Below are 55,767 nucleotides of genomic sequence, written 5' to 3' on the forward strand. Positions count from 1 at the left end.
GTCCCGGCAAATCCACCACCTCCTCAGCCAGTATCTGACGCAGATGGCGGTGGGTCAGTTCGACATCGGCAAGGCCGCGGCCTTCTCCATCGTCTACTTCCTGATCGTGCTGCTGTTCAGCTTCATCTTCTACACCATCAATCACCCGCACCGGCGAGGGAGAGAAGAAATGAGCAAGGCTGCGGTTCTCGCCCCCGGTTCGCTGTCGGCTCCGGCCAACATCCGCCGATCCTCGGCACGGGTGTCGAACAGGACGATCGTTCTGGTCTGCTACATCGTCTTCCTCATGCTGCCCATCTACTGGATGGTCAACATGTCCTTCAAGACGAACGAGGAGATCCTGTCGGGCCTGACGCTGTACCCCGCACAACCCAACGCTGCGCAATTACGCCGTCATCTTCACCGATCCCAGCTGGTACAGCGGCTACATCAACTCGATCTACTATGTGACGCTGAACACCATCATCTCGCTGACGGTGGCGCTGCCGGCGGCTTATGCCTTCTCGCGCTACCGCTTCATCGGCGACAAGCCACGTCTTCTTCTGGCTGCTGACCAACAAGATGGCGCCGCCGGCCGTGTTCCTGCTGCCCTTCTTCCAGCTGTACCAGACGGTCGGGCTGTTCGACACGCACATCGCGGTGGCGCTGGCCCACTGCCTGTTCAACGTGCCGCTGGCGGTCTGGATCCTGGAGGGCTTCATGTCCGGCGTGCCGCGCGAGATCGACGAGATGGCCTACATCGACGGCTACAGCTTCCCGCGCTTCTTCGGCACGGTGTTCCTGCCGATGATCCGGGCCGGCGTCGGCGTCACCGCCTTCTTCTGCTTCATGTTCAGCTGGGTGGAGCTTCTGCTGGCGCCGGACGCTGACCTCGGTCGACGCCAAGCCGATCGCCGCCACCATGACCCGCACCGTCAGCGCGTCGGGCATGGACTGGGGCCCTGCTGGCCGCGGCCGGGGTGCTGACCATCCCTGCCGGGCGCGCTCGTGATCTGGTTCGTCCGCAACTACATCGCCAAGGGCTTCGCCCTCGGCCGCGTCTGACGGAGTCCGCGTCATGGACATGGAATGGATGGCGTGGACCACGCCGACCGCGATCTTCTTCGTCTGCATCGCCCTGATGCTGGCCGGCATGACGGTGTGGGAGGTGATGTCGCCGACGGTGGAGGCCAAGGGCTTCCTGCCGATGCGCACCACCCGCGGCGACCGGCTGTTCATCGGCCTGCTCAGCAGCGCCTTCATCCATCTGGGCTGGCTCGCCGCGACCGACGTGTCGCTGTGGGGCGCCTTCGCCGTCTCGCTCGCGTGGATCGCCGTCGTGATCCGCTTCGGCCTGAGGGGACAGGGTTTTCAAGGGATCCGCCGTCCCTGCCGAGGCCGGGGCGCGAGGGTAAGAGCAAAACGAAACGTCAACCCGACATCAAGTCGATCAAGTGGGAGGAACCATGCTTCAGCACCAGACTCTGCGGCGCCGTCTGACCGGCGCGGTGATGGCCGGCGGCATCGGCGTTCTGCTGGCGATGGGGTCGGCGGCGCCGTCCGCCGCCATGACGCCGGAACAGGAAACCGTCGCCAAGCGCATCATCGAGGAACTCCAGCCTCCACGCTGTCCAAGGACGAGCAGATGAAGGAGCTGGAATGGTTCGTGAAGGCGGCCGAGCCCTTCAAGGGCATGGAGATCAACGTCGTCTCCGAAACCATCACCACGCACGAATATGAATCGAAGACGCTGGCCCGCCTGTTCAGCGAGCTGACCGGCATCCGGCTGAAGCACGACCTGATCCAGGAAGGCGACGTCATCGAGAAGCTGCAGACGCAGATGCAGTCGGGACGCAACGTCTACGACGCCTACGTCAACGACAGCGACCTGATCGGCACCCATGTGCGCTACGGCCAGGCGGTCGCCCTGTCCGACTTCATGGCCGGCGAGGGCAAGGACGTCACCCTCCCGACGCTGGACCTCAAGGACTTCATCGGCACCAGCTTCACCACCGGCCCGGACGGCAAGCTCTACCAGCTGCCCGACCAGCAGTTCGCCAACCTCTACTGGTTCCGCGCCGACTGGTTCGCCCGCCCCGACCTGAAGGAGAAGTTCAAGGCCAAGTACGGCTACGAGCTGGGCGTCCCGCTGGACTGGTCGGCCTATGAGGACATCGCCGAGTTCTTCACCAACGACGTGAAGGAAATCGACGGCACCCGCGTCTACGGCCACATGGATTACGGCAAGAAGGACCCGTCTCTCGGCTGGCGCTTCACCGACGCGTGGCTGTCGATGGCCGGCGCCGGCGACAAGGGCCTGCCGAACGGCAAGCCGGTGGACGAGTGGGGCCTCCGCGTCGAGGGCTGCCGCCCGGCCGGCGCTTCGGTCAAGCGGGGCGGCGATACCAACGGTCCGGCCTCGGTCTACGCCCTGACCAAGTACATCGACTGGCTGAAGAAGTACGCGCCGCCGGAAGCGTCGGGCATGACCTTCTCCGAATCCGGCCCGGTGCCGGCCCAGGGCAACGTCGCGCAGCAGATCTTCTGGTACACCGCCTTCACCGCCGACATGACCAAGCCGGGCCTGCCGGTGGTCAATGCCGACGGCACGCCGAAGTGGCGCATGGCCCCCTCGCCGCACGGCCCGTACTGGGAAGAGGGCATGAAGCTGGGCTACCAGGACGTCGGCTCCTGGACGCTGCTGAAGTCCACCCCGCTGGAACGCCGCAAGGCCGCCTGGCTCTACGCCCAGTTCACCGTGTCGAAGACTGCGTCGCTGAAGAAGACGCTGGTCGGTCTGACCCCGATCCGCGAAAGCGACATCAAGTCGGAACCGATGACCGCCGCCGCCGCCGAAGCTGGGCGGTCCTGGTCCGAGTTCTACCGCAGCCCGGCCCGCGTTTTCGTGGTCGCCGACCGGCACCAACGTGCCGGACTATCCGAAGCTGGCCCCGCTGTGGTGGCAGAACATCGCCGAGGCGGTCACCGGTGAGCGTACCCCGCAGCAGGCGATGGACAATCTCGCGACCCAGATGGAGCAGGTGCTGGCCCGCATGGAGCGCGCCAAGATCGGCGGCGAGTGCGCCCCGCAGCTGAACAAGGAAGAGGACGCCAAGGTCTGGTTCGACAAGCCGGGCGCTCCGAAAGGCCAAGCTGGACAACGAGAAGCCCAAGGGCGAGACCATCGCCTACGACGACCTGCTGAAGGCCTGGAAGGAAGGCCGCGCCCGCTAACGGCGGCTGCGGCGACGGGTTCTCCCCTCCGGCATTCGTCCTGGTTGAGCCGGAGGTGACCCTGGGGCGGTGGCATTCCTTCGAAAGGCTGTCGCCGCCGCCTTTCTTATCAAGCACAAGAATTCCCGAGGGACACGCACCATGAGCAAGGCCGGCCATATCCTCGCCATCGACCAGGGCACCACCTCGTCGCGGGCGATCCTGTTCGACGGCCGGGGGACTCCGCTGGCCGAGGCGCGGCGCGAGTTTCCCCAACACTATCCGGCGACGGATGGGTGGAGCATGATCCGGCCGACATCCTGCGCGATGTCCGCGCCGTGGCGCGCGGAGCGGTGGAGAAGGCCGGGGTCGATGTCGCCAGCATCGCCGCCATCGGCATCACCAACCAGCGTGAGACCGCCGTGGTGTGGGACCCGGCGCCACCGGCGAGCCGATCCACCGCGCCATCGTCTGGCAGGATCGCCGCACCCGCGTCGCTCTGCCACGATCTGGTGGCCGCCGGCCATGCCGAGCTGGTGCGCTCCAAGACAGGGCTGCTGATCGACGCCTATTTCTCCGCCACCAAGATCGCCTGGATTCTCGACCATGTGCCGGGCGCCCGTGCGCGGGCCGAGCGTGGCGAGCTGTGCTTCGGCACCATCGACAGTTTCCTGATCTACCACCTGACCCGGCCGCCGCGTGCATGCGACCGACGCGACCAAACGCCTCGCGCACCATGCTGTTCGACATCCATGCCCAGGATTGGGACGACGAGCTGCTGGCGTTGTTCCGCGTGCCGCGTGCCATGCTGCCGCGGGTGCTCGACAGCTCCGACGATTTCGGCGAGACCGACCCGGAGCTGCTCGGCCGGCCGATCCCGATCGCCGGCGTGGCGGGCGACCAGCAGGCGGCGGCCTTCGGGCAGGCCTGCCTGACGCCCGGCATGGCGAAATCGGACCTACGGCACCGGGCTGCTTCGCGCTGATCAACACCGGCGGGACGCCGGTGGTGTCGAAGAACCGGCTGCTGACCACCGTCGCCTATCGGCTGAACGGCAAGACCGCTTATGCGCAGGAAGGCTCGATCTTCGTGGCGGGCGCGGCGATCAAGTGGCTGCGCGACGGCATCGGCATCATCACCCATGCCAGCCAGACCGACGACATGGCGACCCGCGTGCCCGACAGCCACGGTGTCTATTTCGTCCCCCGCCTTCGTCGGCTTGGGTGCCCCGCATTGGGATTCGGATGCCCGCGCCGCGATCTTCGGCATGACGCTGGACGTCGGTCCGGCCCACATCGCCCGCGCGGCGCTGGAGGCGGTCGCCTACCAGACCCGCGACCTGATGGAGGCGATGGCCGGCGACTGGGGCGGCACCATCAACCGCGCTCCGCGTCGACGGAGGCATGGCCGCCAACGACTGGCTCTGCAGTTCCTGGCCGATCTGCTGGAACATGCCGGTCGAACGCCCGAAGGTGATCGAGACCACGGCGCTGGGCGCCGCCTGCCTTGCGGCCTTGCGGGCGGGCGTGTTCGACGGGCTGGACTCGGTCTCCGACGCCTGGGGCAGCGAGCGGCGTTTCGATCCGCGCATGGAACAGGGCAAGGCGCGACCGCCTCTATGGCGGCTGGCGCGATGCCGTGGCGCGGGTGCGGTCGGATCGCTGAGGACGCACGGAACAGACGCACACTCCTCCCTCGGGTGCGTCCCCCCGCCGGCAGGTGGGGCACTGGGCCGGGCGGTTCGTGCCGTCCGGCCCGTTTTCTTTCCGGCTCACACCCCTTCGGGGTCGGTCAGCATGTGGCGAATCTCGCTCTTCAGCAGCTTGCCGGTGGCGGTGTGGGGCAGGCTGTCGACGAAGCGGACGTCGTCGGGGATGCACCACTTGGCAACTTTGCCCTCGAAGACCGCCAGCAGTTCCTCGCGGGTGACGGTCGAGTCCGGTTTGCGCACCACCACCAGGACCGGGCGCTCGCCCCACTTCTCGTCGGCGACGGCGACTGCTGCGGCTTCCTGAACGCCGGCATGGCCGACGGCGATGTTCTCCAGGTCGATGGAGCTGATCCACTCGCCGCCCGACTTGATGACGTCCCTTGGTGCGGTCGACGATCTGGACATAGCCATCGGCGTCCATCGTCACCACGTCGCCGGTCTCGAACCAGCCCGGGACCATCTGGTGCGCCGGGCTTTCGGTCACGCCGAAATAGCCGGAGCAGACGGTGAGCCGCGCACCAGCAGCCGGCCGAAGCTGGTCCCGTCGCGGGCCACGTCGTTGCCGGAGCCGTCGACGACGCGGAACTGCACGCCGCAGATCGGCCCGCCCCTGCTTGGAGGCCAGCGCCAGCGCATCGTCGGCGCTCAGCCCCGAATGCTTGCCCTTGGGCATGTTGGCGAGGCCGAGCGGGCTGGTCTCCGTCATGCCCCAGGCATGCAGAACCTCCACCCCCATCTCGCGGAAGCGCTGGATCATCAACCGCGGGCAGGCGGAGCCGCCGATGGCGATGCGGCGCATGGTCGTCAATTTTTTCTTGTTGGCGTCCAGCCAGTTCAGCAGGGCCAGCCAGACCGTCGCACGCCGGCGGTGTTGGTGACCTTCCTCGCTCTCGAACAGCTCGTACAGGCTGGCGCCGTCCAGCTTGCCGCCGGGGAACACCAGCTTGGCGCCGACCATCGGCGCGGCATAGGGAACGCCCCAGGCGTTGACGTGGAACATCGGCACCACCGGCAGGACCACGGTCCGAAGCCGACAGGCCGAACACGTCCGGCATGCAGGCGGCCATCGCGTGCAGGTAGGAGGAGCGGTGGCTGTACAGCACGCCCCTTCGGGTTGCCGGTGTGCCGGAGGTGTAGCACATGCCGCAGGCGGTATTCTCGTCCAGCTCCGGCCAGTCGAAGCTGCCGGGCTGGTCGGCCAGCAGATCCTCGTAGCACAGCAGGTTGGGCAGGCTGGAGGTCGGCATGTTGGCCCGGTCGGTCATCACGACGATGCCCTTCAGCCCGGCCAGGTCATGGGCGATGCCCTCCAGCAGCGGCACGAAGGTCAGGTCGGTGAACAGCAGCCGGTCTTCGGCATGGTTGACGATGTAGGCGAATCTGTTCCGGGAACAGGCGCGGGTTGATGGTGTGGCAGACCATGCCCGAGCCGCCGATGCCGTAATAGCATTCCAGATGACGGAAGCCGTTCCAGGCCAGCGTGCCGATGCGGTCACCCGGCTTCATCCCCAGCGCCGCCAGCGCGTTCGCCAGCTTCTGCGCGCGGACCCAGGCGTCGGCATAGGTGTAGCGGTGGATCGGCCCCTCGGTCGTGCGCGACACGATCTCGGTGTCGGCGTGGTAGAGTGCCGCATGACGCAGGATCGACGTCACCAGCAGCGGCTCGTTCATCATCATTCCACGCAGCATCGTTTCACTCCCGGTTCGTTTCTCTTCTGTGTGGGCATATTCTGCATCGGGTCGTCGTCAGGCATGCAGGTGGCGAGCCGCCGCTCGGCGTCGGCCCTCCATCGCCTTCAGCTCGACCATCACCTCGGCGATTTCCGACTGCATCCGTTCAAGCTCGGCCAGCCGGGCGCGGATCTTCCGCAACCCGTCGCGATACTGCCCGGCACTGGGCCGGCCCGAGCGGTAATGGGCGAGATAGTCGGCGATCTGCTCCAGCGAGAATCCCACCCGCCGGAACTTCTGGATCAGGATCAGCCGCGCGCGGTCGCGATAGGTGAAGACACGGCGTCCCCCCGCCCGCTGCGGCGTCAGCAACCCTTTTCTCGTAAAAGCGCAACGCCTGCGGCGTGAGATCGAACTCCGCCGCCAGTTCCGTCACGCCGTAAACCCGATCCCGTTCGGACATGGACAATCCCCTGCGCCAGCGGATTTCGCCATGGGCGCAGGGGGAAGTCAACGTCAATAAGCTAAAGCGGACTTTAGACGGGAGAGATCCTCACCCGGCACGGACCTGGGTCAGGAAGCGGTTCACCTCATGGCTCAGCGTGTCGGTATGACTGGACAGCTGGCGGACGGAGGTCAGGACCTCGTAGGCGACCTTGCCGCTCCGGCTGGCGGCCTGGTTGACGCCGCCGATGCTGTCGGACACGCTCTGCGTGCCCTGGGCGGCCTGCTGGATGTTGCGGCTGATCTCGCGGGTCGCGGCCCCCTGTTCTCGACGGCCGACGCGATGGAGGTGGCGACCTCGTTGATGTGGCCGATGACGCGGACCACCTCCTGCAACTCTCCCACCGCCTCGCCGGTCATCGATTGAATCTCGGCGACCTGGACTGCGATGTCGTCGGTCGCCTTCGCCGTCTGGTTGGCGAGCGCCTTCACCTCGCTGGCGACCACGGCGAAGCCCTTGCCGGCCTCCCCGGCACGCGCGCCTCGATGGTGGCGTTGAGCGCCAGCAGGTTGGTCTGGCTGGCGATGGAGTTGATCAGTTCCACCACTGCGCCGATTCGTTGCACCGCCTGGGCCAGCCCGTCGACCTTGCCGTTGGCGCGCTCCGCGATGCCGACCGCCTCGCGGGCGATTCCCGAGGATTGGCCGACCTGCCGGCTGATCTCGCCGATCGAACTGGTCAGTTCCTCCGTCGCGGCGGCGACGGTCTGGACATTGGCGGAGGTCTGTTCCGTCGTCACGGCGACGTCGCTGGCCAGCCGGCCGGTCTGATCCGCCGCCTGGGTCACTGCGCTGGCGCGGCTTTCCATCCCCGCGGCCTGCTCGACCACCGCATGGATGACGCCGCCCACCGCCTGCTCGAAGCGGTCGGCCAGTTCGGCGACGGTGCGCTGCTTGTCAGCCTCGGCGCGGCGGGCCTGCTCGGCCTGTTCGGATTCGAGCCGCTGCTTGGCCAGCGCGTTCTCCTTGAACACCTGCGTGGCGCGGCTCATGTCGCCAAGCTCGTCGCCGCGGCTGGTTTCGGGGAAGGCGACGGTCAGGTCGCCATCGGCCATGGCATGCATGCGGTCGGCCAGCGAGCGATGGTGGTGCTGATGTTGTGCCCGACCAGCGCCAGCAGCACGATGGCCGGCAGGGCGAGGCCTGCGATGACGCCGAGCAGGGTCCAGAGCTGCGACAGGAAGGCGGTCCACAGATCGTCGATGAAGACGCCGGTGCCGATGAAGATCCGCCAGGGCTCGAACCCCTTCACATAGGCCAGCTTCACCGCCGTCTCGGTGCCGCCGACCGTGCGCGGCCAATCATAGGCGTAGGTCCCTTCGCCCCTGGTCTTGACGATGCCGATCAGCGCCGGGATGACCGGCACGCCCCGCCGCGTCCTTGATCCCCGACACGTCCTTGCCCATCAACGCCTTGTTGACATGGGCGAATCCGACATTGTCGTAGGTGTGCGCGAACAGATACTCCTCCCCGCTGTAGCGGATGGCGAGGAAGGCATCCTTGAAGCGGGCCTGCGCCTCGTCGCGGGACAGGCGTCCGGCCACGACGTCGCTTTCGAAGCGGGCCGCCATGCTGTGTCCCGCCTCGACCATGAAGCGCAGGGCATCCACGCGGTCCTGATACATGCGGTTATAGCTGAGATAAAGTCCGGCGCCCGCGATCGCCATGCAGGCGAGGCTGGCAGTTGCCACCAGCATCAGCAGCTTCGCGCGGATGGAGAGAGAAGAATTGGTCATTGACCACCACCTTTCGGCGTATCGCAGTCGCTTTGTCGTGCAGGGTGTCGTTCGGCAAATTGTTGCCTGAATATTGAACGGAATTCTTACCGACGGACCGCGCTACGGTGTCGCATGGGGATGTGGCACGGAGCAGCATCGACTTTTGGGTATTTGAGCCGATTTGCAGAGATGCCTTGCTCGTGCTTGCACTGGTTTTCGCTTCCGCTCGCCGCCGGCGCCAGTCTCTTGCGGTCCACCACATGGAGCGCCGCCGAACCGGCCGCCGCCCGGTGGTAAGCGGCCCAACAAGCCGGTGCCGCGACGAGAAACGCCAACCTGCGGCGCCGCAGCGGACGGGTGGAGACGATGGCGGCCATCCTCCGTCTATCGGACCGCGGAGGCGATGCCATCCAGCGCCATTTCCCGTCCGGAAGGAACACCGGGAGCAGGAAAATTGTCTTCGAGCAATCGGTCGATTTTCCTTGAATGAACGATCAAACAAAAACGGCAAAGGCAATCGACCAAATGGATAGGCCAAATGAACGGTCTGTCGGATTGCGACATCGGAAGCCTTTTGTTGTTTGCGTCACTTTCATGAAGCCCCAAACATGGCTATGGTGCGCCCCTGCCGGCTTGGGCATGACCTTTGAACAATACCCGGCATCGGGATCGAGAGAGGGGAAACAGGATCATGGACGCCGACTCCATTCGCGCCGCCTACCGCCGCTACGCGGGCTTCTACGACAAGGTGTTCGGGGTGCTTCTGGCGTCCGGCCGGCATGCGGCGGTGGAGTGGCTGAACCGGCGCGGGAACCTGCGGATCCTGGAAGTCGGCGTCGGCACCGGCCTGTCGCTTTCCGACTACCGCAAGGACAACCGCGTCGTCGGCATCGACCTGTCCACCGACATGCTGAAGGTCGCGCAGGAGCGGGTGGAGCGCGAGAAGCTCGACAATGTCGAAGGGCTGCTGGAGATGGATGCCGGCAAGCTGGCCTTCGCCGACGGCAGCTTCGACGTGGTGGTCGCCATGTATGTCATGACCGTCGTCCCCGACCCCCAGGGCACGATGGCGGAGTTGGAGCGCGTCTGCAAACCGGGCGGCGACATCGTGATCGTCAACCACTTCGCCGCTCCCCGTCCGGGCGTCCGCCGCGCGGTGGAGGGCTGGCTGTCGCCGCTGTCGAAGAAGCTGGGCTGGCGGCCCGACTTCACCCTGGACGCGATGATGACCGGATCGCGGCTGGCCGTGGAAAGCATCCGCACCCTGCCGCCCTTCGGACTGTTCAGCCTGCTGCATTGCCGGCGGGGGTAGAGGGCGTCGCCGGAAGTGGTGGTGGCCGTGGCGGTCCAACCTGCGTGACCGCCCCCGTCGCCTGCTGTTAGTCTCGCCGTGACCAAACAGGCGATCAGGGGAGCGGGGCCATGGCCGAACAGGGCGGAGATCTGGCGGGAAAGCGGATTCTGGTGCCGGAAAGCCGGGATCTCGACCTGTTCGCCGGCATGATGGAACAGCATGGGGCCGAGACCATCCGCTGCCCGATGGTCAAGATCCTGGATCTCGACGACCCGGCGCCGGCCAGGGAATGGCTGGACCGGTTGCTGACCGAAGGATTCGACGACATCGTGCTGCTGACCGGCGAAGGGCTGCGGCGGCTGATGACGGTCGCCCGCGCCATGGACCGCGAGGCCGACGTGGTCGCCGCCATCGGCCGCGCGCGCGTCTTCGTCCGCGGGCCGAAACCGGTCAAGGCGCTGCGGGAGATCGGCTGCAGCCCGTTCAAATCCGCCCCCGCTCCGACCACGGACGGTGTCATCGCCATGCTGTCGGAGGAGGAGTTGGACGGTCACAGCGTCGGCATCCAGCTCTACCCCGACAACCCGAACGCCCCCCCTGCTGGAAGCGGTGCGCGCGCGCGGCGGCACGCCGGTGGCGGTCACGCCCTACCGCTATGCCAATGATTCAGAGACCGGAGCGGTGCAGACCGCCATCCGCGACATGGCGGCCGGGCGGATCGACTTTGTGGCCTTCACCGCGTCGCCCCAGGTGCGGCGCCTGCACGAGGTGGCGGAGGCCTGCGGCCTTGCCGACGACTTCCGCCAGGGCTTCGCCAGGACCCGGATCGCCGCGGTCGGCCCGGTGGTGGCCGAGGCGGTGGAGGCGGCGGGCGGAACCGTCGCGGTGTCCCCGGAATCGACCTTCCACATGAAGCCGCTGGTCAATGCCATCCGCCGTCTGCTGACGGACGGGGCGGGGGCGAGATAGGTCCGACGGGAGGGGGATAGGGCTGGGGCAGAGGGCGGGATGGCGGCAGGACAGCGACCTTTCGCCCCACCCTCCCTTTGCGCAGCCTTGTTGATAACAATTCTCACTCTCGCTTAACCTTTGACGCGCAGTGTTGGCGCCGGCCGCCGGGAAACTTCCTGTGGCCGGCCGTTGCCAGGAGCGTCGTCATGTCCTTCACCATCCTTCCCCTGTCTCGCCGCGCGCTCGCGCTGGTGCTTCTGTCGGCCGGAATCGCCGGGGGCGGGTCCGCGCTCGCGACGGATCTGTCGACGAAGGAAAAGCTGGGGGAGGCGCTGTTTTCCGACCACAATTTGTCGGCCAACCGCACCCAGGCCTGCGCCGACTGCCACAATCCCGATTTCGGTTTCGCCGATCCGCGCACCGGCGGCGCAGGCGGGGCGGCATCGGTCGGCGACAACGGCAAGTCGGTGGGCGATCGCAATGCGCCCACGGCGAGCTATGCGGCCTTCACGCCGGCCTTTCACGTCACAGCGGACGGAAAGGCGATCGGCGGACAGTTCTGGGACGGCCGCGCCGCGACCTTGAAGGATCAGGCCGGCGGTCCGCCGCTGAACCCGGCCGAGATGGGGCTGACGTCCAAGGAGCAGGCGCGCGAAAGGCTGGCCGAGAATCCCGATTACGCCCGCGCCTTCGTGGCGCTCTATGGTGCCGGCGTGCTCGACGATGCGGAGCGCGCCTATGATGCGATGAGCGACAGCCTCGCCGCCTTCGAGAAGACCGACCGCTTCGCGCCTTTCGATTCGAAATACGACCGCCATCTGCGCGGCGAATACAAGATGACGGCTGAAGAGGATTTGGGCATGACCCTGTTCTTCTCCACCCAGTTCACCAACTGCAACCAGTGCCACAAGCTGAAGCCGATGCCGGCCGCGGCCGGGGAGATGTTCACCAACTACGAACACCACAACATCGGCGTGCCGGCGAACCCGGCCCTGCGCGAAGCGTCTGGCAAGCCGGCGACCTTCGCCGACCGCGGCCTGCGCGACAACCCCGCAGCGGCCAAACCTGCTTTCGAGGGGAAATTCAAGACGCCGAGCCTGCGCAACGTGGCCGTGACCGGGCCCTACATGCACAACGGCGTCTTCAAGGATCTGGAGACGGTGGTCCGCTTCTACGACCACTACAACAACCGCACGGAAAAGGCGGCGATCAATCCGGAGACCGGCAAGCCCTGGGGGCCGCCCGAAGTGGCGGCGAACCTGTCGAAAAAGGAGCTGGAATCGGCTCCGGCGCTGGAAACCCGCCGCGTCAAGGCGCTGGTCGCCTTCATGAAGACGCTGACCGACGCGCGGTACGAGCATCTGCTGAAGTGAGGTCGGGCCTGCCTCAGCCGCCGATGTCGATCCGGTAAAGCTCCAGATCCAGCAGTTCCATCGTCATCCGGGGGCGGCCGGCCGTCTTGCGGGCGCTCAGCTTGCGGGCCAGTGGCCGGCTGAGCCAGGCTGCGCGGGCGCGGTCGATCAAGGCGGTGCAGCGATGGGACAGTCTGGCGTTCATGGCTGGTCAGCTTTCTCGCACGGGATGTCGGGATCGGCGGTTCGATGGGGTAGCGGCAGGCTCCTGTGAGCGGTTGCAGTAAGAATGTCGCGGCACTGTGACAGTTTCTATCGCCCGAAGGTTTAGTCCATAGGCCGTAGGGCAGGGTTTTCGCCTGTTTTGCCCCCATCTTCGACCAAAGGAGGAGGGGTAGAGAAGGAGGGGGTCACACCACCACGCCGACCAGCCGCCGCAGCGCGTCGCGCGATTCGCCGTCCAGAACCGGCAGCCCGCCGCGGGCATCCAGCATGTAGGCGCCGGGATCGGACAGCGTGCGCATGGCGAAACCGACCACGGCCGGCGGTTCGGTGCCGAGCGGCTGCGACTCGTAGACGGGGGTGAAGCTGCAGCCGGCGAGCAGCGCGCGAATCATCAGCGCCTCGTCGGAGGATGCGCCGGCTGCCGGGGTGTTGATGCCGAACAGCAGCCGTTCCGCCTCCGCCTCGGTCACCAGCCCGCGTTCCAGAAGGATGTCCACCATGGCGGAACTGGTCATCACCGGCGCGGCACGTCCCTTCCAGCAGAAGCGGCCGTCGTCCCAGCCGACGTCGAGGCTGCGGAAGATCATGTGAGGTTCGCCGCCGCCCGGCGCGCCGGCGACGATGTAATTGACGCGCAGAAGGCCGTTCCAGGCACCCGCCGGGGCGACGATGCTGGACACGCCGCACCGCGTTAGGCGCAGGTAGGTGTCGTTGATGCCCGACGGTTCGAAATCGAAAAGCATGGCCTGTTCACCTCGCTGCCGGCAGGCGGGCCCGGTATCCCGATTGCCCAGCCTTCGTTCGCTGAGTCAGGTGAGTGGCGGTCCGGCTCGCGCAAACTGTCCATGCGGGTGCACTCCCTTTGCGCAGAAATGCGAAAGGCGGTAGGCCGATCCGCCGGCCACCGCCTTTCGACTTCGCGCCAAGGGAGAGTTGCTGTGACGGACTACTGGTTGGCCGGCCCCATGAACACGCTGTCGCGGCTGTTCTTTTCAGCGGTCACGGTGTCGGACAGTTGGAAGGTCAGCGGCAGCGAGGTGGCAGTGACTTCCCCGCGGGGGGCCGTCACATAGACGCGGTAGGTGGCGACGCTGTCCGGCTCTGCCGAGATGGTGGCGGTATGTGCGGCGGTCTCCGGTTCCGCTTCGCCGATCACCTTGATGTCGGCAGCGGACAGGCCGACGACGCTGAGGGTGTAGGACCGGTTCTGGCGGGTCTTGTTGGCGACCTTGAAGGTGTAGGCATTGCGGATCGAGCCGTCCGACAGCGTCACGAACAGGGGCGCGCGGTCGCGCAGGACGGTGATGTTCAGGCTGGGGCGCAGCGCGAAGCTCCAGGCCATGGCGCCGCCGATGACCAGCATCAGCAGGGCGTAGACGATCACGCGTGGACGGATCAGGCGCCACTGATAGGTCTTGCCGGACGCACGGGTGTCCTGGGCCGCCAGCGAATCGAAGGCGATCAGGCGGGTGGGCAGGCCCTGCTGGATCATGATGGTGTCGCAGGCGTCGACGCACAGGCCGCAGTTGATGCAGTCGGCCTGTTCGCCGGTGCGCACGTCGATCCCCATCGGGCAGACCTGGACGCACTGGCCGCAGTCGATGCAGTCGCCGAAGCCCTGGGCGCGCCGCTCGTCCCAGCTCTGCGATTTGCGCTTGGGACCACGATTGTCGCCGCGGTCGGCCTGATAGGTGACGACCAGCGAATGTTCGTCCAGCATCGCGGTCTGGATGCGCGGCCACGGGCACATGTACATGCACATCTGCTCGCGGGTCCAGCCGGCCATGATGTAGGTCATGCCGACGAAGATGGCGAAGAAGGACGTCGCCTCGTAGCTGGCCTGGAAGGTCGCCAAGTCGTGCAGCAGGGCCGGGGCGTCGGTGAAGTAGGCGAGGAAGCCGAAACCGGTGATCAGGCTGAGCGTCATCCAGCCGGCATGCTTGCCCGCCTTGCGCAGGAACTTGCGCATGGTCCAGGGCTGCTTTTCCATGCGGATGCGTTCCGCCCGGTCGCCTTCGAAGACACGCTCGATCCAGACGAACAGATCGGTCCACACCGTATGCGGACAGGCGAAGCCGCACCAGACGCGCCCGGCCAGCGCCGTCGCCAGGAACAGGCCCAGCGCCGCCACGATCAGGATGCCGGTGAGGTAGTAGATCTCCTGCGGCCAGATCTCGATCCAGAACAGGAAGAAGCGCGGCGTCGTCAGATCGAACAGGACCGCCTGGGCCGGGGCTTCGGGTCCGCGTTCCCAGCGGATCCAGGGCGCGATGAAGAACAGCACCAGAAGAACGGAGAAGGTCACCGTTTTCAGGCGGCGATAAAGCCCCTTGACCGATTTGGGGTGAATCGTCTTATGGCTTTCGTACAGCGGAACCTTGGCTGGTTGGGCTGATCCCTGCTGAACGATGCTTCCGTCTGGCATGTCGATGCGCCTGATTTCCGATTCCACGTTGGCGCGGAGCATAGTCGACCACCAGTGCGGCGCGTTTGACCTCTGTCAAACTGCACCGATATTTTGAAAAGCCCCTGTTTTCCTGAGGCCTTCCGCCGGTTCGAAGGATCCGCGGTCCGGGTTCCGTTAATACTGTGCAGCCACCGTCGCCGACAAGCCCATTATTGCGTCTAACATGGGCGCATGACATACAATACTGATACTATACTATATTAAAAAGCGATTATCAGTGCCACGTACCGTCCGAGCTTGCCGATCGTGACCAGCAGCAGGAACAGGCGCAGGTCGACGCGCAGGATGCCGGCAACCAGGGTCAGCGGATCGCCGATGAAGGGAACCCAGGCCAGCAGAAGCGACCAGACGCCGAAGCGCTGGTACCATCCGGTGGCCCGTTCCACCAGACGGCGCGACACCGGGAACCAGCGGCGGTCCTGGAAGTGCATCAGATAACGGCCGAGAGCCCAGTTGACCGTCGATCCCGCCACGTTCCCGGTGGTCGCCACCAGAATCAGGAGTCCGTCGTGGTAGTTGCCCGAGGAATGCAACCCGGCCAGCAGAAGCTCCGACTGGGCGGGAAAAATCGTCGCGGCTGCCAGCGCCACAAGGAACAGGCTGCCATAGGCCGCGACGTCCGACATCGTGCAAATCCTTTCCCGGCCAACGGTTTGCCTGTTACGCTTCGCTGTCTGGCGCAGGATTAGGCGTCGGGCGGACGTAAAATCAAGGGGTTCACCGGCGGCGTCCGGCGGGTACGGCTGCGTGATGGCCCTTGCCCGGCAACCGTCAAGAGACAAGAATGAGGCTGCGATCCGCACCGCGTGTCCGGCCGGCGGCTTTTTGCTCGCCGGCTATCGCGAAGGTCATCGCATGCAGGCCGAATTGGCGGTGGGAGAAGGCACGCGCATGGGGGAAACCGGGTTCGCCCGCTTCGACGCCGACGAACGTCTGGTCTGGACCAATGCCGCCTTCGCGGCCCGGTTCGCCGTGCCTCCCGCCGGAACGCCCGATGAGCCGTTCCATGCGACGCTCGACGTGCTTCTCGCCGGTCTTCTCGGGCTGTCCGGGATCGACGACCTGCGCCGCGGCCATGCCGTGACGCGGGCGTTCCCCGACGGCGCCACGATCACTCTGGCGCTTGGTGCGGGCGAGCCGGGGGAAAGCCTGCTGACGGCCGTCGAGACTGCCGGCCGGGCGGAATTCCCGTCGGAGCGGGAACCCTGGGCGAAGACGAGCCTCGTCCTCGACTGTCTCAGCCAGGGCGTGATGGCCTTCGACCACGACCTGCGGCTGGTCGCGTGGAACCGGCGCGTGCTGGAGCTGCTTTTCATCGACCCGGATTTCCCGCGCTATGCCCAGCCCTACGAGACCGTGGTGCGCCACATCGCGGAGCAGGGCGGCTATGGCCGCGGCGACGTGGACGATCTGGTGGCGCAGCGGCTGGACTACATCCGCAACGCGTCCTGGCCCTTCTACAACGAGCGGGTGCGGCCCGACGGCGTGGTCATCGAAACGGTGACCCTGCCGCTGCCGGACGGCGGCTTCGTCACCACCTACACCGACATCACCCAGCGCAAGCAGGCCGAACGGGAACTGGCCGCCAGCCGCGAACTGTTCGAACTGGCGATCCGCGCGGCGCGGGAGGGCATCTCGCAATGGGACCTGCGCACGGGCGAGGTGTGGTTCTCCCCGCAATGGTGGGGCCTGCTGGGCTATGCCGAGACCGAGATGGAGAACAGCCGCCGCCGCTGGGAAGAGCTGATCCACGCCGACGACCGCGCCGCCGCGCTGGAGATGGTGGCGGAACTGGCGTCCGGCCGGCGGTCCGAAAGCCGGTTGCTGCAGCGGTTCCGCCACCGGTTGGGCGCGACGGTCTTCCTGGAGACCCGCGCATTGGCCGTGGCGGGCGGCGACGGCCGGACTTTCCGCATCGTCGGCTCCCACACCGACGTGACCGAGAGCGTGCGCGCGGCGGAAGCCGTCCGCGCCGCCAAGGAGGAGGCCGAGCGCGCCCTCCAGGATTTGAAGGAGGCGCAGGTCCAGCTGATCCAGGCGGAGAAGATGGCCGCGCTCGGCTCCCTCGTGGCCGGCGTGACGCACGAGATCAACACGCCGGTCGGCATCGCCCTGACCGGCGCCTCGCTGCTGGCGGAAAAGACGCGGAGCCTGCGCCGCCTGTTCGAAGCCGGCTCGCTGCGGCGCGGCGACTTCGCCGAATTCATCGACATCGCGGATGAAGCGACGCAGCTGATGCTGCTGAATGTCGAGCGCGCCACCCGCCTGATCCAGAGCTTCAAACAGATCGCCGTCGATCAGGCCAGCGAGGAACGCCGCGTTTTCGAACTGAACCACTATATTCACGAGGTCCTGCGCAGCCTGGGAATGCGCATCCGCCGCAGCGGGCATGCCGTCGCCGTCCATTGCCCGGAAGACCTGATGCTGGACAGCTATCCCGGCGTCATCAGCCAGATCCTGACCAACTTCGTCATCAACTCCATCCTGCACGGCTACGATCCGGGCGTGCGCGGTCGGCTGACCGTGACGGTCACGCTGTCGGACGGGGAGGTGGAACTGGTCTATGCCGACGACGGCCGTGGCATCCCGGCAGACCTGCACGGCCGGGTCTTCGAGCCTTTCTTCACCACCAGCCGCGACCGCGGCGGCAGCGGGCTGGGGCTGAACATCGTCTACACGCTGGTCACGCGCAGCCTGCGCGGGCGGTTGCGGCTGGACAGCGCACCGGGGGCCGGAACGGCCTTCACCCTGCGTTTCCCGCGCGTCACGCCGGCAGACCCTCTGCCGCTGTAGCGGCGCGCGTCAGGTTTTTCAAAGTTCGGGAGCTGAAAAGCCGGGACTTGATCGCGGCACCGCCATGACGTGGTCGTCTGCTGCGGGCGGTCTGCTGCGGCGCACGCCATGGTGCGATGGTGGAAGGGGCTGGATTCGAACCAGCGTACGCGTACGCGGGCAGATTTACAGTCTGCTGCCTTTAACCACTCGGCCACCCTTCCATCGGGGCGCAGAGGATTAGCCTTTCGATCGGGGGGGCGTCAAGCCCCTTTTCGCGGATTTTTGCTCCAACAAAAAACCTCCGCCCCGAGGACGGGACGGAGGCTTTTTAAACGCGGCTTTCAAAGAGGGCTTGGCGACCCGCTTTTCAAAATCCGGTCAGTTCGGTCGACGCGACGCCCGGTGGGCGGGGATCGGAATCGGGCGAATTGCCTGTTCCTCGCGCCGGCTGGCCGACATGTCGATTTCCACGCGGGCCAGGGCCTTGCGCAGTTCGTGCACGCTGTCGGACAGCGACTGGATCGTCGCTTCGCTCGGCTGCTGGCGCCAGCCGCGGTAGGCGGAGATGCATGCCTTTGCCGTGTCGCGCAGGCGGCCTTCGACCGCATCCACCGGCGGGGTCGGCTGTCCTGCCGTCCGCGGAGCATCCGCCGTCGCCGGGGCTGCCGTGACCGGAGCCGCCGGGGCCGGTGCGGGCTCCTGACGGTTCAGGCGCAGCGTTTCCGTTGGAGCCGGAGCCGGAGCGGCAGTCGCCGCCGGGGCCGAAGCCGGGGAAGCGGCAGGCGTTTCGACCGGGGGCTGATCGGCCGCCGGTTCCGTCCGCGGTGCACGGGTCAGCGTGCCGCGGACCGTGCGGCCGGCGCGGCGCGGCTCTGCGGGAGCTTCGGCTTCCGCGGGAGCGGCGGGAGCGGGTTCGGCGGCAGGGGAAGCCGGAGCCGCGGTCACCGGTGCGGACGTCTCCTCGGCCGGTGCCGCCGGTACGGAAGACTGGCCGTCATCCGCCTGGACATCACCCTGGTCGTCATCACCGTGGGCGGCGTCGCCCTGGCCGCTTGCGGCCTCCGCCTTCTTGATGATGTAGGAGATGGCGCTGGGCGTGCATTCGAATTCGCGCGCGATGGCCGAAAGCGTTGCACCGCTGCGGTAGCGTTCAAGAATTTGGGGCCACGCCGACTGCGGAATGCGCCCACGCTTCTTGGGAGACTCCGGTTCGCTCCCGGTTTCTGCGTTCATTATATCGCTCGGTTGCCAAAGTGAATTTTCAGTCATTCGTCAGCATGTCCACCCGAACCGCACGCTTCCGACGCGGGACCACGCGGGCGCGTGCGTCGGCAGCATCGTGGCTTCACGCTGGCGGGCGATGTTTTCGGTATGGATGAATATCGGAAACTCTTCTCAAAAATGCCAGCATAACTTTGCAAGGAATCGTGATTTTGTGTCCGGTGTCACAACGGGGCACGACGATTGGTGGACGGCGGAGCTTTTAAAATCCGTTGACGGATGAAAAGCGCGTACCGGAAACCGCCGGTGGTGGCGTCTTTTGAAAAGTGCGATGGACCCCGGACGGGGGGTGGCGTGTTTTGACTTCAGGAATTTCCCTGAACGGGACGTTCCGACCGTCACCGGGACTTGTCGGCTCGGCGGGCGGTGGCCGTTGGCTCCAACTGTTTTGCCCCACCGATTTTGCGGAGACCGTTCATGCCGCATGCGTCCCTTCCGCGCTCGCCCCACACCTCCCGCCACCTTCCGGCTGTGGCGCTGTGCGCGCTGCTGGCCGGTGCCGTCCTGTCGCCGGCGCTTCCCGCGGGTCCCGCCGCCGCGCAGGAGGCGCCCGCCGCAAACACGGTCAATGCTGCACCCAACGCCAGCCGGACCTACGCGCCGCCATCCTTCCGCGACCTCGCCCGGACGCAGGTCGACACCGTGGTCAACATTTCCAGCACCCAGGCGCCGCAGGCGTCCGGCGGCGGCCGACTGCCTGAGGGGATGGACGTGCCTCCCGGCTCGCCGCTGGAGGAGTTCTTCCGCGAGTTCCGCAACCGCCAGCGCGGCGGCCAGCCCAACGGCACGCCCGAAAGCGGACCCAACGGTGGGCCTGGGGGTGGGCCTGGGGGTGGGCCGGGCGGCTTGCCCAGCATGGCGCTCGGTTCCGGCTTCATCATCGATCCTTCCGGCCTGATCGTCACCAACAGCCATGTCGTCGCCGATGCGGCGGAGATTTCCGTCACCCTGCATGACGGCACCCGGCTGCCCGCCAAGCTGGTGGGGTCCGATGCGCCGACCGATCTGGCGCTCTTGAAGGTCGAAAGCGACAAGCCGCTGGCCGCCGCCCATTGGGGCGACAGCGAGACGGTGGAGGTCGGCGACTGGGTGGTCGCCATCGGCAACCCGTTCGGGCTCGGCGGGTCTGTGACCGCGGGCATCCTGTCGGCCCGCGCCCGCGATATCCAGCAGGGCCCCTACGACGAGTATCTGCAGACCGACGCCGCCATCAACCGCGGCAATTCCGGCGGCCCGCTCTATGATGCCGGCGGCGCGGTGATCGGCATCAACACCGCCATCTATTCGCCCACCGGCGGATCGGTGGGTATCGGCTTCGCCATCCCGTCCTCACTGGCCAAGCCGATCATCGATCAGCTGAAGGACGGCGGCAAGGTGCGGCGCGGCTGGCTGGGCGTCCAGGTCCAGCGGGTGACGCCGGACATCGCCGAAAGCCTGGGCATGGACGGCACCGGCGGCGCGCTGGTCACCAGCGTTTCGCCCGACAGCCCGGCCGCCACCGCCGGCCTGCGTCAGGGTGACGTCATCACCGCCTTCGACGGCAAGCCGTTGGAGCAGATGCGCGAACTGCCGCGCCTCGTCGCCTCGACCGAGATCGGCCGCGACGTGCCGTTGAGCGTGCTGCGCGGCGGCAAGCAGGAATCGGTGCAGGTGACGCTCGGCGAACTGCGCAACGAGCCGCAGCAGCTGGCGATGTCCGGGTCGAGCGGCGCCCCCCGCTCCGCCCAGCCGGAGGAGAGCAAATCGGCGCTCGGCCTCAAGCTCGCCCCGCTGACACCCGGCCTGCGCGAGACCTTCTCCATCGGCGAGGACGTCGCCGGAGTGGTGGTGACGGAGGTGGAGGGCGACAGCGTCGCCTCGCAACGCGGGCTCGACCTTGGCGACGTCATCGTCGAAGCCGGGCAGGAGCCGGTGTCGACCCCCGCCGACCTGGAAAGCCGCATCGCCAAGGCCAAGGAACAGGGACGCAAAACCTTGCTGATGCTGGTCAGCCGCGGCGGCGACCTGCGCTATGTCCCGCTTCCGCTGGACGGCAACAAGGGGTAATCCGGACCAAATCCCGGCTGATAGGACCGGTGCGGGGATCTGCCCCGCTCCGGTCTCATCCTTTTCCGCTACCGTTCGCCGCGCCGCGAGAGTAATTTGCGGCCCGTTTGGCGAATGGGATGGCAAACCGTGAGCATTTATCCGGAGAGCGGCCAGCCGGTGCGGCTGTCGGTCGTTGTCCCCGTCTTCAACGAGGCCGACAACGTGCTGCCGCTGCTCGAAGAGATCGAGCGGGCGCTGGCGCCGGTCGGTGGCTTCGAGATCATCTTCGTCGACGACCAGTCCGACGACGACACCCAGGTGCGGCTTGCCCCGGCGGTCGAGGCCGGCCGGCTGCGGGTGCTGCGCCATGTCCGCCGCTCCGGTCAGAGCGCCGCGGTGCGCAGCGGCGTCAAGGCAGCGCGCGGGGAGTTCGTCGTCACCCTCGACGGCGACGGGCAGAACGACCCGGCCGACATACCGGCGCTCTTCGCCCTGGTGTCGACGGGGGATGCCGGCGCCCCGGTGCTGGTCGGCGGCCTGCGCAAGAAACGGCAGGACACCCTGTCGAAGCGCTGGGCCTCCAAGATCGCCAACGCCGTCCGCCAGTCCTTCCTGCAGGACGGCTGCACCGACAGCGGCTGCGGGCTGAAGCTGTTCCGCCGCGACGCCTTCCTCGACCTCCCCTTCTTCGGGGCGATGCACCGGTTCCTGCCGGCCTTGTTCCGCGCCCACGGCCATCCGGTGGCTTATGTGCCGGTGAACCATCGCCCGCGCGAGCGCGGCGTGTCAAAATACAACAACTGGCGGCGCGGGCTGATCGGCGTGGTCGATCTGCTGGGCGTCTATTGGCTGAAGCGGCGGACGAAGCTGTCGCCCGTGTCCGAACGCCTCTGACCGACCTTCGCTTGCGACCACAAGACCCTTTCGGGACGGGATTTCTACGATGCTAGAGCGCGCCGCGGCCTGGTTCCACGAACAGAGCACGACCGACCTGATCTGGGTCGGCATCGGCTTCTTCGCCCAGCTGATGTTCACCATGCGCTTCATCGTGCAGTGGATCGCCAGCGAAAAGGCGCGGCGCAGCGTGGTGCCGGAACTATTCTGGTATTTCTCGCTGGGCGGCGGCGTGATGCTGTTCGCCTATGCCTTCTACCGCTTCGACCCGGTCTTCATGCTGGGGCAGGGAATGGGTCTGGTGATCTACGCCCGCAACGTCTACTTCGTCTGGACCCACAAGAAGTCGCTGGCCTCCGGCGATGCGGTGCCGAGCAAATCGTGACCGCATCCACCCTGCCGCGCGCCGCCCTGCCGATCTGGGCCTATGCGCTGCTGGCGCTGATCGCCGCCGCGCTGTTCCTGCCGGGCTTCACCGTGCTGCCGCCCTTCGACCGGGACGAGGCGCGCTTTGCCCAAGCCTCCTCCCAGATGCTGGACAGCGGCAATTTCGTCGACATCCGCTTCCAGGATGAGACGCGCTACAAGAAGCCGGTCGGCATCTATTGGCTGCAGACCGCCGCGACCACGGTAGCCGAAGCGGTGCGCGGCGTTCCCGTGGGCAGCGAAAAGCTGATCTGGACCTACCGCATCCCGTCCTTCCTGGGCGCAATTCTGGCGGTGCTCGTCAGCGCCTGGACGGCGGCGCGGCTGTTCGGCGGTCCGGCCGGCTTCATCGCCGGGCTGATGATGGCCTCCTGCGTCGTTCTGGGGGTCGAGGCGCGGATGGCCAAGACCGACGCCGTGCTGCTGGCCACCGTGGTGATCGGGCAGGCGGTGTTGGCGCATCTATACCTCAACCGCCGCGATCCGGCGCCTGCCGGACGGTCCGCCTGGACCGCGCCGCTGGTATTCTGGATCGCCGCCGGCATCGGCGTGCTGGTCAAGGGGCCGATGGTCCTGCTGGTGTCCGGCAGCACGGCGCTGGTTCTGGCCCTGTGGGACCGCGAGGCCGGCTGGCTGAAGCGGCTGAAGCCGCTGGCGGGGCTCGCATCGTCGTCGCCATCGCCGCCCCCTGGCTGATCGCCATCGCCATCAAGAGCAAGGGCGCCTTCTTCGCCGAATCCGTCGGCCACGACATGTTGGGCAAGGTGTCCGGCGGGCAGGAGGGCAAGGGCCTGCCGCCGGGCTATTATCTCGGCACCTTCTGGGTCACCTTCGCTCCCTGGTCGCTGTTGGCCCTGCTGGCGGTTCCCTGGACCTGGGCGCGCCGCCGGCTGGACACCGTGCGATTCTGCATCGCCTGGATCGTCCCGAGCTGGCTGGTGTTCGAGGCGGTGCCGACCAAGCTGCTGCATTACACGCTGCCGGTCTTCCCGGCGATCGCCGCCCTGGCCGCGGCGGCCCTGCTCGACAATTTCGACCGCAGCCGCGAACGGCCGCGCCGCTGGCTGACGGTCGCCGCCGTGGCGCTCGGCGTCATCGGCTTCGGCGCCCTGACCCTGGCGGTCGCGGTGATCCCCTGGCTGGTCGGCCAGCGAATCGATCCGATCGCGGTGTCGCTGGTGCCGGCGGTGGGCGGTCTATTCGCCCTTGCCCTGCATCTGCTGCTTCGGGGTGAACGGCGGATCGGCCTCGCGGCCGGCGTGGGTGCCGCAGCCCTGCTTTATGTTGGGACCTACGCCGCGGTGCTGCCGAGCATCGATGGCGTCTGGGTCAGCCGGCAGGCCGCCCGTGTGGTGGCGCAGGTCCGGCCCTGCGCCGACAGTGCCGTCGCATCAGCCGGCTATTCGGAGCCGAGCCTCGTCTTCCTGCTGGGCACGCCGACCAAGCTGGTCCATGGCGCCGGTGCGGCGACGCATCTGCTGTCGGACCGCGCCTGCGGTCTGGCCCTGGTGGAGGACCGGGAGGCAGCCGCCTTCCTCGACAGCCTGGGCACGGCAACGCCGCTGCCGCTGGCGGAACTGGCCGGATTCAACTACAACACGGGCAAGCGCCTGCACCTCACGCTCTATCGCCTGCCTGCGTCATAAGGGCAGGGGTGTTCCCCGGTTGGGGATCGGGCTGCCGGGATGGGTAACGCGCCTCCGCATTGGACGGCGTGGGCGCTTTCCGCTCGACTGCACCTTCGGATCCGTTTTTTTCCGGATGAAAGGTGCCTGTTCGATGACCCGCGTTGCCTCCGCTGCCACAGCTGCCGTCAGGACCGCTGCCGTCGCTGCCGTGTCCCTCCTGGGGATGGCGACGCTGTCGCTGCCGGCCAATGCCCAGAAGCAGGACTATGCGCCCTGGGTGTACGACCAGATGGTGCCGACCGGCCCATTCATGCGCAACATGGATCAGGCCCAGCCGCTCCCCGGCCCGGCGCCGTCGCATTGGGGCGCCACCAAGGCGGGCGAGCACCGCGCCGGCATGACGCGCTACGGCACCGACGTGAAGCGGACGAACCGCCACTATTCCAACACCCATTCGCTGACGCCGCCGCCGGTCGATCCTGCCGCCGCCCGCCGGGTGATGGCGCCGCCGCGCAGCGCCGACGCCCCGCCGACGCCGCGGACGGCCCAGCCTCAGTAACCCGCGTCGGGGCATCTCGCCCGGCCGCCACAGCCAGGCCGCGCCGCGCACGCCACTGGAATCTCCATGGCGGGCGCGGCGCACCGGCGTGTCCAGCCGGTCGGAAAAGGCCCAGGGCTCCATCGCCGCCGGCAGCCGGTCATACAGCAGGTCGGCGTTCGACAGGCCGCCGCCCAGCACGATCACGTCCGGGTCCAGCAGGTTGGCGACCGCGGCCAGCCCGCGGGCCAGCCGCCCGACCAGCCGGTCCGCCGTCGCGGCGCATCCGGGGTCGATGTCGGCGCGTGAAAGAATCGTTGCGGCATCCAACGCCTCGCCGGTCGCCGCCAGATGATCGGCCGCCACCGCCGGCCCGGAAACGAAGGTCTCCAGGCAGCCGTGCTTGCCGCAGTAGCAGGCCGGGCCCGGCCGTTCCGCGTCCATCGGCCAGGGCAGCGGATTGTGCCCCCACTCGCCGGCGATGGCGTTGCGCCCGCCGAGCGGCCGGCCATGCACGACGATGCCGGCGCCGCAGCCGGTGCGAGGATCGCCGCGAACACAACGCCGCAGCCGGCACCGGCGCCGTCGGTCGCCTCCGACACCGCAAGACAGTTGGCGTCGTTCTCGATCCGCACCGGCCGGCCGAGCGCCTGGACGAGGTCGCGGGTGAAGTCCTTCCCGATCAGCCATGTGGAGTTGGCGTTCTTCACCACACCCGTGGCAGGGGAAATGGCGCCCGGAATGCCCAGCCCGACGGTCGCCTTGCCATTGTCGGGGAGCCCTCCCTCCAGCCTTCCGACCAGATCGCGGATCGTCGCGACCGTCGCGTCGTAATCGCCCTTCGGCGTTGGAACCCTGTGGCGGGCCAACTGGTTTCCCTGGCGGTCGAGCAGGATGCCCTCCGTCTTCGTGCCGCCCAGATCGATGCCGATGCGGTGCCCGCTCGTGAAACCTGATCCGGTGGCTGCCATGTTGTGTGACCTGTCTGACCGTGGTGGGAAGCCCATCCATAGCGGCGCCGCGACCGCGGCGTCCAGCGATGGCGACTGCCCAAAAGCAGATGTGTCGAAGGCACAGGTCGCGGTCGCGACTCGCCGTGTCGACTCCGCCGCGGTCGTGGGACAAAACGCAAGCGGCCGGCAAATACCATTGACCGGCCCCGGTGTTCGGGTAGAAGGTCGCCGACTGTCGGGCGGTCGCCTATCCCGCCCCAACCCGTCCTACCGTACCGCGCCACCGGAGCCCCTGATGAGTCGCCAGCGCGCTGCCCTTCGCCTCTCCCTGAAAGCCCTGACCGGCGCCGCCGTCCTCGGCGCGCTGCTCGTCCTGCCTGCCGCGCCCGCCAGCGCTGCCGCCGCCAAGGAGGCTGCGAAGCCGCCGGTGAAGACGGCCGCCGCCAAGGCGCGCCCGACCAAGGCCAGCACCCCGGCCGCACCCGCCTGCTACAACCGGGCCGAACATGCGGCCGAGCAGATGATGCGCCTGCACACCGAAATGATGGTGGTCGGGCTGACCTGCCGCACCGTGGTGCCGGACAAGAAGCCGTTCGACCTCTACCAGGACTTCTCGATCAAGAACCGCGCGCTGCTGTCCAATTCCGAAGCGTCGCTGATCAGTTACTACAAGCGTGCCGGCAGCGGCGGCAACGCCACCCGCCAGTTCGACATGTTCCGCACGGAGCTGGCGAACGAGATCAGCCGCCGTGCCTCCACCATCGGCATCGCGCAATATTGCGCCAACTTCGTCGACCGGTCGGTGGCCGCCAAGGAACTGACCCCGGACGACCTGCGCACCCTGACCGCGGACGAGAAGAACGCCGGCCTGATGCATCTGGCCAGCCGTCCGCTCTGCGACGTGAAGGTGGTCAGCGGCCCGGACCCCGTCTTCGCCGTCGCCCAGGCCACGCCGGCTCCGGCCGCGCCGAAGGCGGCCGCCGCCAAGGCGAAGGCCCCGGCCAAGGCCGCCGCTCCGGCCAAGCCGAAGCAGAAGGTCGCCGCCGTTCCGGCCAAGCAGTCCGTCGCCGTCCGCTGACGCTGCAACGTCCGGTTTCCGGACGCACATTGTCAACGCCCCGCACGGCATCCGCCGGCGGGGCGTTTTGCGTTTTCCACTCCTCCTGATCGAAGCCCGTCGCGGTCGACGCATGCGAACAGCACAAATCTGTCTTGCAAAAATCCGTCAGGCTGGTACTACCGAAAAGGTCAGGGGGAGCGCTCGCCGAACGGCCCGTCCGCGTCGGAACCGCATCCTCCGAACAGGAAAAATCATGGTCCGTCAGACCGATAGACGGAACTCCGGATGATACGGCATTCCGTTTGGTGAATGGACGGGCTGCACCAGACAGGGGGCTGCTGTTGCGTGACCGGTGTGCCGAGTGTGCCCGTGCCGCCGCACCCTGCCTTTGCGCCGTGCTGAAGGTGGGGTGAGGACATGGACTATTTTCTCCAGCAATTGATCAACGGCTTGTCGCTTGGGGCGATTTACGGCCTGATCGCGATCGGCTACACGATGGTGTACGGCATCATCGGGATGATCAACTTCGCCCATGGCGAGATTTACATGATCGGGTCCTTCGTGGCGCTGATCACCTTCCTGGCCATCGGCGCGCTCGGCATCACCTGGGTGCCTTTGGCCCTGCTGGTCATGCTGCTCGCCTCCATGCTGTTCACCAGCGTCTATGGCTGGACGGTCGAGCGCATCGCCTACCGGCCGCTGCGCTCCTCGCCGCGGCTGGCGCCGCTGATCTCCGCCATCGGCATGTCGATCTTCCTGCAGAACTACATCCAGCTCCTCCAGGGCGCCCGCTCCAAGCCGCTGCAGCCCATCCTGCCCGGCAGCCTCACCCTGATGGACGGCGCCGTCTCGGTCAGCTATGTGCGGCTGGCCACCATCGTCATCACGCTGGTCCTGATGGTCGGCTTCACCATGCTGATCAACCGCACCTCGCTCGGCCGTGCCCAGCGGGCCTGCGAGCAGGACAAGAAGATGGCCGGGCTGCTCGGCGTCAATGTCGACCGCGTCATCTCGCTGACCTTCGTCATGGGCGCCGCGCTCGCCGCCGTCGCCGGCATGATGGTGCTGCTGATCTATGGCGTCATCGACTTCTACATCGGCTTCCTGGCGGGCGTGAAAAGCTTCACCGCCGCCGTGCTCGGCGGGGTCGGCTCGCTGCCCGGCGCGATGCTCGGCGGCGTGGTCATCGGCCTGATCGAGGCCTTCTGGTCCGGCTATGTCGGCTCCGAATGGAAGGACGTCGCAACCTTCTCCATCCTCGTCCTCGTCCTGATCTTCCGGCCCACCGGCCTGCTCGGCCGGCCCGAGATCGAGAAGGTGTAAGCGCCATGACCATGCACTCCAACACCGTCTCGTCCGCCGCGGGCGGCGCTGCCCGCGGCGTCGACTGGGCCGCCACCGTCAAGGACGCCGGCCTCGCCGCCTTCGTGGCATTGCTGCTGACCGTGCCGCTGGTGGGCCTGCGCACGGTCGACCGCCCCACCGGGCTCGGCATCGAAGCCCGGCCGGAGGAGGTCGTCGCCTCGCTGCTGCTGGTCTTCCTCGGCCGGCTCGGGCTCGGGCTGATCCGCCAGGGCATGGCGCTGCCGGTGCTGATCCTGGCGCTGGTCTGCGCCGGCGTCGGGCTGCTGCTGCCGATGCCGACCCAGGTGCTGCGCCTGGTGCTGGTGCTGGGCGGCGGCGTCATCGCCATCCGCGCCGCCATGACGGTCGCCACCGGCCGCTCCAAGCTGTCCCAGGCCGACCGCGACAAGCGCATGGACCGCGTCGCGGCCAAGGTGCAGCATGCCAGCCGCTACATCGGCCCGGTCGCCGTCGCCTTCGCCGTCGTGCTGCCCTTCACCCCGCTGGCCGACCGCATGATCCTGGACATCGGCATCCTGCTGTTGACCTACATCATGCTGGGCTGGGGCTTGAACATCGTCGTCGGTTTGGCCGGCCTGCTCGACCTCGGCTATGTCGCCTTCTATGCGGTGGGCGCCTATTCCTACGCCCTGCTGGCCCATTACTTCGGGCTCAGCTTCTGGGTCTGCCTGCCGCTGGCGGGCGTGCTGGCCGCCATCTCCGGCGTGCTGCTGGGCTTCCCGGTGCTGCGGCTGCGCGGCGACTATTTCGCCATCGTGACCTTGGGCTTCGGCGAGATCATCCGCATCATCCTGGTCAACTGGTACCAGTTCACCGGCGGCCCCAACGGCATCTCCGGCATTCCGCGGCCGAGCTTCTTCGGCATCGCCGACTTCTCCCGCAGCCCGGCCGAGGGCATGGCCGCCTTCCACGAGATGTTCGGGCTGGAATTCTCGCCGCTGCACCGCATCATCTTCCTCTACTACCTCATCCTGGCGCTCGCCCTGGTGGTGAACCTGTTCACGCTGCGGGTCCGCAAGCTGCCGCTGGGCCGGGCGTGGGAGGCCCTGCGCGAGGACGACATCGCCTGCGCGTCCTTGGGCATCAACCGCACCAACATGAAGCTGGCGGCCTTTGCGATCGCGGCGATGTTCGGCGGCTTCGCCGGCTCCTTCTTCGCGACGCGCCAGGGCTTCATCAGCCCGGAGAGCTTCACCTTCATCGAGTCGGCGATCATCCTGGCCATCGTGGTGTTGGGCGGCATGGGCAGCCAGATCGGCGTGGTGGTCGCCACCCTGCTGGTGATCGGCCTGCCCGAAGCGTTCCGCGAGCTGGCCGACTACCGCATGCTGGCCTTCGGCGCCGGCATGGTGGTGATCATGCTGTGGCGTCCGCGCGGCCTGCTGGCCCACCGCGACCCGACCATCCTCCTGCATGGCGGCAAGAAGCCGATCCCGGCGGGAGCCGCGAAATGAGCGCCGTGATGACTGACAAGCCGCTTCTGACGGTCGAACACCTGACCATGCGCTTCGGCGGGCTGGTGGCGAACAACGACGTGTCGTTCGAGGCGCGGGCGGGCGAGATCACCGCGCTGATCGGCCCGAACGGCGCCGGCAAGACGACGCTGTTCAACTGCGTCACCGGCTTCTACACCCCCACGGTGGGGCGGCTGACGCTGCGCCACCCCGCCGGCAAGGAGTTCCTGCTGGAGCGGATGCCGGGCTACCGCATCGCCCAGCTGGCCGGCGTGGCGCGCACCTTCCAGAACATCCGGCTGTTCAGCGGCATGAGCGTTCTGGAGAACCTGATCGTCGCCCAGCACAACAAGCTGATGCGCGCCTCGACCTTCGCCATTGGCGGCCTGCTGGGCTTTCCCAGCTACCGCAAGGCCGAGCATGAGGCGGTGGAGCTGGCGAAATACTGGCTGGAGCGGGTGCGCCTGACCGAGTTCGCCGACTGGGAAGCCGGCAACCTGCCCTATGGCGCCCAGCGTCGCCTGGAGATCGCGCGCGCCATGTGCACGGAGCCGGTGCTGCTGTGCCTGGACGAGCCGGCGGCGGGCCTGAACCCGCGCGAGTCGGCGGAGCTGGCCGAGATCCTGACCTTCATCCGCGACGTCCAGACCCCGCAGGGTCACCGCACGGGCGTGCTGCTGATCGAGCATGACATGAGCGTGGTGATGCGCATTTCCGATCATGTGGTGGTGCTGGACTATGGCCGGAAGATTTCCGATGGCGATCCGGAGCATGTGAAGAACGACCCGGCGGTGATCCGCGCCTATCTGGGCGAGGACGAGGACGAAGCCCTGCCGCCGGAGGTCGCCGCCGACCTGCATATGCCGCCCACCGCCGGCCAGAACGGGGCCGGCCAGCACAACGCGCAGAAGGGGGCCTGAGCCATGTTGAAGGTATCGGGCGTCCACACCTTCTACGGCGCCATCGAGGCGCTGAAGGGCATCGACATCGAGATCGGCGCCGGCGAGATCGTCTCGCTGATCGGCGCCAACGGGGCGGGCAAGTCGACGCTGCTGATGACGATCTGCGGCAGCCCCCGCGCCCGCCAGGGCCGGGTGTTCTTCGAGGGCGAGGACATCACCGACCTGCCCACCCACGAGATCGTGCGGCGCGGCATCGCGCAAAGCCCGGAAGGCCGGCGCATCTTCCCGCGGATGACGGTGCTGGAGAACCTGCAGATGGGCTCGATCGTCGCCCAGCCCGGCAGCTTCGAGCGCGAGCTGGAGCGGGTTCTGACGCTGTTCCCGCGGCTGAAGGAGCGCATCAACCAGCGCGCCGGCACGATGTCGGGCGGCGAGCAGCAGATGCTGGCGATCGGCCGTGCGCTGATGAGCCAGCCGCGGCTGCTGCTGCTGGACGAGCCGAGCCTCGGTCTGGCGCCGCTGATCGTGAAGCAGATCTTCCAGGTGATCCAGGAGATCAACCGGGAACAGAAGATGACGGTGTTCATGGTCGAGCAGAACGCGTTCCACGCGCTGAAGCTGGCGCACCGGGCCTATGTGATGGTGACGGGGAAGATCACGATGACGGGGACGGGGGCGCAGCTTCTGGCCGACCCGGAGGTTCGCGCGGCTTATCTGGAAGGGGGCCACTGAGATGGAGACGATCCTCGGCTCTTCCGTTCCGGTGTTCGTGTTCCTGACGGTTCTGGTGTTCGGCGGCTGCGGCGTGCTGACCGGCCAGACGCTTGCCGAAGGGTGGAAGCCGGTGTCCAGCGTGCTGGCCTATTCGCTTCTGCTGGGGCTGGGTGACCGCTTCCTGGCCTGGGGCCTGTTCGGCGAGCAGCTGCTGTCGCTGTGGGGCTTCATCGTCCACACCGTGGTGATCGGCCTGATCACGCTGACCGCCCACCGCATCGCCATCGCAAGGCGCATGGTCAAACCAGTATCCGTGGCTCTATGAGACCGCCGGGCCGTTCGGCTGGCGCGAGAGGACTGGTGTGTCCGCCAACGAATAAGTCATTGGGAATAGACCGTACGGCTGATTGGTGCCCGTGAAACTGTCGCACACCGCACCACTTGGGGTATGGTAATCTGGAAACCGCCGGAGGGGACCCGGCGGCAAGGCCCGCAAGGGCCGGGGGTATGTTGCAACAGGGACCATTCACAGAACAGGGAAGCACACCCATGAAATTCAAGCTGTCCCTTCTCGCCGCGATCGCGGCGACCGCGCTCTCCGCCACGGCCGCCCAGGCCGACATCGCGGTGGCCACCGCCGGTCCGATCACCGGCCAGTACGCCACCTTCGGCGAGCAGATGAAGAAGGGCATGGAGCAGGCCGTCGCGGACATCAACGCCGCCGGCGGTGTCCTGGGCCAGAAGCTGAAGCTGGAAGTCGGCGACGACGCCTGCGATCCGAAGCAGGCTGTCGCCGTCGCCAACCAGCTGGCCAAGGCCGGTGTGAAGTTCGTGGCCGGCCACTTCTGCTCGGGTTCGTCGATCCCGGCCAGCCAGGTCTATGCCGAGGAAGGGATGCTGCAGATCTCCCCGGCTTCGACCAACCCGAAGCTGACCGAGCAGGGCCTGAAGAACGTCTTCCGCGTCTGCGGCCGTGACGACCAGCAGGGCCTGATCGCCGGCAAGTATCTGCTGGACACCTACAAGGGCAAGAACGTCGCCATCCTTCACGACAAGTCGGCCTACGGCAAGGGGCTGGCCGATGAGACGCAGAAGGCGCTGAACGCCGGCGGCCAGAAGGAAACCATCTACGAAGCCTACACGGCCGGTGAGAAGGACTATTCCGCCCTGGTGTCGAAGCTGAAGCAGGCGAATGTCGACGCCGTCTACATCGGTGGCTACCACACCGAGGCCGGCCTGATCGCCCGCCAGATGAAGGACCAGGGCCTGAAGGCCATCATCGTGTCGGGTGACGCGCTGGTGACCAACGAGTACTGGGCCATCACCGGCGACGCCGGCGAGAACACCATGATGACCTTCGGTCCGGATCCGCGTGAGAAGCCGGACGCCAAGGCCGTCGTGGAGAAGTTCCGCAAGGCGGGCTACGAGCCGGAAGGCTACACCCTGTACACCTACGCCGCGCTCCAGATCTGGGCCGACGCGGTGAAGCAGGCGAACTCGACCGACGCTGCGAAGGTTGCCGAAGTCATGCGCAAGGGCAGCTACAACACCGTCATCGGCAAGATCGGGTTCGACCCGAAGGGTGACGTCACCAGCCCGGCCTATGTTTGGTACAAGTGGCAGAACGGCCAGTACGCCGAAGTGAAGTAAGCGAAGCGCATCAGCGTTCCGCGAAAAGGGGGCCGGCACTTCTGTGCCGGCCCTTTTTCAATTCGACCCGCCTTGGCGCCGGGTCAGGGAATAGGTCGGGGAACATAAGCGACGGGCTGGGCCACAGACGGTTGCGCCGCAGCAATCGCCGGCGAGGAGAGCCCGGATGCGACCCGGCGACCCGACCGCTCGTTCAGCAGTCGTTCGGAGGTCCGCATCACCTCCCGCCAGAAGGCGGCGGCACGGGTGTGGTTGGCGGCCGTGAGTTCGACAAGACGAACGCGGCTCATTCGAATCGCGGTTTCGCCCAGTTCATCAACCAGGCGGGTCGCGAAGACAAGCACGTCGAGATCTGTGTTCATGACCGCTATGAACCCACAACCGGGGCTGTTGTTCCAGCTTGAAACCGCACCGCGGCAAAGGGTCATCGGGGGTGCCCCGGACGTGCTGCACTGCAACAGCGCATCTGCGGCATCGATTAACGGTCACCGAACGGACACTCGCCACGACAGGGGTGTTTTGTGGTTCAATGGCGCCCTTCACGGCGGCCGTGACGGCAGCCGGCATGGGATGGGTTTTGGAGAACGACAATGCGCAGAAAGCGCGAGGTGATCGAGGGTCAGATTTATCGCAAGCTGTCCCCCAGCGGCGGCTATTGGGAAGTGGTCGCCATCCGCAAGGACGGCATGGGCACCCAGCATGCCCAGATGAAGCGAACCGACGACCCGAAGACACTGAAGACCCTATCGGTGTCAACCCTGCTCGACCCCCAGCAGTTCGAGATCGTCACCGAGTAGCGATCTATCCGACAAGCACCTCGGGTCGTCGGGGCTAGCCGGTGGCACGCCGCCGGTAAAGGTCGATGTCCGGCCCGCCCTTCCCGCCGCCGGACACACGCTCCAGTCGCCCCTTGCGGATCAGATGGTTGAGGTGGGCCACGGCTTCGCCCACGGCGAAGACGGTCTGGTGCGGGTCGAGCGGCCGCGGGAACAGTGCCTGCGTCACCTCCGCCGCCGTCCGGGACGACGCGCAGAGCGATTCGATCGCCGCCAGCCGTTCGGCATGATGGAGGGCCAGATCGTCGGCGCGCCGGTGCAGGCCACGGAATGGGCGGCCGTGCGAGGGTAGAACCAGCGTGTCGGCCGGCAGGGCGGCCCAATCCTTCAAGCTGGCGAGATAGTCGGTGAGTGGATCGGCATCCGGTTCGGTCGGCCAGACGCTGATGTTCGGGCTGATCCGGGGCAGAATCTGATCGCCGGAGATCACCAGGGCCAAGCCGTCGCCATTGTCGTCGCCATCAGCCGGCCGGTAGAGGCTGATCGGTTCGACCGTATGGCCGCTGCCGCCGATCACGGTCCAGAGACGGTCGCCCACCGGCAGCCTGTCGCCGGCCCGCAGGCGGGTCAGCGTCGCCGGCACGCCGGGGACGCCGCGACTGTAGGCACCCTTGCGGGCGAGCACGGCTTCCAGCGTCTCCGGCGCCAACCCGCAACGGCGGTAGAAACGCTCCACCGCGGCATCGGTGGCGGCATCGTTGCCGGCCGATAGCATGCGGGCGAACAGCCATTCCGTCAGCGAGGTGGCGAAGGCCGCACCGGTCCGCTCGACCAGCCAGTTGGCGGCGCCGATGTGGTCGGGATGGAAATGGGTGGCGACCACCCGCTGCACCGGTCGGCCGCCTAGCGCGCCGCGCAGCAATTCCTCCCACAGAGCCAGAGTGTGCCGGTCACCCAGCCCGCAATCTATCAGCGTCCAGCCGTCCGCTCCACCGTCCAGCGCCCAGGCGTTGATATGGTCGAGTTGGAAAGGCAGGGACAGCCGGATCCACAACACGCCCGGCGCCACCTCTTGCCAGCCGCCGGGATCCGGGTGGTGCAGATGGGGTAGTCGATCGCATCGTCCGGGGTAGAGGGCATTGGGGTGGGTGTCCAAGTCATTGTTATCACGGAAGGAAATGCCAGCAGGAGCGTTGCGGCATATCTGCAACAGAAAAAGCGGCCGTGCGTGGGCGGGATTGGAAGCCGCGCGCGCTGATTCCATTGTCGGGGCCGGAGCCCGTTCTGTCACGCGTTTCGCCGCAGGCCGGGATGTCCCGATCCGCCAACGCCGTCAACGATGGGAACAAGAACATGACGATGCGTGGGATTTTGCTGGGCACGGCACTGGCCGTCGCCGTTCCTTCCCTGGCCATTCCGACTGCCGCCTTTGCCGCGCCGGAAGGCTTCTACGTCGGCGCGGGGGCCGGCGTGAACTGGACCGAGGATGCCGACCTCAGCAGCTATCCGGCCCCGGGCCTGGGTCTCAAGGAGGAGTTCAAGCTCGGCGGCATCGGCGACATTTCGGTCGGCTACGCCACCGCGATGGGTCTGCGCGCCGAACTGGAGGCCGCCTGGCGTTGGCGCAACAGCGTCGACGACACCAGCAGCGCCACTCCCGGCCTGAACGGCCTGGGCGGCAAGACGAGCTCGTATGCCTTCATGGGCAACCTGCTGTACGACTTCAACATCGGCCTGCCGATCACGCCCTATATCGGTGCCGGTGCCGGTATCGCCGGGGTGAAGAAGACGCTGAACGGCGCCAGCGACCGCGACTGGGTCTTCGCCTACCAGGGCATCGTCGGCGCGTCCTATGCCATCAACGACACTGTGGCGCTGACGCTGGACTACCGCTACTTCGCCACCGTCGATCCGGAGTTCGAGCTGGGTCCGGTGACCTCGAAGAGCGAATATCGCAACCACACCATCCTGGCCGGCCTGCGCTATACCTTCGGCGGGCCGTCGCGCGTCACGCCGGTCGCCGCCCCGGCACCCGCCGCTCCGCCGATGGCCGCCCAGCCGCAGAGCGAGTATCAGGTGTTCTTCGATTGGGACAAGGCGACGATCACGCCGAACTCCGCAAGCATCATCGCCGATGCCGCCGACGCGTCCAGCCGTGCCCGCGCCGTCCGCATCCAGGTGATCGGCCACACCGACACCTCGGGCTCGCCGACCTACAACCAGCGGCTTTCGATCCGCCGGGCCGAGGCGGTGCGCCAGGCGCTGGTCGCGCGCGGCACGCCGGCCAACATGATCTCCATCGAAGGCGTGGGCGAGAACCAGCTGATGGTTCCCACCGGTCCGAACGTGCGCGAGCCTTCGAACCGCCGCGCCCAGATCCTCATCAAGATCTCCTGATTGCAGCGAACCTGCACGCGGGGGAGGGGGCGGATGACCTCCTCCGCGCTTTTCTTTGCGGTTCCTCCCGGCATTGCCGTGCCCGGACGTGCGAAGGAGGTAGCGCCGGCCGTTGCGTCAGCGTATGACGGTGCTGCACGCGAGGCATCTTCGGTCCGAGACGTTACATGCAGGTTCTGATCGCCGACGATCATTCCATCGTCCGCAGCGGCTTGACCCATCTGGTGGGTGAACTGGACGAACAGGCCACCGTCGTGGCCGCGACCAGCTTCAGCCAGTTGAACGCCATCCTCGACGCATCGTTGCTCGAGGGCGGCACCGCATTCGACCTGATCGTGATGGATTTGCGCATGCCCGGCCTGGGCGGGCTGGACGATGTCGAGGCGCTGGTGAAGCGCGTGGCGCCGGTCCCCGTCGCCGTCTTCTCCATGATCGACTCGCCCGACGAGATGCGCGCGGTGCTGTCGCGCGGCGTGCGCGCCTTCATCCCGAAATCGACCGACGACGTGCTGGTGGTCAACATCCTGCGGCTGGTGATGGCGGGCGGATCCTATGTGCCGCCGGTCCTGGGCATGCCGGGGGCGCCCGCGGCAGCCGGGGCGGTGCCGGCACGGGGCGGCGCGCCCAGCGTGTTCGACGGGCTGACCCGCCGACAGCTGGAGGTGCTGGATCTGCTGGCTCAGGGCCTGTCGAACCAGGAGATCGGCGAGAGGCTGGGCCTGAACCTGTCGACGGTGAAGACCCACGTCACCGGCGTTCTGAAGGCGCTAGGCGTCGGCAGCCGCACCCAGGCGGTCCTGCTGGTCAAGGAATCGGGGCGCGACCGGCTGGTTTGAGACCGGCTTCGGGGCCGGGTAGGCACCCTCACAGCAGCGCATTCAGCAGCGACCCGCGCCCGCCATAGCTGCCGCCGGTTCCCCCCAGCATCATCGAGGCGGGGTTGATGGAGGCGCTGCCGGCACCCAGAATGGCGGCCAAGCCCTGCAGCTTGGTGTTGTTGCCGAAGGGGTTGTCGCCCTTGGCCGGCTGCTTGGCGATGGTGTCGTAGTCCTTGCTGTAATTGCCCATGCGCAGCTGGACGCCGTAATTCTTGGCTTCCTTGACCGGAACATCCTTTTCGCGGGCGATGCGCAACGTGTAGTCGCCCTTGTCCAGCGTGAGTTGGCCGGACCTTCAGCTTCTGGAAGGCGTCGAAGGTGGCGCCGGCATCCTTGTTGCTGTCGGCGATGACCTTGCCGCCACGGTCCATCAGTTGCAGCCGGACCCCGGCATCCCCCACCGTCCCCAGCGTCGGGGCGCCGGAACTGGTGACGGTGAATTTGTAGAAGTCGGCGGGATCGTTGGAAGCCAGGGAGCTGAAGACGTTCAGCCTGCTCGTGTCCTTCACCAGCGTGCCGATGCCGGTCGCGAAGGGCGCAGCGTTCAGCGCCGACTTGTTGACGGTCTGCTCGTACTCCTGGACCTTGCCGGTCGCACCGCCGCCGTTCGCGCCGCCATTGCCGGCCGCCTGCTGCTGCACGCGCTTGACCGCGGCATCGATCGACTGCTGCAGGCTCTGGGCCATGCTGCCGACATCGGTGAAGCTGGACAGGCTGACCATGGCGTGCTCTCCCTCGTTCCGCATCCCCAGAAGGGATGTCGACCAGGGCTTTGCAGGATGCAGGCCAGCCGCAAGATATTGATGATCAAGGGATTTAGAATTTGCCCATTCTGCCGCCCGGCAGCTTTGCCCCGGCCGGGCGGCAGGATTTTCCCGGCGGATGTCACGCGCCCTTGGCGGCCCGGTAGGCGTCCATCAACTGGCGGCCTGCGGCCATGATGGCCTCGCGGTCGCCCTTCTTGACCAGACCCTCGTCGACCAGCTTGCCGCCGGCCCCGACGCAGGCCACGCCGGCCGCGACATAGGAGGCCACGGTGGTGGCGTCGATGCCGCCGGTGGGGACGAAGCGGATGCCGGGGAAGACCGACTTCAGCGCCTTGATGTGCGCCGGGCCGACGGTGGAGGCGGGGAAGATCTTGATGGCGTCGGCACCGGCGGAGATGGCGGCATGCACCTCGGTCGGGGTCAGGGCGCCCATGAGGCAGGCCACGCCATGGTCGCGGCAGGCGGCGGCCACCTTCGGCACCACGCAGGGCGACACGACATACTTGGCGCCGGCCTTCACCACGTCGGCGACGGCCGCCGGGGTCAGGACGGTGCCGGCGCCGATCAGGGCGCCGCCCTCCGCCGACAGCTCCTCGATCAGGCCGACGGCGCCGGGGTGGTCATGGTGATCTCGAAGGTGCCGTAGCCGGCCTCGCGCAGCCAGCCGACGGCGGTGCGCGCCAGATCGCGGAGCTGTTGCGGATGACCGGCACGACGCCGTAGGCGGCAAGCTGGTCCAGGATCTCGGAAGCGGTCGGGGTGGTGGACATCAGGATTCCTCGGGAGTCTTCTGAGGGGACGGGGAAAGGGAAGAAGCGGCGGAGGCCGGACGGTCCGGCACGCGGTGGTGCCCGGCCAGCACGGCCTTGATGCGGGCAAGGCGGCGGTCGAGGCCGGGGGGAGCCTGCAGGCCGACGGCGACCGTCAGGGCGTCGATCAGGGCCAGCTGGGCAAGGCGGGAGGCCATCGGGGTGTGGACCGCGGTGTCTTCGTCCACATCGACGGTCAGGCGGATGTCGGCGCGTTCGGCGAGCGGCGTGGCCGATGCGGTGATGGCGATCACCGTCGCGCCACCATCGCGCGCGATGGCCGCGACGTCGAAGATCTCGTCGCTGGTGCCGGTCTTGGAGATCGCCAGCAACGCATCGCCGGGGCCGAGCGTCGCGGCCGCCATTGCCTGGAAATGGGCGTCGGCACTGGCGGTCACCTGAGGCAGAAGGCGGAACAGCTTGTGGTGGGCGTCGAGCGCCACGGTCCCGGACGCGCCGACGCCGACGATCTGCACCCGCTGCGCACAGGCCAGCACGCCGGCCGCGCGCTCCAGCGCCGCGGTGTCGAGGCGGCCGCGCAGGCGGACCAGTGCGTCGATGGAACGGTTCAGCACCTTTTCCGTCGCACTGGCGACGCTGTCGCCGGGGGAAAGGTCGCGCACCAGCGGGGTCGGGCGGTCGCCGGCCTCTTCCCGTGCGGCGGATGCCGCCAGATGCTGGGCCAGCGCGATCTTGAATTCATGGAAGCCGCCGAAGCCGGCGGTGCGGCAGAAGCGCAGGACGGACGGTTCGCTGACCCCGGCCTTGCCCGCGAGCTGGGCCAGACTGGCGCGCACGGCGGCATGGGGGGCAGCCAGCACGGTACGCGCCACCGCGGCTTCCGCCCGGCGGAGCCTGTCGAGTGAGGATGCGATCGTGTCCAGCATGCGGGTGTCCACCAGGGGAGGTGCGGCGGCCGTTCCGGCGGCCTGCGAACCTGATGTAGTTTTACTACAGACTTGCGGCTTTGTCGACCGATCTGTGAAGTAACGCTACATTTCGTTCGTTCACCCTCTTTACTTTCCGCGCCGACAAGTCAGGATCGGCGGGCGCCGAACTCCTACCAGGGAAGAGTTTTCATGAAACTGCTGCGCTACGGCCCGCCGGGCCAGGAAAAGCCGGGAATGCTCGACGCCGAAGGACGCATCCGCGACCTGTCCGCCCATGTGGACGACATTGCCGGTGCGGCGCTGCTGCCGGACGGGCTGGACCGCCTGCGGGCGATCGACCCGGCGACGCTGCCGCTGGTGGAAGGCGCCCCGCGCCTCGGCCCCTGCGTCGGCCGCGTCGGCAAGATGGTGTGCATCGGCCTGAACTTCTCCGACCACGCGGCGGAGACGGGGATGGCGGTGCCGCCCGAGCCGATCATCTTCATGAAGGCGACCAGCGCCATCGTCGGTCCGAACGACCCGATCGAACTGCCGCGCGGCTCGGAGAAGACCGACTGGGAGGTCGAGCTGGCCTTCGTGATCGGCAAGACCGCCAAATACGTGTCGGAAGACGAGGCGATGGACCATGTCGCCGGCTATTGCATCGTCAACGACGTGTCCGAGCGCGCCTTCCAGATCGAAAAGCAGGGGCAGTGGACCAAGGGCAAGAGCTGCGACAGCTTCGGCCCGACCGGCCCCTGGCTGGTGACGCGTGACGAGGTCGAGGACCCGCAGAAGCTGAAGATGTGGCTGGAGGTCAACGGCCACCGCTATCAGGACGGCAGCAGCGCCACCATGGTCTATGGCGTGCGCTATCTGGTGTCGTACCTGTCGCGCTTCATGAGCCTGCAGCCGGGTGACATCATCTCCACCGGCACCCCGCCGGGCGTCGGCATGGGCCGGAAGCCGCAGGTCTTCCTGAAGGCCGGCGACGTGGTGGAACTGGGCATCGAGGGGCTCGGCACCCAGCGCCAGACGGTCGTCCAGGGCTGATTTGGACGATCCCCCTCTCCCCCCCCGGGGAGAGGGACGGGGTGAGGGGGATGCACAGGCTGGATTTTTGCAGGAGGCCCGACGCGCGACCCCCTCACCCCAACCCCTCTCCCACAAGGGGAGAGGGGCTTTACCAGATGAAGATCACGCCGACCGCACCTGACGCAGGAAACGGTCGATCTGCTGTTGCAGGTGGCTGGTCTGGGTCGTGACCTCCTGGGCCACCGACAGGACTTCCTGCGCCGACTGGCCGGTCTGTCCGGCGGCGGTGCGGACCTCACCGATATTCTGCGAGGCCTGGGCGGTGCCCCCTGCCGCCTGCTGGACGTTGCGGGCGATTTCCGAGGTGGCCGCACCCTGCTGTTCCACCGCCGCGGCGATGCTGGCGGCGATGTCGTTCAGCCGGCCGATGGTCGTGCCGATGCTGCGGATGGCGTTCACCGCCTCGCCGGTCGCCTGTTGCATGGCGCCGATCTGGCCGGCGATCTGGTCGGTGGCCTTGGCCGTCTGGCTGGCCAGCTGCTTGACCTCCTGCGCCACCACGGCGAAGCCCTTGCCGGCCTCCCCGGCGCGGGCGGCCTCGATCGTCGCGTTCAGCGCCAGCAGATTGGTTTGGCCGGCGATGTCGGAGATCAGGTCCAGGACGGCGCCGATCCGGCTGGCGGCCTCGTTCAGCTCGCGCATCGTGCCGTCGGTGCGCTCCGCCTCGTTGGCGGCCTTGGCGGCGATCGCCGCCGATTCGGTCACCTGCCGGGCGATCTCGCTGATCGACTGCGACAGCTCATGGGCGGCGGAGGCCGCACCGTCGACGTTGACCGATGCGGTCTCCGCCGCCTCGGCGGCGCTGCCGGCCTGGCGGGACGTGTCGTCGGCGGTCGCCACCATGCCGGCGGCGGTCTGGTGCATCTGGGTCGCGGCGGCGGACACCGTCTCCACCACCACCTTCACGCCGTTCTCGAACTGGTCGGCCAGCGACAGCATGGCATCGCGGCGTTCGCCGGCGGCTCGCTGGCGTTCGGCCTCCGCCGCGGCGCGGGTCGTTTCCACCTCGCGCGCGGTGTCGCGGAAGACCAGCAGCGCCGCCCCCATCTCCGCGATCTCGTCATGGCCATGCAGCGCGATCTCGGCATCCAGGTCGCCGGCGGCGATGCGGCCCATCCCGGCCTTCAGCGACAGCATCCGGCGGATGACGACGCGGCCGATATAGAGCCAGACGACCAGGATCGACACCAGGATGCTGACGGCCGCCACCGCGATCTGGGTCAGGCGGCTGTTGTCCAGCATGCGGGTGGTGGCGCCGCTGGCCTCGGCGATGCCCTGCTTCTGGGCGTCGACCAGCGTGGCGATGCCCTTGGACAGGGTGCCGGCCAGCGCGTGGTTGCTCTCCAGCAGCTGGGCGAAATAGCCCTCGATCGCCAGCTCCTTCTGGCGCAGGGTGACCATCGACTCCTCGCCGACGGAATATCCGGTCAGAAGCTCCGCCTGCTTGGTGGCGACGGCGGCCAGACGTTCCGGCAGAGCCTGCGCGGCGTTCGTGAGACCGGCCAGCGACACGCCGACGCGGGTCTCGATGATCGCAAGCCGCTGGTCGTCACGGGTGCTCGCCGCTTCCATCAGCATGTTGCGGACGTTGGCCGCTTCGGCGGTGACCGTGGCCAGCGGCTTCTTCTGGGCCATGACCCGGTTCAGGGTGGTCGCGGCCTCGCGCAGGATGGCGGGATCGGCGTCGGGATCGGCCAGGGTCGAGCGCGCCTGCTCCTCCTCGTTGTTCAGGACGGAGGTCCAAGGCGCGGTGAATTTCTGGATTTCCGCTTCCGCCGCCATCACCTTGGGCAGCATCGCCTCCCGCGCCGCGGCAAGCGCGACCCGTTCTGCCGCCGCCTGATCGAGCTGCACGAGGTTGCCGAGCAGCCCCTTCGAGGAGTCTTCGATGGCGGCCAGCTGGGCACCGGCGGAACCGGTGGCCCGCAGCCGGTCGAGGCGCGCGTTGAACTCCTCCTTCGCCGCGGCGATGCGGGCGGACACCGCCTCGCGCGCGGCGGCCTTGTCGGCGGAGGTCAGTTCCGGCGCCAGCGCGACCAGCTTTTCGGCCTGCTGCGCCACGCCCATGCCTTCGGTCATCGCCGGCACCGCCTCGCCGACGATGGCGTCGATGGTGGTGCGCACGTTGGCGTAGCCGATCAGCGCCACGGCTGCGGCCACCAGCGTGCCGGACAGCACGACACCGATGGCGATCATCAGCTTTCCACGCAGGCCGGAATACCAGGCATTGCCCTTCGCGGGCTTGTTCCGGTGACTATCGTTCGACATCCCGTCCTCCCCCCCGGCGCTCGCGCGCCGGCACAGTCTGGTCTCTTCTGCGGTCGGCCGTTCCGGCTCTCGCCGCATTGGTCGTTGCGTCCGCCCCCTTCGTCGGACAGCTGGTGGCAATGTCACGGGAAGGGAACATTTGGAAATAATTTGACAGTTACGTGAATAGCAAAGCGCCAAATTCGCTAAAAAATAAATAAGGAGAATCCACGATCTTTCCGTTAGGCGGGACGAAAGTTGCTGCGGCGCGATGGCGGTTCGTCGTGGTCATAGAGCGATTTCAGCGAATGGGCGCGCCAATGGCTCATGCATGCCGCTTGGGGTGGCGCATGGCTGTCGGATAGTCGCGTTATCGTAGTGATATAACAGTTTTACTCACAACGGCCGGGCGCGGGCGTGACATCCGCGGGGCGAAGACAAGGACGGGCCGGCCCAAGGTGGAAGGACCGGCCCGCCAGAGTGGCGGCCCAGAGTGGCGGCCCAGAGTGGCGGCAATGATCAGGTGCCGCCCGTCAGGCGAGAGCTTCAGGCGAGAGCTTCCCGGGGGCCGAAGAACTCGTGGACGATCGCCGACTCCGGAAGACCCAGCGCGGTCAGCGCCTTCACCACCGCCGCCATGAAGGGCTTCGGGCCGACGACGTAGGCGGCAACCCCTGCATCCTTCGGCAGCAGGCCGCCCAAGCGGTCCTGGTCGAGCAGGCCAACCATGTGCGGCCGGTCGCCCGGCTGCGGATCGGCATAGCAGTAGACCGGCTTCAGGGTGTCGTGCAGTTCGGCCAGACGGTCGATCTGCTCGCGGAAGGCGTGGACCGAGCCATTGAGCGCCGCATGCACGTAGATCACCTTGCGGCCGGCCGCCAGTGCCTGTTCGGCCAGCGGCAACGCGGGGGTCTGGCCGACGCCGCCGGTGATCAGCAGCAGCGGGCCGGTCCCCTCGCGCAGCACGAATTCGCCGGCCGGCGGGTAGACGTCGATCTCGTCGCCGACCTGCGCGCGGTCATGCAGGAAGCCGGAGACCACACCCTGCGGCTCCCGCTTCACCGAAATGCGGTAATCGCGGCCGTTGGGCGAGGCCGACAGGCTGTAGTTGCGGTGGACGGTCTCGCCGTCGACGGCCAGCCGCAGGCCGAGATACTGGCCGGGCTGGAAATCCATCACCCGCCCGCCATCCACCGGCGCGAGCCGGAAGGAGGTGATGACGGCGCTTTCCGGCGTCTTCTCCACGATCCGGAAGCGGCGCGCACCGCGCCAGCCGCCGGTCAGCGCCGCCTTCCGGGCATACTCCTTCTCCTCCGCCGCGATCAGCAGGTCGGCGAGTTGCCAGTAGGCCGCACCCCAGGCATCGGCGACCTCCGCCGTCACCGCATCGCCCAGGACCTTGCCGATGGCTTCCATCAGGCAGGTGCCGACGATCTTGTACTGGTCGGGCGTGATGTTCAGCGAAACGTGCTTCTGCACGATGCCTTCGACCGCCGGACCCAGAACCTCCAGCCGGTCTATGTTGGAGGCATAGGCGATGATGGCGTTGGCCAGCGCCTCCGGCTGGGCGCTGCTGCGCTGGTGGCTCTGGTTGAAGACGGCGCGTACTTCGGGGAAGCGCTCGAACATCAGGGGATAGAAGGTGCCGGTGATCCGGTTGGCGTTGGCGGCGACGACGGGAGCGGTGGCCTTGATGACGGCGATCTGGGCAGGCGTCAGCATGAGAGTGAACAATCCTTTATTTGCGCGTCACGATGTCGCAACTGATTGGCAATCCCTGTGCCAAAGCGACGCAGGGCGGAAACCCGCCTCGTACGATGGCTCTGTTGTCAAACCGACCACGCCGGCTATGATGTCGGATGGACAACGGCGCAGTCATTCCGACAACAACTCTCACGCTCGATGAGGCCGGTGCGCTGCTGCGCATGCTGGACGATCCTGAGCGGCTGTGGCCGCTGCTGCTGGATCTGATGGCGCGGCACCTGCCCTGCGATGCCTGTGCGCTGTTGCGCCATGACGGTCGCTCAAGCGATGCATTGCTGGTCCCGCTCGCCACGCGCGGGCTCAGCCCGGACACGCTTGGCCGGCGCTTCGCGCTGGACGAACATCCCCGACTGCGGGCAATCGCCGAGGCGGTGGGCGGGCCGTTGCGCTTTCCCCCCGACTGCGAGCTTCCCGACCCCTATGACGGGCTGATCCCCGACCTGAAGCAGCGGCTGCATGTTCATGACTGCGTCGGAGCGCCGCTGAACGTGGATGGCCGTCCATGGGGCATGCTGACCCTGGATGCGCTGAACGAAGGACGCTTCGACGGCCGGGAGGGGGCGATCGCAGCCTGGGCGCGGCTGGCCGCCGACCTCGCCGCCGCGGTGGAACGGCGCGCGGCTCTCACAAATGGCGGCAACCCGGCGATTGGGGAGATCGACGATCCGCCGGCGGACCTCCAATCCGGCACGGTCGGCACCAGCCCGCCGATGGCGGACCTGCTGACGGAAATCGACACGGTGGCGGCGAGCGACCTCGTCGTCCTGGTGCTGGGGGAGACCGGGGTGGGCAAGGAACTGGTGGCCCGCCGCCTGCACGCCCGCTCCAGCCGTGCGGCCGGCCCGCTGGTTCATGTGAACTGTGCGGCGCTGCCGGACGCGCTGGTGGAAAGCGAACTGTTCGGCCATGTGCGCGGAGCCTTCTCCGGTGCGGTGAGCGACCGGCGCGGCAAGTTCGAATTGGCCGGCGGCGGCACCCTGTTCCTCGACGAGGTCGGCGAGCTGCCGCTTGCGGCACAGGCGAAGATGCTGCGGGTTCTGCAGAACGGAGAGATCCAGCGCGTCGGCTCCGACCGCCACATCACCGTGAACGTACGGGTGATCGCCGCCACCAACCGCGATCTGGCGGCGGAGGTGCGGGAGGGACGCTTCCGCGCCGACGTTTACCACCGGCTCAGCGTCTATCCGTTGCGGGTGCCGCCGTTGCGCGACCGCGGCACCGACATCCTGCGGCTGGCCGGGCTGTTCCTGGAGCGCAACCGGGCGCGGCTGGGCCTGCGGAACCTGCGCCTGTCGGCGGCGGCGGAGCGGCGCATGTTGTCCTACCCCTGGCCGGGGAACGTGCGGGAACTGGAACATGCCATCGGCCGCGGCGCCATCCGCGCCCGCGCCGCCCGCCCGCCGGATGGCGGCGTGCTGACCCTGACCCCGGCCGATCTCGGTTTGGAAGAGGTGGGGGAGGGGATCGCGGCGCCGATGGCGGCCATGCCTCTGCCCCGCCTGCCGGATTCGGCGGCCGATCTGCCGGCCGATTCGCCGGCGGAGAATCTCCCATTGCGGGATGCAGTCGAGAAGCTTCAGCGGCGAATGATTCAAGACCAGCTGAGCCACCACGGCGGAAACTGGGCGAAGGCGGCCGGGTCGCTCGGGCTTGACCGCAGCAACCTGTTCCGCCTCGCCAAGCGGCTGGGTCTGCGCGAATGACCGCGGAGGGGCTGTCCTGGCGAAACGACATCGACGCGCTGGTCTTCCGGCCGGCGGGGCATGGCGGCTGGTGCGCCGTCCACCGTCTGGCCTTCCGCGCCCTGCTCGACATGCGGGAGCCGACGCCGGAGTACTGCCTCGCCCATGCCGCCGCCCATCGCGCGGCGTTCGAGGCCGCGGCGGCCGATAAGATCGCCCGGCGTGGCTATGACACCGCGGCCAGCCTGCATCTGACCAGCCGCGACATCGCCCGCGCTCTTTAGAACCCCATCTGCCGCGGCATCCACAGCGCCAGATCCGGCCAGACGATCACCGCGACCACCACCAGCAGCAGGGTGAAGAGGGGCCACAGTACCCAGCGCACCGTGTCTTCCATCCTGCAACCGGTCATCCGGCAGGCGACCATCAGGTTGACCGCCATCGGCGGGGTGAACTGGCCGACGGCGATCATCAGGGTCAGGATGACGCCGAACCAAGTCAGGTCCCAGTTGTAGGCCTGGGCGATGGGGATCAGCAGCGGCAGCAGGATGATGAAGATCGAAATGCCGTCCAGGAAGGTGCCGATGACGGTCAGCATCACCACCAGCAGCGCCAGCACGCCATATTCGCCGAGGCCGGAATGGATGATGGCATCGGCGATGGGGTCGATCACCGACAGGGTGCTGAGCGCCCAGCCGAACACGCTGGCCAGCGCGATCACGGTCAGGATAATGGCGGAGATCTCCGCCGCATCGACCAGCATGGAATAGAGGTCGCGGAAGCGGATGGTGCGGTAGACCACCATGCCCAGCAGCAGGCCGTAAGCCACCGCGATCACCGCCGCCTCGGTCGGGGTGAAGATGCCGAAGCGCAGGCCGCCCAGGATGATGACCTTGGCGAACAGGCCGAGCGCGGCATCCCACAGGCTGCGCCAGAAGGGCGGGCGCGGCTCGTGCGACAGCTTGGACCCCAGATTATGCTTCCGGGCCAGCCAATAGACCGGAACGATCAGGGCAAGGCCGGCCAGCGTGCCGGGAATGATGCCGGCCGCGAACATCGAGGTGGTCGGGGCGGCGGGCACAAGCACGCTGTAGATGATCAGCGCCACCGACGGCGGGATGAGGATATCGGTGGCCGCCGCCGCCGCGATGACGCTGGCGATGTAGGGGCGGGGATAGCCGGCGCGGATCATGCTGGGCGCCATCACGCCGCAGACCGCGGCGGCGATGGCAGGCCCCGAACCGGAAATGCCGCCCATCATCATCGCCACCACCACCGCGATGACCGCCAGTGCGCCCTTGCCCTGGCCGACGATGGCGGTGGCGAAGCGCACCAGCTTCTGCGCCACCCCCGACCGGTCGAAGATGGTGCCGGCCAGCACGAACATCGGGATGGTCAGCAGCGGATACTTGGCGATGCCGGTATAGACGCTGGTCGGGACCGAAATGACGCCGAGATGGGCGAAGGCGATGGCGGCGGTGCCGGCCAGCCCCAGGGCGGCGGCGATCGGCACGCCCAGCACCATCATGACCAGGAAGGAACCGAATAGCAGGGTGGTGATCACGGTTCCCCCTCCGGGATATGGCCGGTTTCCATCGGCTCGGTGCCCTTGTGGATGCGGATCATCCGGCCCACCGTGCGGGCCAGCACCACCAGCGACAGCACCGGCAGCCAGATCGTGTAGATCCACTGCGGCAGCCCCAGCGCCGGCGACGTCACTTCGAACCGGTAGTCGTCCCATGTCGTCCAGGCGCCGTAGACCACCAGCAACCCATACATCAGCGCCACGCAGGCCATGGCGAACTGCTCCGCCCGGCGGCGGTTGGCGGGCGACATCTTGTCGACGATGAAGGTGATGCGGATGTGGCGGTCCTTCACCACCGCGGCCGAGGCGCCGAGGAAGGTCAGGATCACCATCAGGGCAATCGAATATTCCTCGGTGAAGGCGAAGGACACGTCGGTCAGGTAGCGCACCACGACATTGGCGAAGGTGATCAGCGCCACCACCGCCATGGTGACGGCGACCAGCACCTCTTCGATGCCCAGGGGGACGCGGGGTTTCGGCACCGGCCGGACGACGGTGGGGTCGTGATCGCTCATATTGCCAGGGTCCAGATGGAGGGAGCGGGATTATTCCCTTCACCTGTCAATCAATGCAAGAAACGATCTCCCCAGCGGATTACTCCGCCGGCATGTCCGCCATCCCCTCCTCGCAGAGCGCCTCCTCGCGGAGCGGGATGCGCAGCGTGAAGACGCTGCCTTCGCCCAGCCGGCTGTCCACCGTCACCGTTCCGCCATGCAGCGCGGCGATGCGGCGGACCATGTTCAGCCCGACGCCGCTTCCCGCCGCCGTCCCCGTGTTGGTGGCACGGAAAAAGCGGTCGAACACCCGCTCCACCTCGTCGGCCGGAATGCCGATGCCCTGGTCGGCGACGGAGAGCGCCAGTTCCGACTGCCCGCCCGGCCCCTCATCGATCCACGCGCGCAGCCGCACCGGTGAGCCGGCCGGCGAGTATTTCAGCGCATTGTTCAGCAGGTTGTGGACGCACAGCTCCAGCATCGGACCGTCGCCGGTCATGCCCGCCGGGCAGTCCTTCAGGTCAAGCTCGATCCGCCGGCCGGGAGCGGCGTCGCCCTGGGCCGCCGCAGCAGCGCGCAGCAGGGCCGGCAGGTCCAGCGGATCGCGGCGCAGAGCGAAGGCAGGGTCGCTCAGCCGGTCGTCGGCCAGACAGGTGTCCAGGATGTTGACCTGCCGGCGCACCGCACGGCGGATCTTTTCCAGCCGCGGCAGCATGCCGGGAACTTTCACCTCCGCATCCAGCTGCAGGATCTGGGCGGCGCCGTCGATGATGGCGAGCGGCGTCTTGAACTCGTGCGCGGTCATCGACAGGAAGCCCTTCAGCGCCCGCTTGGCCTCCTGCTCGGCGACAAGCCGTTCCTCCGCCTCCAGCCGGGCGAGGTCCAGGCGGCGGACGGTGTCCTCCAGCCGCGCCTCCGCCCGGCGGCGGTGGGTGACGTCGCGCAGCATAAGCAGACAGCCGACCTCGCGCGGTCCCGACCGCCCGCCGCCGCGGCTGCCGGAGGTCAGCGGCACCCGCGTCGCCTCGAAGCTGCGCAGGCCGCCGTCGCTCTCCAGTGTCAGCGGAACCGGAGCAGCGGCGCAGCCACCGGGCGCCAGGACGGACAGGCCGGGCAGTTCGCCCAGCCGGCGGCCGAGCGGCTCGCGGTCGCGTACCAGCGCACGTGCCGCGGGGTTCGCCTCCACCACCGTGCCGTCGGCATCGAGGACCAGAACCGGGTCCGGCACCGCGTCCAGCAGGGCGTCGCGGGCGACCGGCAGCAGGTCGAACAGGCGCCGGCGGGTGATCAGCCAGTAGAAGACCGCGCCCATGAGAAGGAAACTGAAGGGAGTGGGGTCGAAGTCGAACAGGGTCAGGTTGCCGGTGACATAGCCGACATTCGCCACCCATGGCACCGCCATCGCCACGAGGAACCCCACGTAATGGGTGCGATAAGCCGGCGTCGCCCGGTGGACCCCGTTGGCGGTGACGACGATGCTCATCACCATGAAGGCGTAGAGATAGATGGTGACGACGAAGAACAGCAGCCCGTGGCTGTAGACCAGTGCGGCACCCGGCGCGTCGCTGACGGGGTGGACCGTGGTGTACATCAGCCGGTGGCTGTCGTTGGCCAGCGCCGCCGCCCAGGTCGCCGTCCCCACCACGGCCGGCACCAGCCGCCAGCGCGACGGCAGCTCCTCCCGCGTGTAGGACCACAGGAACAGCGCCCAGAAGCTGGGGGTGCAGACGATGCCGAGCCAAGCCATCTCGGCCCAGAACAGCTTGTCCGCCGGTGCCTGGACGATGGTCTCGATGGCGGCGGCCGTCGCCCACCAGGAGGCCGACAGCTGCATCGCCATGAAATCGAACCGGCCGGGAAAGGGCGGCAGGACCCAGCTGCGCCACGCCGTCCACAGGGTCGCCAGCACCGCGGCCAGAAGTAGGGTGGCGGGCAGGCTCAGCATGGCGGGGCGGACGGCAAGGGCAAGACGGCTCCGGTGGACGGCTGCTGCCCGGCCGCGACGGGTTCGGGCCATGGCGCGGGCGCAGCATGGACCGGCCCGCCGCGACTCCGCAAGGGGGTGCGGCACCATGGTCGGAGATGGCCGCCGGCCCGTTCCGCCATTGCGGATTCGGCGTCCGGTCCCGATAACACGGGGGATGGCACGGACGGGCACAGGGGAGCGGCCGGGGTGACGCACGGAACGGACAGCGACAGGTTTTCAGGCGATGGGCTGGACGCCCGTCCCTTCGACGGGGATGCCTTCGAAGGCGGTGCCGCCCTGCTGCACCGCCGCGCCATCCCATCGCTGTTCGAGGCGCTGGAAACCCAGTCCGAAGGCACCGTGGCGGTCGACCGCGACGCCCGCGTGGTGTGGATCAACGCCAAATACGCCCGCATGCTGGGCATCGCCGACCCTGCCGAGGCCATCGGCCGCGAGGTGGAGGAGATCATCCCCCATTCGCAGATGCGCCAGGTCCTGGCGACCGGCCAGCCGATCCTGCTCGACCTGATGCTGTTCGGCACGCAACGGCTGGTGGTGACGCGCTTTCCCCTGACCGACGACGACGGCGCGGTGATCGGCGCCGTCGGATTCGTCCTCTATGACAGCCTGCACCGGCTGAAGCCCCTGCTGGCCGAGCTGTCGCGGCTGGAGGCGGAACTGGCGGCGACCAAGCGCCGGCTCGACGAGGGGCGGCAGCCGCGCTACACGCTGCAGAGCTATGTCGGCGACAGTCCCGTGTGCCTGGAGGTCAAGCGCAAGGCCCGTCTCGCCGCCCGCACCGATGCGCCGATCCTGCTGCTGGGCGAGACCGGCACCGGCAAGGAGCTGATCGCCCAGGCCATCCATGGCCTGTCGGCCCGCAGCGGCCGGTCCTTCGTCGGCGTCAACGTGGCGGCGATCCCGGAAACGCTGCTGGAGGCGGAGTTCTTCGGCGCGGTGCCCGGCGCCTATACCGGGCTCGACCGCCGCGGGCGGGAAGGCCGCTTCAAGACCGCCAACGGCGGCACCCTGTTCCTGGACGAGATCGGCGACATGCCGCTCGGCCTCCAGGCCAAGCTGCTGCGGGCATTGCAGGAGCAGGAGATCGAACCGCTCGGCTCCGACCGGCCGGTGAAGGTCGATGTGCGGGTGATCGCGGCGACGAACGTCGATCTGGAGCAGCGGATCCGCGACGGCCGTTTCCGCTCCGACCTCTATTACCGGCTGAACGTGCTGCCGATCCGCCTGCCGGCCCTGGCGGAGATGGGCGGCGGGCTGGAAGCCATCGCCGAATCCATCCTGCAGGAGATCGCCGCCCGCACCGGGCTCCCCCTGCGGGGCCTGACCCCGGAGGCGGTGGAGGCGCTGGGCCGCCACCGCTGGCCCGGCAATGTGCGCGAGCTGCGCAACGTGCTGGAGCGGGCCTGTCTGCTGACCGACAACCGCCGCCTGACCGCCGCCGACCTTGCGGAGGCGCTGCCGGATTTGGGGTACGTTGAACCGGCGGCGCTCCCCGTCACGGTTCCGCCGGCCGTGCGTGCGGAGCCGCAGCCCCTGCCGGGATACGACGAAGCGTTCGACGAGTTCGAACGCGGGCTGCTTGGCCGCGCGCTCGCCGCCCAGGGTGGCAAGGCGGCGGAAGCGGCACGGGCGCTCGGCATTTCCCGCGCCGCCTTCTACAAGAAGCTCGCCCGGCTGGGGATGCGCGCCGGCGGGTGAGGCCGGCGCGACGTCCTCACACCGGCAGCTGCTTCATCGCCGCGACCGCGGTCATCACGCCGCGGATTTCGGCCAGACCGCGCAGGCGGCCGATCATCGGGTAGCCGGGGTGAGTCGGCTTGCCGATGTCATCCAGCAGTTCGTGGCCATGGTCGGGGCGGAAGGGCAGGCGCCAGTTGTCGTTGCCGGCGTCCTGGCGGCGCTTCTGCTCCTCCAGCAGGGTGGTGACGACCGACACCATGTCGACGTCGCCGCCGAGATGGTCGGCCTCCTCGAACGACCCGTCCGGCTCCTTGGCGACGTTGCGCAGGTGGACGAAGTGGATGTCCTCGACGAAGCGCTTGGCCATCGCCGGCACGTCGTTGGTCTGGCCGGCGCCGAGCGAGCCGGTGCAGAAGGTCAGGCCGTTGTTGGGTGACTTCACCGCATCGATGAGGTGGGCGAGGTCGTCCTCGGTGCTGACGATGCGGGGCAGGCCGAACAGCGGGCGGGGCGGGTCGTCCGGATGGATCGCCATGCGGATGCCGACCTCCTCCGCCGTCGGGATCACCTCGCGCAGGAAGCGGGCCAGCGTCTCGCGCAGGCCGTCGGCGCTCATGCCGTTGAAGCGCGCGATCATCTTGCGCAGACCGGGGATGTCGTAGCGGTCATAGGCGCCCGGCAGTCCGGCCATGATGTTCGACAGCAGCTTCGCCCGGTCGCTTTCGGAAGAGCGGTCGAACCACTCCTTCGCCTTGGCCATCACCTCCGGGGAATGATCGTCCTCCGCACCCGGACGCTCCAGCATGTAGACGTCGAAGGCGGCGTGCTCATGGGCGTTGAAGCGCAGCGAGGTGCCGCCGCCGGGCAGCGCCGCGGCCAGCTCCGTCCGGGTCCAGTCGAGCACCGGCATGAAGTTGTAGCAGATGGTGGTCACGCCGCAGGCGGCGAGGTTGCGCATCGACTGGCGGTAGTTGTCGAACAGCTCCGTCAGGTCGCCTTCGCCGATCTTGATCGCCTCGTGCACCGGCAGGCTTTCGGTGACGGTCCAGCTGAGGCCGAGTTCCTCGTCGGACTCGATCATCGCCTTGCGCTTCTGGATCTCCTCGACCGACCAGACGACGCCATAGGGAATGTGGTGCAGGGCGGTGACCACGCCGGTGGCGCCGGCTTGGCGGATGTGGTTCAGCTTGATGGCGTCTTCGGGGCCGAACCAGCGCCAGGATTGTTCCATGGCTTCGAACTCCTTGGAAAGAGGGGGGCTTTGGAATTTGGAAAATCAGCGGAAAAGCAGGCTCGGCAGCCAGAGCGACAGCGCCGGCACATAGGACACCAGCAGCAGGATCAGGATGTTGCAGAGCAGGAAGGGCCAGATCGCCTTGGTGATCGCGCCCAGCGAGATCTTCGCGATGTTCGCCGCGACGAACAGGCAGACGCCGACCGGCGGAGTGGTCAGGCCGATCATCAGGTTCAGCACGGCGAAGGTGGCGAAATGGATCGGGTCGATGCCGACCTGGGTCGCCACCGCCAGCAGCGGCGGGAACAGGATGATCAGCGCCGCGATCGTCTCCATGAAGGTGCCGACGAACAGCAGCAGGATGTTGATCATCAGGATGATCAGGTACTTGTTGGTGGTCAGCGCCAGCATCGCGGCGGCGATGGCCTGCGGGATCTGTTCACTGGTCAGGATCCAGCCGAAGACGTTGGCGAGGCCCACCAGCAGGATCAGCCCACCCGACCCGATGGCGCTTTCCAGCAGGATCGCCGGCAGCTGGCGCAGGGTGAAGCCCTTGTAGACGAACAACCCGATGACGAAGGCGTAGAGCGCCGCGACGATGGAGGCCTCGGTCGGGGTGAAATAGCCGCCGACGATGCCGAACAGGATGATCGCCGTCATCAGCAGCGCCCAAAAGGCGCCGCGGCTGGCCCGCAGCAGGGCGCCGAAGCCCTGCCACGGCTCCCTCGGATAATTGCGGACGCGGGCCAGGATCCAGACCGTCAGCATCATGCCGACGCCCAGCAGCAGGCCCGGAATCGCGCCGGCCATGAACATCTTGCCGACCGACAGGCCGGTCAAAGTGCCGACGATGATCATCGGCACGCTGGGCGGGATGATCGGCCCGACGGTGGAGGCGGCGGCGGTCACCGCGGCGGCGAAGGGCGCGTCGTAGCCGGACTTGCGCATCGCCGGGATCATCACCGACCCGATGGACGCCGTTTCCGCCACCGCGGTGCCGGAGATGCCGGCGAAGACCATCGATCCCGTGACGTTGGCAAGGCCGAGACCGCCACGGATGTGGCCGACCAGCCGGTTGCTGAACAGAACGATCTGGTCGGTGATGCCGCCGCCGTTCATCAGGTTGCCGGCCAGCACGAAGCCGGGGATGCAGAGCAGCACGAAGCTGTCCATGCCCGCATACATGAACTGCGGAACCACGGCGAGATCGATGTCGCTGCCGACCAGATAGACCGCCGAGGCGCCGCCCAGCGCGATGCCGACCGGCGCGCCCAGGATCAGCAGGACGGCGAAGGTGAGGAACAGTGCGGTGACCATCAGGCGGTTTCCCCATGGCTGGGCGGCGCGGAGTCGCGTCCGAACCCGGCAAGGCGGGCGATGGAGAAGAAGGCGAGCGAGACCGGGATGATCAGCGTTACGACATAGACCCAGATCATCGGGACGTTGATGGAGCGCGCCCGCTCGCCCAGGCTGCCGACGACGTAGTCCCAGGCGCCGGGGATTATGGCGACGGCGAAGACCAGGATCGCCACGTCGACCAGCCGGGCGACCGCCCACTGTGCCGGCTTGGGCAGCAGCAGGATGAACATGTCCACGTTCACCAACTCGCCGCGCAGCAGCGCCAGACCGCAGGAGAAGGCGACGAGATGGACCAGCGCGAAGCGTGCCACCTCCTCCGTCCAGGCCGGGGAGGGAAAGCCGGGAACGCGGCCCAGCACCTGGATCGTCACGACGATGATGAGGACGCCGATTGCCGCCAGGGTTCCCCAACGGCAAAGGGCGGATACGGCCGACACCGCGGCGGCAAAGGCTGTGCGCATCTGAAGGGCTCTTGCGGTTGGGGGGAGCGCACCCGAGGAGATCCCCCTCTCCCCCCCGGGGAGAGGGGATCCTGTATCGGTTGGGCAGGGGGCTTCAGGTCCCCCTCACTTCACCGCGAGGATTTCGTCGTAGATCGGCTTGATCTCCGGCGACAGGGCGGCGACCACGGCGGCGCGGCCCTTCTCTGCGAAGGCGGCCTTGTCGACCGTGACGAACTCCATGCCCTTGGCCTTCAGGTCGGCGGCCAGCTTGGCCTCGTCCTCGATGAACAGCTTGCGTTCGGCGGCCTGGGCGGCCTTGGCGGCTTCCATGATGGCTGTGCGCTGCTCCGCCGGCAGGCGGCCCATCCTCTTCGAGCCGCCGACCAGATAGATCCAGCTGATGACGTGCTCCGTCTGGTTCACGTATTTCTGGACCTCGTAGAAGCTGGCCGACTTGATGAGGGCCAGCGGGTTCTCCTGCGCCTCGATGGTGTCGTTCTGCAGGCCGGTGAACACTTCCGAGAAGGCCATCGGCGTCGGCTTGGCGCCCAGCCCCTGCCAGAACGACACGAACAGCGGCACGTTCGGCACGCGCATCTTCAGGCCGTTCAGCTCGTCCGGCGACTTGATCGGGCGCTTGCTGGTCAGGTTGCGCGGGCCGCGGGCGAAGTAGGTCAGCGGGACCAGCTGGGTCTTCTGCTCGATGGATTCCGCGATCTTGCGGCCCGGTTCGCCGGTGACGACCTTGTCGAGATGGTCGAGGTCGCGGATGCCGTAGGGGACCGCCAGCAATGCCGCGGCCGGCGCCCAGTTCTGCAGCGACTCGCCGGTGATGGTGAAGTCGATGGTGCCGAGCTGGATGCCCTTGATCAGGTCGGTTTCCTTGCCGAGCTGCTCGTTGGGGAACACCTTGACCTCGACCGCGCCGTTCGTGCGCTTGGCAACTTC

53 protein-coding genes, 1 tRNA gene and 9 pseudogenes (1 of these 63 only partly in view) are annotated in these 55,767 nt (G+C 67.6%); 32 read left to right on the forward strand and 31 right to left on the reverse strand.

The features are described 5' to 3' along the window. The first annotated feature begins 286 nt into the window (after positions 1–286). The 6 genes and pseudogenes from F1643_RS17420 to F1643_RS25055 form a co-directional block, all read left to right on the forward strand. A pseudogene (locus F1643_RS17420) lies at positions 287–1,044 on the forward strand (carbohydrate ABC transporter permease). Positions 1,045–1,072: 28 nt separating this feature from the next. After that, positions 1,073–1,318: pseudogene (locus tag F1643_RS17425) on the forward strand (DUF2160 domain-containing protein); the annotation flags it as partial. Between the two features lie 127 nt (positions 1,319–1,445). Further along, positions 1,446–3,213, forward strand: a pseudogene (locus F1643_RS17430) (ABC transporter substrate-binding protein). Positions 3,214–3,530: 317 nt separating this feature from the next. Then, a pseudogene (locus F1643_RS25045) lies at positions 3,531–3,824 on the forward strand (FGGY family carbohydrate kinase); the annotation flags it as partial. 104 nt (positions 3,825–3,928) lie between these two features. After that, complete coding sequence (locus F1643_RS25050; RefSeq protein WP_370540668.1) at positions 3,929–4,177, forward strand: FGGY family carbohydrate kinase; 249 nt, start codon at positions 3,929–3,931, stop codon at positions 4,175–4,177. 156 nt (positions 4,178–4,333) lie between these two features. Beyond that, positions 4,334–4,495, forward strand: a pseudogene (locus F1643_RS25055) (hypothetical protein); the annotation flags it as partial. 468 nt (positions 4,496–4,963) lie between these two features. Here the strand turns inward: F1643_RS25055 and F1643_RS25060 are convergent. The 10 genes and pseudogenes from F1643_RS25060 to F1643_RS23715 all read right to left on the reverse strand — a co-directional run bounded on the left by F1643_RS25060 (position 4,964) and on the right by F1643_RS23715 (position 8,814). Then, positions 4,964–5,308 (reverse strand): hypothetical protein, encoded by a 345-nt coding sequence (locus tag F1643_RS25060; protein WP_370540669.1) that lies wholly within the window; start codon positions 5,306–5,308, stop codon positions 4,964–4,966. A 75-nt stretch (positions 5,309–5,383) separates the two neighbouring features. Beyond that, positions 5,384–5,539 (reverse strand): hypothetical protein, encoded by a 156-nt coding sequence (locus F1643_RS25065; protein ID WP_370540670.1) that lies wholly within the window; start codon positions 5,537–5,539, stop codon positions 5,384–5,386. Positions 5,540–5,630: 91 nt separating this feature from the next. Further along, positions 5,631–5,903: pseudogene (locus F1643_RS25070) on the reverse strand (long-chain fatty acid--CoA ligase); the annotation flags it as partial. A 79-nt stretch (positions 5,904–5,982) separates the two neighbouring features. Beyond that, positions 5,983–6,225, reverse strand: a pseudogene (locus tag F1643_RS25075) (long-chain fatty acid--CoA ligase); the annotation flags it as partial. Further along, complete coding sequence (locus tag F1643_RS25080) at positions 6,197–6,592, reverse strand: AMP-binding protein (RefSeq protein WP_370540671.1); 396 nt, start codon at positions 6,590–6,592, stop codon at positions 6,197–6,199. The gene F1643_RS25080 and the pseudogene F1643_RS25075, both read right to left, overlap by 29 nt. Before the next feature lie 57 nt (positions 6,593–6,649). Then, on the reverse strand, positions 6,650–6,946 hold the full coding sequence (locus F1643_RS23695) for a MerR family DNA-binding protein (protein WP_255542952.1): 297 nt from the start codon (positions 6,944–6,946) through the stop codon (positions 6,650–6,652). Positions 6,947–7,127: 181 nt separating this feature from the next. Next, complete coding sequence (locus tag F1643_RS23700; RefSeq protein WP_255542953.1) at positions 7,128–7,280, reverse strand: hypothetical protein; 153 nt, start codon at positions 7,278–7,280, stop codon at positions 7,128–7,130. Continuing rightward, a pseudogene (locus F1643_RS24250) lies at positions 7,211–8,142 on the reverse strand (methyl-accepting chemotaxis protein). The gene F1643_RS23700 and the pseudogene F1643_RS24250 overlap by 70 nt, the downstream one beginning before the upstream one ends. Continuing rightward, positions 8,115–8,444 carry a cache domain-containing protein gene (locus F1643_RS23710; RefSeq protein WP_370540672.1) on the reverse strand — a complete coding sequence of 110 codons (330 nt, stop codon included), beginning with the start codon at positions 8,442–8,444 and terminating at the stop codon, positions 8,115–8,117. The pseudogene F1643_RS24250 and the gene F1643_RS23710 overlap by 28 nt, the downstream one beginning before the upstream one ends. Then, positions 8,380–8,814 carry a cache domain-containing protein gene (locus F1643_RS23715; RefSeq protein WP_255542954.1) on the reverse strand — a complete coding sequence of 145 codons (435 nt, stop codon included), beginning with the start codon at positions 8,812–8,814 and terminating at the stop codon, positions 8,380–8,382. Before F1643_RS23715 ends, F1643_RS23710 begins: the two co-directional genes overlap by 65 nt. A gap of 673 nt (positions 8,815–9,487) precedes the next feature. Here F1643_RS23715 and F1643_RS17455 point away from each other — a divergent pair. The 4 genes from F1643_RS17455 (at position 9,488) to F1643_RS17465 (ending at position 12,414) form a co-directional block, all read left to right on the forward strand. Continuing rightward, positions 9,488–10,108, forward strand: coding sequence for a class I SAM-dependent methyltransferase (locus F1643_RS17455; RefSeq protein ID WP_194914501.1), 621 nt, complete (start codon positions 9,488–9,490; stop codon positions 10,106–10,108). 110 nt (positions 10,109–10,218) lie between these two features. Then, a complete protein-coding gene (locus F1643_RS23720) occupies positions 10,219–10,755 on the forward strand; it encodes a uroporphyrinogen-III synthase (RefSeq protein ID WP_255542955.1) in 537 nt (178 codons plus the stop codon). After that, positions 10,724–11,059 carry a uroporphyrinogen-III synthase gene (locus tag F1643_RS23725; RefSeq protein ID WP_370540673.1) on the forward strand — a complete coding sequence of 112 codons (336 nt, stop codon included), beginning with the start codon at positions 10,724–10,726 and terminating at the stop codon, positions 11,057–11,059. Before F1643_RS23720 ends, F1643_RS23725 begins: the two co-directional genes overlap by 32 nt. A gap of 188 nt (positions 11,060–11,247) precedes the next feature. Then, the gene (locus F1643_RS17465) at positions 11,248–12,414 is read left to right on the forward strand and encodes a cytochrome-c peroxidase (RefSeq protein ID WP_194914503.1); all 1,167 of its coding nucleotides are present in this window, start codon (positions 11,248–11,250) and stop codon (positions 12,412–12,414) included. 13 nt (positions 12,415–12,427) lie between these two features. On the opposite strand, the gene F1643_RS17470 is transcribed toward F1643_RS17465, so the two are convergent. The 4 genes from F1643_RS17470 to F1643_RS17485 form a co-directional block, all read right to left on the reverse strand. Then, on the reverse strand, positions 12,428–12,598 hold the full coding sequence (locus tag F1643_RS17470) for a hypothetical protein (RefSeq protein ID WP_188092255.1): 171 nt from the start codon (positions 12,596–12,598) through the stop codon (positions 12,428–12,430). A 205-nt stretch (positions 12,599–12,803) separates the two neighbouring features. Continuing rightward, positions 12,804–13,361, reverse strand: coding sequence for a hypothetical protein (locus F1643_RS17475; RefSeq protein ID WP_194914504.1), 558 nt, complete (start codon positions 13,359–13,361; stop codon positions 12,804–12,806). 203 nt (positions 13,362–13,564) lie between these two features. Beyond that, the gene (gene ccoG, locus F1643_RS17480) at positions 13,565–15,043 is read right to left on the reverse strand and encodes a cytochrome c oxidase accessory protein CcoG (protein WP_255542956.1); all 1,479 of its coding nucleotides are present in this window, start codon (positions 15,041–15,043) and stop codon (positions 13,565–13,567) included. 242 nt (positions 15,044–15,285) lie between these two features. Continuing rightward, complete coding sequence (locus F1643_RS17485; RefSeq protein WP_194914506.1) at positions 15,286–15,711, reverse strand: YqaA family protein; 426 nt, start codon at positions 15,709–15,711, stop codon at positions 15,286–15,288. Between the two features lie 229 nt (positions 15,712–15,940). Here F1643_RS17485 and F1643_RS17490 point away from each other — a divergent pair, with 229 nt between their 5' ends. Beyond that, complete coding sequence (locus F1643_RS17490) at positions 15,941–17,878, forward strand: PAS-domain containing protein (protein ID WP_255542957.1); 1,938 nt, start codon at positions 15,941–15,943, stop codon at positions 17,876–17,878. 117 nt (positions 17,879–17,995) lie between these two features. Here F1643_RS17490 and F1643_RS17495 read toward each other — a convergent pair. Next, positions 17,996–18,081 (reverse strand) — tRNA-Tyr (locus F1643_RS17495). A gap of 157 nt (positions 18,082–18,238) precedes the next feature. Beyond that, positions 18,239–19,093, reverse strand: a complete 855-nt coding sequence (locus tag F1643_RS17500) for a hypothetical protein (RefSeq protein ID WP_194914507.1) — start codon at positions 19,091–19,093, stop codon at positions 18,239–18,241. 465 nt (positions 19,094–19,558) lie between these two features. Between F1643_RS17500 and F1643_RS17505 the strand changes: the two genes are divergently transcribed. From F1643_RS17505 to F1643_RS17525, 6 genes are all read left to right on the forward strand, one after another. Continuing rightward, positions 19,559–21,187, forward strand: coding sequence for a DegQ family serine endoprotease (locus F1643_RS17505; protein WP_194914509.1), 1,629 nt, complete (start codon positions 19,559–19,561; stop codon positions 21,185–21,187). 114 nt (positions 21,188–21,301) lie between these two features. Further along, the gene (locus tag F1643_RS17510; RefSeq protein WP_149222694.1) at positions 21,302–22,063 is read left to right on the forward strand and encodes a glycosyltransferase family 2 protein; all 762 of its coding nucleotides are present in this window, start codon (positions 21,302–21,304) and stop codon (positions 22,061–22,063) included. A gap of 49 nt (positions 22,064–22,112) precedes the next feature. After that, positions 22,113–22,448: a lipid-A-disaccharide synthase N-terminal domain-containing protein gene (locus F1643_RS17515; protein ID WP_149222695.1), complete on the forward strand. Its 336-nt coding sequence runs from the start codon at positions 22,113–22,115 to the stop codon at positions 22,446–22,448. Beyond that, the gene (locus F1643_RS23730; RefSeq protein WP_370540674.1) at positions 22,445–23,185 is read left to right on the forward strand and encodes an ArnT family glycosyltransferase; all 741 of its coding nucleotides are present in this window, start codon (positions 22,445–22,447) and stop codon (positions 23,183–23,185) included. Before F1643_RS17515 ends, F1643_RS23730 begins: the two co-directional genes overlap by 4 nt. Beyond that, on the forward strand, positions 23,101–24,135 hold the full coding sequence (locus F1643_RS23735; RefSeq protein ID WP_255542958.1) for a hypothetical protein: 1,035 nt from the start codon (positions 23,101–23,103) through the stop codon (positions 24,133–24,135). Before F1643_RS23730 ends, F1643_RS23735 begins: the two co-directional genes overlap by 85 nt. 133 nt (positions 24,136–24,268) lie before the next feature. Beyond that, positions 24,269–24,676 (forward strand): hypothetical protein, encoded by a 408-nt coding sequence (locus F1643_RS17525; protein WP_194914536.1) that lies wholly within the window; start codon positions 24,269–24,271, stop codon positions 24,674–24,676. Positions 24,677–24,685: 9 nt separating this feature from the next. On the opposite strand, the pseudogene F1643_RS17530 reads toward F1643_RS17525, so the two are convergent. Continuing rightward, positions 24,686–25,626 (reverse strand): annotated as a pseudogene (locus F1643_RS17530) (ROK family protein); the annotation flags it as partial. Positions 25,627–25,903: 277 nt separating this feature from the next. On the opposite strand from F1643_RS17530, the gene F1643_RS17535 reads away from it, so the two are divergent. The 7 genes from F1643_RS17535 to F1643_RS17565 all read left to right on the forward strand — a co-directional run bounded on the left by F1643_RS17535 (position 25,904) and on the right by F1643_RS17565 (position 32,753). Further along, a complete protein-coding gene (locus tag F1643_RS17535) occupies positions 25,904–26,686 on the forward strand; it encodes a hypothetical protein (RefSeq protein WP_255542959.1) in 783 nt (260 codons plus the stop codon). A gap of 399 nt (positions 26,687–27,085) precedes the next feature. Further along, on the forward strand, positions 27,086–27,991 hold the full coding sequence (locus F1643_RS17540) for a branched-chain amino acid ABC transporter permease LivH (RefSeq protein ID WP_194914511.1): 906 nt from the start codon (positions 27,086–27,088) through the stop codon (positions 27,989–27,991). 5 nt (positions 27,992–27,996) lie between these two features. After that, the gene (gene livM / locus F1643_RS17545; RefSeq protein ID WP_194914512.1) at positions 27,997–29,487 is read left to right on the forward strand and encodes a high-affinity branched-chain amino acid ABC transporter permease LivM; all 1,491 of its coding nucleotides are present in this window, start codon (positions 27,997–27,999) and stop codon (positions 29,485–29,487) included. A gap of 8 nt (positions 29,488–29,495) precedes the next feature. After that, on the forward strand, positions 29,496–30,407 hold the full coding sequence (locus F1643_RS17550) for an ABC transporter ATP-binding protein (protein ID WP_194914513.1): 912 nt from the start codon (positions 29,496–29,498) through the stop codon (positions 30,405–30,407). A gap of 3 nt (positions 30,408–30,410) precedes the next feature. Next, positions 30,411–31,121, forward strand: coding sequence for an ABC transporter ATP-binding protein (locus tag F1643_RS17555; protein WP_014189439.1), 711 nt, complete (start codon positions 30,411–30,413; stop codon positions 31,119–31,121). Position 31,122: 1 nt separating this feature from the next. After that, entirely contained in the window at positions 31,123–31,428 is a 306-nt protein-coding gene (locus F1643_RS17560) for a DUF6867 family protein (RefSeq protein ID WP_255542960.1), read from the forward strand. Between the two features lie 224 nt (positions 31,429–31,652). After that, positions 31,653–32,753: a branched-chain amino acid ABC transporter substrate-binding protein gene (locus tag F1643_RS17565; protein WP_194914514.1), complete on the forward strand. Its 1,101-nt coding sequence runs from the start codon at positions 31,653–31,655 to the stop codon at positions 32,751–32,753. 83 nt (positions 32,754–32,836) lie between these two features. On the opposite strand, the gene F1643_RS17570 is transcribed toward F1643_RS17565, so the two are convergent. Then, on the reverse strand, positions 32,837–33,115 hold the full coding sequence (locus F1643_RS17570) for a hypothetical protein (protein WP_194914515.1): 279 nt from the start codon (positions 33,113–33,115) through the stop codon (positions 32,837–32,839). Positions 33,116–33,343: 228 nt separating this feature from the next. Between F1643_RS17570 and F1643_RS17575 the strand changes: the two genes are divergently transcribed. Continuing rightward, positions 33,344–33,550 carry a hypothetical protein gene (locus F1643_RS17575; RefSeq protein WP_014249984.1) on the forward strand — a complete coding sequence of 69 codons (207 nt, stop codon included), beginning with the start codon at positions 33,344–33,346 and terminating at the stop codon, positions 33,548–33,550. Positions 33,551–33,584: 34 nt separating this feature from the next. On the opposite strand, the gene F1643_RS17580 is transcribed toward F1643_RS17575, so the two are convergent. Next, the gene (locus F1643_RS17580; RefSeq protein ID WP_255542961.1) at positions 33,585–34,685 is read right to left on the reverse strand and encodes an MBL fold metallo-hydrolase; all 1,101 of its coding nucleotides are present in this window, start codon (positions 34,683–34,685) and stop codon (positions 33,585–33,587) included. Between the two features lie 197 nt (positions 34,686–34,882). Here F1643_RS17580 and F1643_RS17585 point away from each other — a divergent pair, with 197 nt between their 5' ends. Beyond that, on the forward strand, positions 34,883–35,926 hold the full coding sequence (locus tag F1643_RS17585; RefSeq protein WP_194914516.1) for an OmpA family protein: 1,044 nt from the start codon (positions 34,883–34,885) through the stop codon (positions 35,924–35,926). A gap of 167 nt (positions 35,927–36,093) precedes the next feature. Further along, the gene (locus F1643_RS17590; protein WP_194914517.1) at positions 36,094–36,762 is read left to right on the forward strand and encodes a LuxR C-terminal-related transcriptional regulator; all 669 of its coding nucleotides are present in this window, start codon (positions 36,094–36,096) and stop codon (positions 36,760–36,762) included. Between the two features lie 28 nt (positions 36,763–36,790). On the opposite strand, the gene F1643_RS23740 is transcribed toward F1643_RS17590, so the two are convergent. After that, positions 36,791–37,060, reverse strand: a complete 270-nt coding sequence (locus tag F1643_RS23740; protein ID WP_255542962.1) for a hypothetical protein — start codon at positions 37,058–37,060, stop codon at positions 36,791–36,793. Positions 37,061–37,266: 206 nt separating this feature from the next. Between F1643_RS23740 and F1643_RS23745 the strand changes: the two genes are divergently transcribed. Next, positions 37,267–37,608: a hypothetical protein gene (locus F1643_RS23745; protein WP_255542963.1), complete on the forward strand. Its 342-nt coding sequence runs from the start codon at positions 37,267–37,269 to the stop codon at positions 37,606–37,608. Between the two features lie 81 nt (positions 37,609–37,689). On the opposite strand, the gene F1643_RS17600 is transcribed toward F1643_RS23745, so the two are convergent. Together F1643_RS17600 and F1643_RS17605 are read right to left on the reverse strand one after the other, a co-directional pair. Beyond that, on the reverse strand, positions 37,690–38,301 hold the full coding sequence (locus tag F1643_RS17600) for a bifunctional 4-hydroxy-2-oxoglutarate aldolase/2-dehydro-3-deoxy-phosphogluconate aldolase (RefSeq protein ID WP_370540675.1): 612 nt from the start codon (positions 38,299–38,301) through the stop codon (positions 37,690–37,692). A gap of 39 nt (positions 38,302–38,340) precedes the next feature. Then, positions 38,341–39,267, reverse strand: coding sequence for a MurR/RpiR family transcriptional regulator (locus F1643_RS17605; RefSeq protein ID WP_194914519.1), 927 nt, complete (start codon positions 39,265–39,267; stop codon positions 38,341–38,343). 192 nt (positions 39,268–39,459) lie between these two features. Between F1643_RS17605 and F1643_RS17610 the strand changes: the two genes are divergently transcribed. Then, positions 39,460–40,302, forward strand: a complete 843-nt coding sequence (locus tag F1643_RS17610; protein ID WP_194914521.1) for a fumarylacetoacetate hydrolase family protein — start codon at positions 39,460–39,462, stop codon at positions 40,300–40,302. Between the two features lie 144 nt (positions 40,303–40,446). Here F1643_RS17610 and F1643_RS17615 read toward each other — a convergent pair whose 3' ends face one another. After that, entirely contained in the window at positions 40,447–42,612 is a 2,166-nt protein-coding gene (locus tag F1643_RS17615; protein WP_194914524.1) for a methyl-accepting chemotaxis protein, read from the reverse strand. Between the two features lie 525 nt (positions 42,613–43,137). Next, positions 43,138–44,313 carry an NO-inducible flavohemoprotein gene (hmpA, locus tag F1643_RS17620; protein ID WP_194914526.1) on the reverse strand — a complete coding sequence of 392 codons (1,176 nt, stop codon included), beginning with the start codon at positions 44,311–44,313 and terminating at the stop codon, positions 43,138–43,140. 137 nt (positions 44,314–44,450) lie between these two features. On the opposite strand from hmpA, the gene norR reads away from it, so the two are divergent. Both norR and F1643_RS17630 read left to right on the forward strand, forming a co-directional pair. Continuing rightward, positions 44,451–46,058 (forward strand): nitric oxide reductase transcriptional regulator NorR, encoded by a 1,608-nt coding sequence (gene norR, locus F1643_RS17625; RefSeq protein ID WP_194914527.1) that lies wholly within the window; start codon positions 44,451–44,453, stop codon positions 46,056–46,058. After that, positions 46,055–46,321, forward strand: coding sequence for a hypothetical protein (locus tag F1643_RS17630; RefSeq protein ID WP_194914528.1), 267 nt, complete (start codon positions 46,055–46,057; stop codon positions 46,319–46,321). The genes norR and F1643_RS17630 overlap by 4 nt, the downstream gene beginning before the upstream one ends. Here the strand turns inward: F1643_RS17630 and F1643_RS17635 are convergent. The 3 genes from F1643_RS17635 to F1643_RS17645 form a co-directional block, all read right to left on the reverse strand. Then, positions 46,318–47,601: a TRAP transporter large permease gene (locus F1643_RS17635; protein ID WP_194914529.1), complete on the reverse strand. Its 1,284-nt coding sequence runs from the start codon at positions 47,599–47,601 to the stop codon at positions 46,318–46,320. The two genes, F1643_RS17630 and F1643_RS17635, sit on opposite strands and share 4 nt — an antisense overlap. After that, positions 47,598–48,137, reverse strand: coding sequence for a TRAP transporter small permease (locus tag F1643_RS17640; RefSeq protein WP_194914530.1), 540 nt, complete (start codon positions 48,135–48,137; stop codon positions 47,598–47,600). Before F1643_RS17640 ends, F1643_RS17635 begins: the two co-directional genes overlap by 4 nt. A 79-nt stretch (positions 48,138–48,216) precedes the next feature. Then, positions 48,217–50,133, reverse strand: a complete 1,917-nt coding sequence (locus F1643_RS17645) for a histidine kinase N-terminal 7TM domain-containing protein (protein WP_255542964.1) — start codon at positions 50,131–50,133, stop codon at positions 48,217–48,219. 156 nt (positions 50,134–50,289) lie between these two features. Here F1643_RS17645 and F1643_RS17650 point away from each other — a divergent pair, with 156 nt between their 5' ends. Then, positions 50,290–51,801 (forward strand): sigma-54 interaction domain-containing protein, encoded by a 1,512-nt coding sequence (locus F1643_RS17650; RefSeq protein ID WP_370540676.1) that lies wholly within the window; start codon positions 50,290–50,292, stop codon positions 51,799–51,801. A gap of 16 nt (positions 51,802–51,817) precedes the next feature. On the opposite strand, the gene uxuA is transcribed toward F1643_RS17650, so the two are convergent. From uxuA to F1643_RS17670, 4 genes are all read right to left on the reverse strand, one after another. Next, a complete protein-coding gene (gene uxuA, locus F1643_RS17655) occupies positions 51,818–53,014 on the reverse strand; it encodes a mannonate dehydratase (RefSeq protein ID WP_194914531.1) in 1,197 nt (398 codons plus the stop codon). Between the two features lie 45 nt (positions 53,015–53,059). Further along, entirely contained in the window at positions 53,060–54,334 is a 1,275-nt protein-coding gene (locus tag F1643_RS17660; protein WP_206692544.1) for a TRAP transporter large permease, read from the reverse strand. Further along, positions 54,334–54,837 (reverse strand): TRAP transporter small permease, encoded by a 504-nt coding sequence (locus F1643_RS17665; RefSeq protein WP_194914532.1) that lies wholly within the window; start codon positions 54,835–54,837, stop codon positions 54,334–54,336. The genes F1643_RS17660 and F1643_RS17665 overlap by 1 nt, the downstream gene beginning before the upstream one ends. 105 nt (positions 54,838–54,942) lie before the next feature. After that, positions 54,943–55,767, reverse strand: the 3' portion of a protein-coding gene (locus F1643_RS17670) for a TRAP transporter substrate-binding protein (protein WP_194914533.1). Its footprint extends 201 nt past the window's final position; only the last 825 of its 1,026 coding nucleotides appear in the window; the start codon falls outside the window, past its right edge; the stop codon is at positions 54,943–54,945.

Origin of the sequence: Azospirillum sp. INR13 (genome assembly GCF_015390205.1) — a bacterium.
In the GTDB taxonomy this organism is placed as follows: Bacteria; Pseudomonadota; Alphaproteobacteria; order Azospirillales; family Azospirillaceae; genus Azospirillum.

Excerpts from the sequence above, each read along its gene's own strand:
- F1643_RS17535 (WP_255542959.1), top strand. The coding sequence starts at position 25,904 with ATGAGTCGCCAGCGCGCTGCCCTTCGCCTCTCCCTGAAAGCCCTGACC.
- F1643_RS23720 (WP_255542955.1), top strand. The coding sequence starts at position 10,219 with ATGGCCGAACAGGGCGGAGATCTGGCGGGAAAGCGGATTCTGGTGCCG.
- ccoG (WP_255542956.1), bottom strand. The coding sequence starts at position 15,043 with ATGCCAGACGGAAGCATCGTTCAGCAGGGATCAGCCCAACCAGCCAAG.
- F1643_RS17540 (WP_194914511.1), top strand. The coding sequence starts at position 27,086 with ATGGACTATTTTCTCCAGCAATTGATCAACGGCTTGTCGCTTGGGGCG.
- F1643_RS17610 (WP_194914521.1), top strand. The coding sequence starts at position 39,460 with ATGAAACTGCTGCGCTACGGCCCGCCGGGCCAGGAAAAGCCGGGAATG.
- F1643_RS17615 (WP_194914524.1), bottom strand. The coding sequence starts at position 42,612 with ATGTCGAACGATAGTCACCGGAACAAGCCCGCGAAGGGCAATGCCTGG.
- F1643_RS17560 (WP_255542960.1), top strand. The coding sequence starts at position 31,123 with ATGGAGACGATCCTCGGCTCTTCCGTTCCGGTGTTCGTGTTCCTGACG.
- F1643_RS23715 (WP_255542954.1), bottom strand. The coding sequence starts at position 8,814 with ATGACCAATTCTTCTCTCTCCATCCGCGCGAAGCTGCTGATGCTGGTG.
- F1643_RS17640 (WP_194914530.1), bottom strand. The coding sequence starts at position 48,137 with ATGAGCGATCACGACCCCACCGTCGTCCGGCCGGTGCCGAAACCCCGC.
- F1643_RS17605 (WP_194914519.1), bottom strand. The coding sequence starts at position 39,267 with ATGCTGGACACGATCGCATCCTCACTCGACAGGCTCCGCCGGGCGGAA.
- F1643_RS17585 (WP_194914516.1), top strand. The coding sequence starts at position 34,883 with ATGACGATGCGTGGGATTTTGCTGGGCACGGCACTGGCCGTCGCCGTT.
- norR (WP_194914527.1), top strand. The coding sequence starts at position 44,451 with ATGGACAACGGCGCAGTCATTCCGACAACAACTCTCACGCTCGATGAG.
- F1643_RS25060 (WP_370540669.1), bottom strand. The coding sequence starts at position 5,308 with ATGTCCAGATCGTCGACCGCACCAAGGGACGTCATCAAGTCGGGCGGC.
- F1643_RS17500 (WP_194914507.1), bottom strand. The coding sequence starts at position 19,093 with ATGAACGCAGAAACCGGGAGCGAACCGGAGTCTCCCAAGAAGCGTGGG.
- F1643_RS17455 (WP_194914501.1), top strand. The coding sequence starts at position 9,488 with ATGGACGCCGACTCCATTCGCGCCGCCTACCGCCGCTACGCGGGCTTC.
- F1643_RS17505 (WP_194914509.1), top strand. The coding sequence starts at position 19,559 with ATGCCGCATGCGTCCCTTCCGCGCTCGCCCCACACCTCCCGCCACCTT.
- F1643_RS17590 (WP_194914517.1), top strand. The coding sequence starts at position 36,094 with ATGCAGGTTCTGATCGCCGACGATCATTCCATCGTCCGCAGCGGCTTG.
- F1643_RS17515 (WP_149222695.1), top strand. The coding sequence starts at position 22,113 with ATGCTAGAGCGCGCCGCGGCCTGGTTCCACGAACAGAGCACGACCGAC.
- F1643_RS25080 (WP_370540671.1), bottom strand. The coding sequence starts at position 6,592 with ATGCTGCGTGGAATGATGATGAACGAGCCGCTGCTGGTGACGTCGATC.
- F1643_RS17490 (WP_255542957.1), top strand. The coding sequence starts at position 15,941 with ATGCAGGCCGAATTGGCGGTGGGAGAAGGCACGCGCATGGGGGAAACC.
- F1643_RS17665 (WP_194914532.1), bottom strand. The coding sequence starts at position 54,837 with ATGCGCACAGCCTTTGCCGCCGCGGTGTCGGCCGTATCCGCCCTTTGC.
- F1643_RS17470 (WP_188092255.1), bottom strand. The coding sequence starts at position 12,598 with ATGAACGCCAGACTGTCCCATCGCTGCACCGCCTTGATCGACCGCGCC.
- F1643_RS25065 (WP_370540670.1), bottom strand. The coding sequence starts at position 5,539 with ATGCGCTGGCGCTGGCCTCCAAGCAGGGGCGGGCCGATCTGCGGCGTG.
- livM (WP_194914512.1), top strand. The coding sequence starts at position 27,997 with ATGACCATGCACTCCAACACCGTCTCGTCCGCCGCGGGCGGCGCTGCC.
- F1643_RS17570 (WP_194914515.1), bottom strand. The coding sequence starts at position 33,115 with ATGAACACAGATCTCGACGTGCTTGTCTTCGCGACCCGCCTGGTTGAT.
- F1643_RS17630 (WP_194914528.1), top strand. The coding sequence starts at position 46,055 with ATGACCGCGGAGGGGCTGTCCTGGCGAAACGACATCGACGCGCTGGTC.
- F1643_RS17510 (WP_149222694.1), top strand. The coding sequence starts at position 21,302 with ATGGGATGGCAAACCGTGAGCATTTATCCGGAGAGCGGCCAGCCGGTG.
- F1643_RS17465 (WP_194914503.1), top strand. The coding sequence starts at position 11,248 with ATGTCCTTCACCATCCTTCCCCTGTCTCGCCGCGCGCTCGCGCTGGTG.
- F1643_RS17565 (WP_194914514.1), top strand. The coding sequence starts at position 31,653 with ATGAAATTCAAGCTGTCCCTTCTCGCCGCGATCGCGGCGACCGCGCTC.
- F1643_RS25050 (WP_370540668.1), top strand. The coding sequence starts at position 3,929 with ATGCTGTTCGACATCCATGCCCAGGATTGGGACGACGAGCTGCTGGCG.
- F1643_RS17525 (WP_194914536.1), top strand. The coding sequence starts at position 24,269 with ATGACCCGCGTTGCCTCCGCTGCCACAGCTGCCGTCAGGACCGCTGCC.
- F1643_RS17475 (WP_194914504.1), bottom strand. The coding sequence starts at position 13,361 with ATGCTTTTCGATTTCGAACCGTCGGGCATCAACGACACCTACCTGCGC.
- F1643_RS17660 (WP_206692544.1), bottom strand. The coding sequence starts at position 54,334 with ATGGTCACCGCACTGTTCCTCACCTTCGCCGTCCTGCTGATCCTGGGC.
- uxuA (WP_194914531.1), bottom strand. The coding sequence starts at position 53,014 with ATGGAACAATCCTGGCGCTGGTTCGGCCCCGAAGACGCCATCAAGCTG.
- F1643_RS17485 (WP_194914506.1), bottom strand. The coding sequence starts at position 15,711 with ATGTCGGACGTCGCGGCCTATGGCAGCCTGTTCCTTGTGGCGCTGGCA.
- F1643_RS17555 (WP_014189439.1), top strand. The coding sequence starts at position 30,411 with ATGTTGAAGGTATCGGGCGTCCACACCTTCTACGGCGCCATCGAGGCG.
- F1643_RS17550 (WP_194914513.1), top strand. The coding sequence starts at position 29,496 with ATGACTGACAAGCCGCTTCTGACGGTCGAACACCTGACCATGCGCTTC.
- hmpA (WP_194914526.1), bottom strand. The coding sequence starts at position 44,313 with ATGCTGACGCCTGCCCAGATCGCCGTCATCAAGGCCACCGCTCCCGTC.
- F1643_RS17575 (WP_014249984.1), top strand. The coding sequence starts at position 33,344 with ATGCGCAGAAAGCGCGAGGTGATCGAGGGTCAGATTTATCGCAAGCTG.
- F1643_RS17645 (WP_255542964.1), bottom strand. The coding sequence starts at position 50,133 with ATGGCCCGAACCCGTCGCGGCCGGGCAGCAGCCGTCCACCGGAGCCGT.